50 protein-coding genes and 3 rRNA genes (1 of these 53 running past the window's edge) are annotated in these 57671 nt (G+C 67.2%); 12 read left to right on the forward strand and 41 right to left on the reverse strand.

Translation table 11 applies throughout. The annotated features are described in order from the left end of the window. Positions 1-38 precede the first annotated feature (38 nt). The 7 genes from rdgB to clpS all read right to left on the reverse strand — a co-directional run bounded on the left by rdgB (position 39) and on the right by clpS (position 5047). A complete protein-coding gene (rdgB, locus tag M3330_RS03610) occupies positions 39-650 on the reverse strand; it encodes an RdgB/HAM1 family non-canonical purine NTP pyrophosphatase (RefSeq protein WP_006554745.1) in 612 nt (203 codons plus the stop codon). Positions 651-657: 7 nt separating this feature from the next. Then, positions 658-1446, reverse strand: coding sequence for a ribonuclease PH (gene rph, locus M3330_RS03615; protein ID WP_006554744.1), 789 nt, complete (start codon positions 1444-1446; stop codon positions 658-660). Positions 1447-1480: 34 nt separating this feature from the next. Then, positions 1481-2242, reverse strand: coding sequence for a cyclic nucleotide-degrading phosphodiesterase (locus tag M3330_RS03620; protein ID WP_033096427.1), 762 nt, complete (start codon positions 2240-2242; stop codon positions 1481-1483). A gap of 143 nt (positions 2243-2385) precedes the next feature. Beyond that, entirely contained in the window at positions 2386-3012 is a 627-nt protein-coding gene (locus M3330_RS03625; protein WP_006554742.1) for a rhomboid family intramembrane serine protease, read from the reverse strand. Positions 3013-3038: 26 nt separating this feature from the next. Then, positions 3039-4133, reverse strand: coding sequence for a P1 family peptidase (locus tag M3330_RS03630; protein WP_255027027.1), 1095 nt, complete (start codon positions 4131-4133; stop codon positions 3039-3041). Continuing rightward, positions 4130-4708 (reverse strand): DUF2017 domain-containing protein, encoded by a 579-nt coding sequence (locus tag M3330_RS03635; RefSeq protein ID WP_019288984.1) that lies wholly within the window; start codon positions 4706-4708, stop codon positions 4130-4132. The genes M3330_RS03630 and M3330_RS03635 overlap by 4 nt, the downstream gene beginning before the upstream one ends. Before the next feature lie 24 nt (positions 4709-4732). After that, positions 4733-5047, reverse strand: a complete 315-nt coding sequence (clpS, locus tag M3330_RS03640; RefSeq protein WP_006554739.1) for an ATP-dependent Clp protease adapter ClpS — start codon at positions 5045-5047, stop codon at positions 4733-4735. Positions 5048-5158: 111 nt separating this feature from the next. On the opposite strand from clpS, the gene M3330_RS03645 reads away from it, so the two are divergent. Genes M3330_RS03645 through M3330_RS03655 form a run of 3 tightly spaced genes read left to right on the forward strand, consistent with a single transcriptional unit; the run spans position 5159 to position 9166 of the window. Further along, on the forward strand, positions 5159-6490 hold the full coding sequence (locus M3330_RS03645) for a nicotinate phosphoribosyltransferase (protein WP_255027029.1): 1332 nt from the start codon (positions 5159-5161) through the stop codon (positions 6488-6490). 5 nt (positions 6491-6495) lie between these two features. Further along, on the forward strand, positions 6496-7113 hold the full coding sequence (locus M3330_RS03650) for a nicotinamidase (RefSeq protein WP_033096423.1): 618 nt from the start codon (positions 6496-6498) through the stop codon (positions 7111-7113). A 25-nt stretch (positions 7114-7138) separates the two neighbouring features. Further along, positions 7139-9166 carry an ATP-dependent DNA helicase gene (locus M3330_RS03655; protein WP_024100508.1) on the forward strand — a complete coding sequence of 676 codons (2028 nt, stop codon included), beginning with the start codon at positions 7139-7141 and terminating at the stop codon, positions 9164-9166. Positions 9167-9188: 22 nt separating this feature from the next. On the opposite strand, the gene glgP is transcribed toward M3330_RS03655, so the two are convergent. Continuing rightward, positions 9189-11765: an alpha-glucan family phosphorylase gene (glgP, locus tag M3330_RS03660; RefSeq protein WP_024100507.1), complete on the reverse strand. Its 2577-nt coding sequence runs from the start codon at positions 11763-11765 to the stop codon at positions 9189-9191. A 486-nt stretch (positions 11766-12251) separates the two neighbouring features. Here glgP and M3330_RS03665 point away from each other — a divergent pair, with 486 nt between their 5' ends. The 3 genes from M3330_RS03665 to M3330_RS03675 are packed head-to-tail and all read left to right on the forward strand — an operon-like array spanning position 12252 to position 17954. Continuing rightward, entirely contained in the window at positions 12252-14270 is a 2019-nt protein-coding gene (locus M3330_RS03665; RefSeq protein WP_255027032.1) for a maltotransferase domain-containing protein, read from the forward strand. A 2-nt stretch (positions 14271-14272) separates the two neighbouring features. Further along, on the forward strand, positions 14273-16477 hold the full coding sequence (gene glgB / locus M3330_RS03670) for a 1,4-alpha-glucan branching protein GlgB (RefSeq protein WP_051121699.1): 2205 nt from the start codon (positions 14273-14275) through the stop codon (positions 16475-16477). A 28-nt stretch (positions 16478-16505) separates the two neighbouring features. After that, a complete protein-coding gene (locus tag M3330_RS03675) occupies positions 16506-17954 on the forward strand; it encodes a neutral zinc metallopeptidase (RefSeq protein WP_019288979.1) in 1449 nt (482 codons plus the stop codon). Positions 17955-18012: 58 nt separating this feature from the next. Here M3330_RS03675 and M3330_RS03680 read toward each other — a convergent pair whose 3' ends face one another. The 3 genes from M3330_RS03680 to M3330_RS03690 form a co-directional block, all read right to left on the reverse strand. Next, positions 18013-18903 carry a tetratricopeptide repeat protein gene (locus M3330_RS03680; RefSeq protein ID WP_019288978.1) on the reverse strand — a complete coding sequence of 297 codons (891 nt, stop codon included), beginning with the start codon at positions 18901-18903 and terminating at the stop codon, positions 18013-18015. A 115-nt stretch (positions 18904-19018) separates the two neighbouring features. After that, positions 19019-19378: a DUF3817 domain-containing protein gene (locus tag M3330_RS03685; RefSeq protein ID WP_006554730.1), complete on the reverse strand. Its 360-nt coding sequence runs from the start codon at positions 19376-19378 to the stop codon at positions 19019-19021. 105 nt (positions 19379-19483) lie between these two features. After that, on the reverse strand, positions 19484-20674 hold the full coding sequence (locus M3330_RS03690; protein ID WP_219130142.1) for an acetyl-CoA C-acetyltransferase: 1191 nt from the start codon (positions 20672-20674) through the stop codon (positions 19484-19486). Between the two features lie 104 nt (positions 20675-20778). Here M3330_RS03690 and mce point away from each other — a divergent pair, with 104 nt between their 5' ends. From mce to M3330_RS03705, 3 genes are all read left to right on the forward strand, one after another. Continuing rightward, positions 20779-21264 carry a methylmalonyl-CoA epimerase gene (mce, locus tag M3330_RS03695; RefSeq protein WP_255027034.1) on the forward strand — a complete coding sequence of 162 codons (486 nt, stop codon included), beginning with the start codon at positions 20779-20781 and terminating at the stop codon, positions 21262-21264. 83 nt (positions 21265-21347) lie between these two features. Further along, the gene (locus tag M3330_RS03700; protein WP_006554727.1) at positions 21348-22592 is read left to right on the forward strand and encodes a hypothetical protein; all 1245 of its coding nucleotides are present in this window, start codon (positions 21348-21350) and stop codon (positions 22590-22592) included. A 56-nt stretch (positions 22593-22648) separates the two neighbouring features. Further along, positions 22649-23704 carry a MerR family transcriptional regulator gene (locus tag M3330_RS03705; RefSeq protein ID WP_255027035.1) on the forward strand — a complete coding sequence of 352 codons (1056 nt, stop codon included), beginning with the start codon at positions 22649-22651 and terminating at the stop codon, positions 23702-23704. 645 nt (positions 23705-24349) lie between these two features. On the opposite strand, the gene M3330_RS03715 is transcribed toward M3330_RS03705, so the two are convergent. Together M3330_RS03715 and nucS are read right to left on the reverse strand one after the other, a co-directional pair. Beyond that, entirely contained in the window at positions 24350-24673 is a 324-nt protein-coding gene (locus M3330_RS03715; protein ID WP_255027036.1) for an ATP/GTP-binding protein, read from the reverse strand. Between the two features lie 2 nt (positions 24674-24675). Next, on the reverse strand, positions 24676-25350 hold the full coding sequence (nucS, locus tag M3330_RS03720) for an endonuclease NucS (RefSeq protein WP_006554723.1): 675 nt from the start codon (positions 25348-25350) through the stop codon (positions 24676-24678). Between the two features lie 42 nt (positions 25351-25392). Here nucS and M3330_RS03725 point away from each other — a divergent pair, with 42 nt between their 5' ends. After that, positions 25393-26940 carry an adenylate/guanylate cyclase domain-containing protein gene (locus M3330_RS03725; RefSeq protein WP_255027037.1) on the forward strand — a complete coding sequence of 516 codons (1548 nt, stop codon included), beginning with the start codon at positions 25393-25395 and terminating at the stop codon, positions 26938-26940. A 9-nt stretch (positions 26941-26949) separates the two neighbouring features. On the opposite strand, the gene ehuA is transcribed toward M3330_RS03725, so the two are convergent. The 8 genes from ehuA to murA form a co-directional block, all read right to left on the reverse strand. Next, positions 26950-27714 (reverse strand): ectoine/hydroxyectoine ABC transporter ATP-binding protein EhuA, encoded by a 765-nt coding sequence (ehuA, locus tag M3330_RS03730; RefSeq protein ID WP_198162578.1) that lies wholly within the window; start codon positions 27712-27714, stop codon positions 26950-26952. Positions 27715-27775: 61 nt separating this feature from the next. Further along, positions 27776-28420: an ectoine/hydroxyectoine ABC transporter permease subunit EhuD gene (ehuD, locus tag M3330_RS03735; protein WP_006554720.1), complete on the reverse strand. Its 645-nt coding sequence runs from the start codon at positions 28418-28420 to the stop codon at positions 27776-27778. After that, on the reverse strand, positions 28417-29151 hold the full coding sequence (ehuC, locus tag M3330_RS03740) for an ectoine/hydroxyectoine ABC transporter permease subunit EhuC (RefSeq protein WP_255027038.1): 735 nt from the start codon (positions 29149-29151) through the stop codon (positions 28417-28419). Before ehuC ends, ehuD begins: the two co-directional genes overlap by 4 nt. Positions 29152-29167: 16 nt before the next feature. Then, positions 29168-30061, reverse strand: a complete 894-nt coding sequence (gene ehuB / locus M3330_RS03745) for an ectoine/hydroxyectoine ABC transporter substrate-binding protein EhuB (protein WP_039586823.1) — start codon at positions 30059-30061, stop codon at positions 29168-29170. A 305-nt stretch (positions 30062-30366) separates the two neighbouring features. Then, a 5S ribosomal RNA gene (gene rrf, locus M3330_RS03750) occupies positions 30367-30483 on the reverse strand. Between the two features lie 109 nt (positions 30484-30592). Continuing rightward, a 23S ribosomal RNA gene (locus tag M3330_RS03755) occupies positions 30593-33727 on the reverse strand. 302 nt (positions 33728-34029) lie between these two features. Beyond that, positions 34030-35551, reverse strand: a 16S ribosomal RNA gene (locus tag M3330_RS03760). The 16S, 23S and 5S rRNA genes sit together here, the layout of an rRNA operon. A gap of 559 nt (positions 35552-36110) precedes the next feature. Further along, complete coding sequence (gene murA, locus M3330_RS03765) at positions 36111-37391, reverse strand: UDP-N-acetylglucosamine 1-carboxyvinyltransferase (RefSeq protein WP_019288974.1); 1281 nt, start codon at positions 37389-37391, stop codon at positions 36111-36113. A 58-nt stretch (positions 37392-37449) separates the two neighbouring features. Here murA and M3330_RS03770 point away from each other — a divergent pair, with 58 nt between their 5' ends. Continuing rightward, complete coding sequence (locus M3330_RS03770; protein WP_019288973.1) at positions 37450-38022, forward strand: cob(I)yrinic acid a,c-diamide adenosyltransferase; 573 nt, start codon at positions 37450-37452, stop codon at positions 38020-38022. A gap of 10 nt (positions 38023-38032) precedes the next feature. Here the strand turns inward: M3330_RS03770 and M3330_RS03775 are convergent, their stop codons facing one another. The 13 genes from M3330_RS03775 to prmC form a co-directional block, all read right to left on the reverse strand. Continuing rightward, positions 38033-38467: a DUF2550 domain-containing protein gene (locus M3330_RS03775; RefSeq protein ID WP_024103706.1), complete on the reverse strand. Its 435-nt coding sequence runs from the start codon at positions 38465-38467 to the stop codon at positions 38033-38035. Between the two features lie 39 nt (positions 38468-38506). Further along, positions 38507-38875 carry a F0F1 ATP synthase subunit epsilon gene (locus M3330_RS03780; RefSeq protein WP_006552597.1) on the reverse strand — a complete coding sequence of 123 codons (369 nt, stop codon included), beginning with the start codon at positions 38873-38875 and terminating at the stop codon, positions 38507-38509. A gap of 6 nt (positions 38876-38881) precedes the next feature. After that, positions 38882-40330: a F0F1 ATP synthase subunit beta gene (gene atpD, locus M3330_RS03785; RefSeq protein WP_016692470.1), complete on the reverse strand. Its 1449-nt coding sequence runs from the start codon at positions 40328-40330 to the stop codon at positions 38882-38884. A 6-nt stretch (positions 40331-40336) separates the two neighbouring features. After that, positions 40337-41320: a F0F1 ATP synthase subunit gamma gene (locus M3330_RS03790; protein ID WP_006552595.1), complete on the reverse strand. Its 984-nt coding sequence runs from the start codon at positions 41318-41320 to the stop codon at positions 40337-40339. 48 nt (positions 41321-41368) lie between these two features. Further along, a complete protein-coding gene (gene atpA, locus M3330_RS03795) occupies positions 41369-43012 on the reverse strand; it encodes a F0F1 ATP synthase subunit alpha (protein WP_006552594.1) in 1644 nt (547 codons plus the stop codon). A gap of 60 nt (positions 43013-43072) precedes the next feature. Beyond that, positions 43073-43888: a F0F1 ATP synthase subunit delta gene (locus M3330_RS03800; RefSeq protein WP_024103705.1), complete on the reverse strand. Its 816-nt coding sequence runs from the start codon at positions 43886-43888 to the stop codon at positions 43073-43075. A gap of 5 nt (positions 43889-43893) precedes the next feature. Next, a complete protein-coding gene (locus M3330_RS03805; RefSeq protein ID WP_006552592.1) occupies positions 43894-44457 on the reverse strand; it encodes a F0F1 ATP synthase subunit B in 564 nt (187 codons plus the stop codon). Positions 44458-44470: 13 nt separating this feature from the next. After that, on the reverse strand, positions 44471-44719 hold the full coding sequence (locus M3330_RS03810; protein ID WP_006552591.1) for an ATP synthase F0 subunit C: 249 nt from the start codon (positions 44717-44719) through the stop codon (positions 44471-44473). 90 nt (positions 44720-44809) lie between these two features. Continuing rightward, complete coding sequence (gene atpB / locus M3330_RS03815) at positions 44810-45508, reverse strand: F0F1 ATP synthase subunit A (protein ID WP_006552590.1); 699 nt, start codon at positions 45506-45508, stop codon at positions 44810-44812. A 409-nt stretch (positions 45509-45917) separates the two neighbouring features. After that, positions 45918-46397, reverse strand: a complete 480-nt coding sequence (locus M3330_RS03820) for a hypothetical protein (RefSeq protein WP_006552589.1) — start codon at positions 46395-46397, stop codon at positions 45918-45920. Positions 46398-46408: 11 nt separating this feature from the next. Beyond that, on the reverse strand, positions 46409-47614 hold the full coding sequence (locus M3330_RS03825) for an MraY family glycosyltransferase (protein ID WP_006552588.1): 1206 nt from the start codon (positions 47612-47614) through the stop codon (positions 46409-46411). A gap of 19 nt (positions 47615-47633) precedes the next feature. Beyond that, a complete protein-coding gene (locus tag M3330_RS03830; RefSeq protein ID WP_024103704.1) occupies positions 47634-48296 on the reverse strand; it encodes an L-threonylcarbamoyladenylate synthase in 663 nt (220 codons plus the stop codon). A 51-nt stretch (positions 48297-48347) separates the two neighbouring features. Continuing rightward, positions 48348-49271, reverse strand: coding sequence for a peptide chain release factor N(5)-glutamine methyltransferase (prmC, locus tag M3330_RS03835; protein ID WP_255027045.1), 924 nt, complete (start codon positions 49269-49271; stop codon positions 48348-48350). Between the two features lie 184 nt (positions 49272-49455). Here prmC and M3330_RS03840 point away from each other — a divergent pair, with 184 nt between their 5' ends. Next, on the forward strand, positions 49456-49929 hold the full coding sequence (locus M3330_RS03840) for a hypothetical protein (protein WP_064256595.1): 474 nt from the start codon (positions 49456-49458) through the stop codon (positions 49927-49929). A 27-nt stretch (positions 49930-49956) separates the two neighbouring features. Here M3330_RS03840 and prfA read toward each other — a convergent pair whose 3' ends face one another. The 7 genes from prfA to lysA form a co-directional block, all read right to left on the reverse strand. Further along, entirely contained in the window at positions 49957-51036 is a 1080-nt protein-coding gene (prfA, locus tag M3330_RS03845) for a peptide chain release factor 1 (protein ID WP_024103702.1), read from the reverse strand. Between the two features lie 87 nt (positions 51037-51123). Beyond that, positions 51124-51357, reverse strand: coding sequence for a 50S ribosomal protein L31 (rpmE, locus tag M3330_RS03850; protein ID WP_006552583.1), 234 nt, complete (start codon positions 51355-51357; stop codon positions 51124-51126). A gap of 122 nt (positions 51358-51479) precedes the next feature. After that, positions 51480-53477, reverse strand: coding sequence for a transcription termination factor Rho (gene rho / locus M3330_RS03855; RefSeq protein ID WP_255028820.1), 1998 nt, complete (start codon positions 53475-53477; stop codon positions 51480-51482). Positions 53478-53967: 490 nt separating this feature from the next. After that, positions 53968-54897 carry a homoserine kinase gene (thrB, locus tag M3330_RS03860; protein ID WP_033097981.1) on the reverse strand — a complete coding sequence of 310 codons (930 nt, stop codon included), beginning with the start codon at positions 54895-54897 and terminating at the stop codon, positions 53968-53970. Positions 54898-54934: 37 nt separating this feature from the next. Beyond that, positions 54935-56026: a threonine synthase gene (gene thrC, locus M3330_RS03865; protein WP_006552580.1), complete on the reverse strand. Its 1092-nt coding sequence runs from the start codon at positions 56024-56026 to the stop codon at positions 54935-54937. Continuing rightward, the gene (locus M3330_RS03870; RefSeq protein WP_006552579.1) at positions 56023-57309 is read right to left on the reverse strand and encodes a homoserine dehydrogenase; all 1287 of its coding nucleotides are present in this window, start codon (positions 57307-57309) and stop codon (positions 56023-56025) included. The genes thrC and M3330_RS03870 overlap by 4 nt, the downstream gene beginning before the upstream one ends. Before the next feature lie 38 nt (positions 57310-57347). After that, positions 57348-57671: the 3' end of a diaminopimelate decarboxylase gene (gene lysA, locus M3330_RS03875; RefSeq protein WP_024103697.1), read on the reverse strand. It continues 1098 nt past the right edge of the window; only the last 324 of its 1422 coding nucleotides appear in the window; its start codon lies off the right edge, out of view; the stop codon is at positions 57348-57350.

The following is a 57671-nucleotide window of genomic DNA, read 5'->3' on the forward strand; positions in this document are numbered from 1 at the left end:
AGGCCGGCGCGCGTTAGCGACTCGCGGCGAGCCGCGAATCAGGCGCTTGCGGCGAGCGCAGCGAGGGCGGGCACGAGCTGGGCGAGTGCCCGTCCTCGATGCGACTGTGCGTCCTTCTCCTCCGCGGACAGTTCCGCGGCGGTGCGTTCCTCGCCTTCGGGGCGGAAGACCGGGTCGTAGCCGAAACCGTTCTCGCCGCGCGGCTCGCGCACGATGCTGCCGCGCCATTCGCCGCGCACGACGGTCGTGACGAATCCGTCGTCCGACGGCACCACGAGCGCGCACGCCGACACGAAGGCCGCGCCGCGACGCTCGTCCGGCACATCCTGCATCTGGCCGAGCAGCAGTGCGGTGTTCGCCTCGTCGTCGCCGTGGCGTCCGCTCCAGCGCGCCGAGAGCACGCCGGGCATGCCGCGCAGGGCGTCGACCTCGAGACCGGAGTCGTCGGCGACGCAGGGCATCCCTGTGGCGGCTGCGCCGTCGCGGGCCTTGGCTCCGGCGTTCGCTTCGAAGGTCTCCCCCGTCTCGGGTGCCTCCGGGTAGGGCGGGACGGTGTCGAGACCTACGAGTTCGATGCCGTCGATCCCGGCGCGGTCGAGCACGCGCTGCAGTTCGCGCAGCTTCTTCGCGTTGCGACTTGCGACCAGCACCCGCACGTCAGACTCCGAACTTCTTCTTGACGACCTCCGCCTCGACCGGCTCGGGCAGGGTCCCCAGGTACGGCTCGGCGAGCACCTCGCGCTGGATCCGGCACAGTTCCTCGATGCCGGCGAGCGAGGAGTCGAGCATCGCGTCGAGCGTGGAACGCGGGAAGGTCGCGCCTTCGCCGGTGCCCTGGACCTCGACGAGGGTGCCTGTCTCGGTGGCGACGACGTTCATGTCGACCTCGGCGCGCACGTCCTCCTCGTAGGGCAGGTCGAGACGGACACGTCCGTCGACCACGCCGACGCTGACGGCGGCGATCTGGCACGAGATGGGCTGCGGGTCGGCGAGGCTGCCCGCGGCACGCAGGTAGGTCACCGCGTCGCACAGTGCGACATAGGCGCCGGTGATCGCCGCGGTGCGGGTGCCTCCGTCGGCCTGCAGCACGTCGCAGTCGATCGCGATGGTGTTCTCGCCAAGGGCGGCGAGGTCGATGCATGCGCGCAGCGACCGGCCGACCAGGCGGCTGATCTCCTGGGTGCGGCCGCCGAGCTTGCCCTTGACCGACTCGCGTCCGCTGCGAGTGTGGGTGGCGGCGGGAAGCATCGCGTACTCGGCGGTGAGCCAGCCGAGACCGGAGCCCCTACGCCACCGCGGCACGCCTTCCTCGACGCTGGCGGTGCACATCACGCGGGTCTGTCCGAATTCGACGAGCACGGAGCCCGCCGGGTGGTTGGTGAAACCCCGGGTGATGCGAATGCTCCGGAGTTCGTCGTCCGCTCTGCCGTCTTCTCGTGTCGTCACTCGTCCGAGCCTAGGCGATCCGGGGGCGGGCCTTTCAGATGCGGTACACGTCTCCGGCGGTGACCGCGTGGACCGGTCCGGAGTACTCGGCCTTGGCCTCGGCGATGACGTCCTCGCGGGAGGTCCACGGCGGGATGTGGGTCAGGAGGAGTTCGCCGACACCGGCGAGGGCCGCGACGCGACCGGCCTCGGCGCCCGAGAGGTGCACGCCCTCGGGGCGTTCCCCCGGCGCGTGGGTCCACGACGCCTCGGCGAGCAGCACGTGGGCGCCGCGGGCGAGTTCGACGACCGAATCGCACATGCCGGTGTCGCCTGTGTAGACGAGGGTGCGGCCGGAGTCGCTGGTGATGCGGAAGCCGTAGGCCTCCGGCGGGTGGTGGACGCGGCCGGGGCAGATGGTCAGGCTCCCGAACCGGATCTGCTCGCCGTCGCCGAGCATCCGGACGTCCAGGGTGTCGCTGACGTCGTCGACCTCGCCGGGGATCTCCGCGGACGCCACACCGATGCGGTGGGCGGTGCCGGCGGGACCGTAGGTGAGGACGCGGCCCTGCGGCGGGGACGGCGAGTAGCGGCGCCAGACCAGCAGACCGGGCAGGTCGAGGCAGTGATCGGCGTGCAGATGGGACAGGAGGATCGACACTTCGCCGGGGTCGGCGTGGCGCTGGAGCGCGCCGAGGACGCCGGGACCGAAGTCGATGACCAGGGGCGGGGTGTCCGGTGCCGTCAGCAGGTAGCCGGAGGCTGCGGAATCCGGCCCGGCCACACTGCCCGAGCACCCCAGAACGGTCATGCGCATATCAGCCATGCTGCCATGCCGAAGGTCCCTCGATGAAGCCAACGCGCGTATTGCGGCGCAGACTCACAGTGGCCGGGAAGGTGTGACGCGCGGATCGTTCGGCCACTTCGCGCGGCCGATCGGCGGGTTGTCGGCGCGGGTGGTCAGCGCGGCACGACCGAGGGGGTGGTGCGACGGGCGCGACGCGCGTCCGCGGACAGCGCCCACGCCGCGAGAACGCCGCCGACCGCACCGAAGAAGTGCCCCTCCCAGGAGATCCACGGTTCGCTCGGCAGCACCCCCCACAGCATGCCGCCGTAGAGGAACAGCACCACGACTCCCAGCAGGATCTGCCCGGCCTTGCGGGTGAACACTCCGCGCACGATCAAATAGGTGAGCCACCCGAAGATCAGGCTCGACGCTCCGATGTGGGTCTCGCCCGAGCCCGCGATCAGCCACGTCCCCACTCCTGCGACGACCCAGATGATCGCGGTCGCGGCCAGGCCGCGCCCGATGCCGGAGAGCAGCACCAGGAAGCCGAGGACGAGCGCGGGCACGGTGTTGGCGGTGAGGTGGGCCCAGTCGGCGTGCAGGATCGGCGCGAACAGCACGCCCCACAGCCCGTCGGCGGTGCGGGGTTCGACACCGGCCGCGTCGAGATCGGCGGGGAGCACCGCATCGACGGTCTCGATGCCGTAGAGCATCGCGACGAACCCGCCGATCCACAGTCCGGCACGTTGCCAGATCGGCCGGATGCGGGTGTCGGCGCCGGTGCCGCTGGGAATGGTCATGGCACCATTCTGCCGTCACGTACCGGTCAGTGGCCGAAGACCGAGGGCAGCACGTCGCGATAGGCGGGGATGTCGGCCACGGAGGTCGCGGACAGGATCGCGTCGACGATCGCGCGTTCGACCACCACCGCGGCGGCCTCGCACACCGCGGCGAGGATCGGCAGTTCGGCGGCGAAGGCCAGGATCGACGAGGCGTCGCCCAGTGCGTCGGAGACGTCGGCGGTGCCGGTCGAGAGGGCGAAGATCGTGTCGCCGTCGAGCGGTGAGTGCGCGGGACGGATCGCGCGGCCGAGACCGTCGTGCCCGGTGACCGCGACGCGACGGCACGCCGCCTTCGACAGCGGTGCGTCGGTGGCGACCACACCGATCGTGGTGTTCAGGACGGTGCCCTTGTCGCCGAGCGCGCGGGCCGCGGCCAGATCCACCGCGGAGGGCGACGACAGTCCGAGTTCTTCGGCTCGCGCGGCGTCGACGCCCCAGGGCAGTCCGGTCACGGGGTCGAACACCGAGCCGACGGGGTTGGCGACCATCAGTGCCGCCACGGTCACCCCGGTCGCGGGACCGTCCGTGATCCGCACGCTCGCCGAGCCGATGCCGCCCTTGAGCGCCCCGGCGCGGGCACCGGTGCCGGCGCCGACGCTGCCGCGCTCGAGGTGCGTGGAGCTGGCGGTGGCCGCGGCGGTGCATCCGGAATCGGCGGTCGGGCGCGCGGACCACTGACCCACCGGCAGGTCGAAGATGACGGCGCCGGGGACGATCGGGACGACCGCGCCGGGCGCACCCATCGGGATGCCCTTGCCGTTCTTCTCGAGATAGCGCATCACGCCGTCGGCGGCGGCCAGCCCGTATGCGCTGCCACCCGTGAGGAGGACCGCGTCGACACGCTGCACGGAATGACTCGGATCGAGCAGGTCGGTCTCCCGGGTGCCCGGTCCCCCGCCGCGCACGTCCACCGATGCGACGGCGGACGGGTCGGCGAGCACGACGGTGCATCCCGTGGCGGCGCCCGTACCGGGAATCTCGGGGGTGCCGACGGTGACCTCGGGATCGAGGCGCTGCCAGTGGCCGACACTCAGACCCGCCACGTCGAGCAGCGAATCGGTCGGCCCCGGCACGGTCACGGCTGAAGCGCCTGGACGAGGGAGTCCTGCATCCATGTCAGCCAGTGGTAGACGTCGAGATGCGGGGCACGCGGATCGTCGTCGTCGAGGACGTCGGGGGTGTCGGCGTCGATGCCGAGGGTGGTGCCGAGCGCGAGCCGCACGTCGTTGAGCCCGTACAGCCAGGCTTCGGCCTGTTCGGGATTGAGCACCACCTTGCCGCCGCCTTCGGGCACGGTGCGCAGGATGACCGCGCCGGCGGCGAGCTTCGCATCGATGATGCTCGGTTCGTGCAGGCTCCGCATCGCACCGTTGAGGTCGGCGGCGTCGTCGCCGACATCGGCGACGGCATCGGCGTCGGGGCGGTGGAAGTCGGGAAGGAGTCGTCGCAGCGCCGGGATCTCGGGCGGGGTGGCGTTACCGGTGCGCAGGCCGGTCAGCGCCGCGAGGTCGTCCTGCGGGGTCTGTCCGGCGCGTTCCTCGAGCATGCCCAGCACAGAGGACACGAGCGACCGCAGCACCGACGCTTCGTGGGCGTCCATCTCCGACCGGAGCTTGGGGCCGCTGAGCGAGTTCTTCCTGGTCCACTGCCGCACGTCGGTCGGGCCCTCCTGTGGGGATCATTCGTCGCGTTGCATCGTCGCCCACAGTCCGGCGGCGTGCAGACGCTGCACGTCGTGTTCCATCTTGTCACGCGAACCACTCGACACGACGGCCTTGCCCTCGTTGTGGACCTTGAGCATGAGCTCGGTGGCCTTGGCCTTGCTGTACCCGAACAGCTTCTGGAAGATGAACGTCACGTAGTGCATGAGGTTGACGGGGTCGTCCCAGACCACGGTCACCCATGGCCTGTCGACCGCTTCGATCTCCTCGACGATTTCGGCCTCGGCCGGAACGGCCTGTCCCGCCATGGCCGGAACGGCCTGGCCGGCCATGAATCGGACGTCGAGCGGAGTGGTCGTACTACACGGCGCCATGTTCCCAGGGTACGACTTTGGAGCACGGCGAAAAACCCGCCTCGGAGGCCGTGGCTCTACAGTGATCGGGTGCCCGAAGCCATTCACCGTGCCGGTCGTCCCGGCACCGCACTGTTCACGGACAAGTACGAGTTGACCATGCTCGAGGCTGCCCTGGCGGACGGCACGGGCGACCGCCCGTGCGTCTTCGAGGTCTTCGCCCGGCGTCTTCCCCCGGGCCGGCGGTACGGCGTCGTCGCAGGCACCGCGCGGTTGATCGAGGCACTCGGATCGTTCCGGTTCGACGAGGCCGAACTCGAACTCGCCGCCGGTTTTCTCGCTCCGCGCACCGTCGAGTGGCTGCGCGACTTCCGGTTCTCCGGCGACATCGACGGTTACCGCGAGGGCGACTTCTACTTCCCGGGTTCACCGATCCTGTCGGTGAGCGGCACCTTCGCCGAGTGTGTGCTACTCGAGACGCTGACGCTGTCGATCTTCAACCACGACAGTGCGATCGCCTCCGCGGCGGCGCGCATGGTGAGTGTGGCCGACGGCCGCGCGCTCATCGAGATGGGGTCGCGGCGTACCCACGAGGAAGCGGCGGTCGCCGCGGCGCGCGCGGCCTATCTCGCGGGCTTCGACTCGACGTCCAATCTGCAGGCCGCACAGCGGTACGGCATCCCCGCAGCGGGTACCGCCGCGCACGCGTTCACCCTGCTGCACACCACGACGGCTGGTCGCGACGAGGCGTCCGCCTTCCGCAGCCAGGTCGAGAGTCTCGGTGTGGGCACGACCCTGCTGGTGGACACCTACGACATCACCGAGGGCGTGAACACGGCGATCGCGGTGGCCGGCCCCGAACTCGGTGGCGTGCGGATCGATTCGGGCGATCTCGGTGTGCTCGCCCGCCAGGTGCGCGAACAACTCGACGGACTCGGCGCGACCCGCACGAAGATCGTGATGTCCGGTGATCTCGACGAATACGGGATCGCGGGTCTGCGCGCCGAACCGGTCGACGGCTACGGCGTCGGCACCTCGCTGGTGACCGGCTCGGGAGCTCCGACGGCGGGCATGGTCTTCAAGCTCGTGGAGGTCGACGGCCTCGCGGTCGAGAAGCGCAGTGCGTCGAAGGAGTCCCGAGGGGGCGCGAAGCGGGCCGTCCGGTACGCGCGGAGGACGGGCACGCTCGTCGAGGAGGTCGTGTACCCGGCCCGCGCCGAGCAGGTCCCGCCGGGTGAGGGTTCACAGGTCCACGAACTGATGATCCCGCTGGTCCGCGGCGGCGAGGCGGTCGGCGATCTGCCTACCCTGGAGGAGAGCCGTGAGTACCTCCGGCAGGGCATGGTGCGTCTGCCGTGGGAGGGCCTGACGCTCTCGGCCGGGGATCCCGCCCTCCCCACCCGCTTCGTCCGTGAGAGGTGAGTGCCATGCGCGCATTGCTGGTGGTCGACGTCCAGAACGACTTCTGCGAGGGCGGTTCGCTCGCCGTGGAGGGCGGCTCGCGGGTGGCGTCCGACATCACCCGGTTCCTGCAGGCGCACGGTGACGACTACGCGTACATCGCCGCAACCCGCGACCACCACGTCGATCCCGGAGACCATTTCTCTCCCGAACCCGATTTCGTCGACTCGTGGCCGCCGCACTGCCGGGCAGGGACGCCGGGCGCGGACTTCCACCCCGAACTGACTACGGACCGGTTCGAGGCCGTCTTCTCGAAGGGTGCCGACGACGCCGCCTATTCGGGCTTCGAAGGAATCGACGACGAGGGCACGACGTTGGCGTCGTGGTTGCGCGACCGCGGCGTGACGGACGTCGACATCGTCGGGATCGCCACCGACCACTGTGTGCGGGCCACCGCGCTCGACGCGATCGCGGAGGGTTTCGGCGCCCGGGTGCTGCTGCCGTACACCGCTGGGGTGTCGGAGACGACGATCCGCCCAGCCCTCGAGCGGATGCGCGAGGCCGGTGTCGAGCTGGTCACCGACCTTCCCTGCGTCACCGATATCACCGAAGTCACAGGTAGCTGGGCCGCAGACCGAAGGTGACGGTGGGGACCGATAGCCTGTGCCGGTGCCGGATCTCCCCGAAGTCCCAGAATTGCTGCGAACCGCGGTGCACGCGCTGGGCGGTAAGGAGCGGCGCAACCAGCTGACGATGGCCTCGGCCGTCGCGCACAGCATCGACACCGGCGAACACCTCGCCGTGCAGGCCGGCACGGGTACCGGCAAGTCGCTGGCCTATCTCGTGCCGAGCATCCGCTACGCGGTGAAGACGGGTCGCACCGTGGTGGTCTCCACCGCGACCATCGCGCTGCAGCGGCAGCTCGTCGAGCGCGACCTGCCGCGACTCGCCGACGCCCTCGCCGGTTCGCTCGGCCGTCGCCCGCGTTTCGCGATCCTCAAGGGTCGCGGAAACTACCTGTGTCTGAACAAGATCCATACCGGTCTCGCCGAGGAGACGCCCGACGCCGAACTGTTCGACGCGTTCGCCCTCTCGCGCATCGGCCGCGAAGTGCGGCGGGTGACGGAGTGGTCGTCCACCACCGAGACCGGCGACCGCGACGACCTGTCCCCCGGTGTCTCCGATCAGGCGTGGCGTCAGCTGTCCGTCACCGCCCGCGAGTGCCTCGGCAAGTCGCGGTGCCCGGTGGGAGAAGACTGCTTCGCCGAGATCGCGCGCGCCGAGGCCGCGCAGGTCGACGTGGTCGTCACCAACCACGCGCTGCTTGCGATCGATGCGATCACCGGCATCTCGATCCTGCCCGAGCACGATGTCGTGGTCGTCGACGAGGCCCATGAACTCGTCGATCGGATCACGAACGTCGCCACGGCCGAGTTGTCGCCGGGCACGGTGTCGGCGGCTGCGCGGCGCTGCGTCAAGCTCGTCGAGGACCAGGAGATCGACCGGCTCGACGGTGCCGCCGAGAACTGGGAGTCGTTCCTCGAAGAACTGCCGGCTGGGCGCTGGGACGAACTGCCCGAGGGCGCGGCGGCCGCGCTGGCCTCGATCCGCGATGCCGCCTGGGCCGTACACACGGCGATCGGACCGGCCAAGCCCGGCACCGATCCCGAGGTCGCCGCGGCCCGCAGTCAGGCGCTCGCGGAGATCGACGAGGTGCACGACTGCGCGGTCCGGGTGCTGACGACCTTCGAGCAGCGAGACCCTTCGCAGCGACCCGACGTCGTGTGGCTTGCCGCCGACGAGTTCCGCGGCAACGTGCGCCGCACCGTGCGGGTCGCGCCGCTGTCGGTCGGTGGGTTGTTGCGCAGCCGGTTGTTCGGTGAGTCCACCGTCGTCCTCACGTCCGCGACCCTCACGGTCGGCGGGTCGTTCGACGGCCTCGCGGTCAACTGGGGTCTGCCGCCGCAGTCGCCGGCCCGCAGCGACACCACCTCCGCGTCGGGTGCCGAACCTCCTTCCGACAAGGGCGATCTCGCGTGGAATGGGATCGACGTGGGGTCGCCCTTCGATCACGCGAAGGCGGGCATCCTCTACATCGCCAAGCATTTGACGCCACCCGGCCGCGACGGTCTGCCGCCCTCGCATCTCGACGAGATCGCCGAACTGGTCACCGCCGCCGAGGGGCGCACGCTCGGGTTGTTCTCCTCGATGCGCGCCGCGAAGGCCGCCACCGAGGCGCTGCGCGAGCGTCTCGACACGCCGATCCTGTGCCAGGGCGACGACGCGACCGGCGCGCTGGTCGAGAAGTTCGCAGCCGACGACGCGACGAGCCTGTTCGGCACCCTGTCGCTGTGGCAGGGCGTCGACGTTCCGGGCCCGTCGCTGTCGCTGGTGATCATCGACCGGATTCCGTTCCCCCGCCCCGACGATCCGCTGCTGGTCGCCCGGCAGCGCGCCGTGGAGGCTCGCGGCGGCAACGGGTTCATGGCGGTCGCCGCCAATCACGCCGCTCTGCTGTTGGCGCAGGGTGTCGGGCGACTGTTGCGCAGCACCGACGACCGGGGCGTGGTGGCGGTGCTCGACTCGCGCCTGGCGACCGCACGGTACGGCGGTTATCTGCGTGCGTCGCTGCCGCCGTTCTGGGAGACGGCCGATCCGGCGGTGGTCCGCCGGGCACTCACGCGTTTGCGCGGCTGAGCACCCGGCGGGTCGTGATCTCCTACGGGAGCGCGACCATGCCGAGTTCGGCGGGTGAGGCGAGCAGCCCGTGCCTGGGCAGCACCCGCACCGTGTAGCCGACGGCGCCGGCGAGCGGCAGCGGCACGGTCGCGGTGAACTCCTCTCCCAGCGGGTCGGTACCGATGTGCTGCATCGGCACGGTGACGGGGTCGCCGATCGTGTCGTCGGAGCCCACGCGCCCGACCACGGCCTGCACCTCGACATCTTCCGGGGTCAGGTCGCCGAGTTGGACGTGCGCGGTCAGCCCCAGCGGCAGACCGATCTGCGGCACGTCCGGAATCGGCGTCGAATCGACCTGCGCGACACGCACTCCCGGCCACGCCGCCTCGATGCGGTGCCGGTAGTCGGCCAGCGCCCGCGCACCCGCGTAGTCGTCGGCGGTCACCTTCGAGGCTGCCGCGGCCGCGGGGATGTAGTAGTCGACGGCGTAATCGCGCACCATGCGCGAGGCGAGCACCTTCGGGCCGAGATCCTCGAGCGTGTGGCGCACCATCTCGATCCAGCGGGCCGGCACACCGTCGGAGTCGCGGTCGTAGAAGCGCGGCAGCACCGAGCGTTCGAGCAACTCGTACAGCGCGGCGGCCTCGAGATCGTCGCGGCGGGTGTCGTCGACCCCGTCGGCGGTGGGGATGGCCCAGCCGTTCTCGCCGTCGAACATCTCGTCCCACCATCCGTCGCGGATGGACAGGTTGAGACCGCCGTTGAGAGCCGACTTCATGCCCGACGTACCGCACGCCTCGAGCGGGCGCAGCGGGTTGTTCAGCCACACATCGCAACCCCAGTACAGATAGCGGGCCATCGACATGTCGTAGTTGGGCAGGAAGACGATTCGGTGCCGCACGTCGTACTCGTCGGCGAACCGCACGACCTGCTGGATGAGCGCCTTGCCGGCGTCGTCGGCGGGGTGGCTCTTGCCGGCGACGACGAGCTGCACGGGCCGTTCGTCGTCGAGCAGCAGGGCGCGCAGCCGTTCGGGGTCGCGCAGCATCAGGGTGAGGCGCTTGTAGGTGGGCACGCGCCGCGCGAACCCGACGGTGAGGACGTTCGGATCGAAGACCGACTCGATCCAGCCCAGTTCGGCCTCGGTGGCGCCGCGTTCGAGCCACGACTCGCGCAGCCGGCGACGCACCTCGGCGACGAGCTGGGCGCGCAGCGCGTTCCGGGTGGACCACAGTTCCTTGCGGTCGATGGTCTGGAGCAGTTCCCAGCCGCGGGCCTCCTCGACGCGGTCGGGTCCGGCGAGGCGGTTGGCGAGCGCGATCCATTCGCGCGCGGCCCAGGTGGGGGCGTGCACACCGTTGGTGACCGAGCCGATGGGCACTTCGGCGGCGTCGAATCCGGGCCATAGTCCTTCGAACATGCCGCGGCTGACCTCGCCGTGCAGCTTCGACACACCGTTGCAGCGCTGGCCGAGGCGCAGACCAAGATGTGCCATGTTGAACACGTTCGGGTTGCTCTCGCGTCCGAGCGCGAGGATGCGGTCGACGGTGAGGCCGGGCAACAGTGCCGACTCGTTCTCGCCGTTGGTGCCCGAGAAGTAGTGGCGCACGAGATCGATCGGGAAGCGGTCGATACCCGCGGGCACGGGGGTGTGGGTGGTGAAGACCGTGCCGGCCCGCACGGCGGCGAGCGCTTCGTCGAAGTCGAGTCCGGCGCCGGTGACGAGTTCGCGGATGCGTTCGGCGCCGAGGAAGCCCGCGTGTCCCTCGTTCATGTGGAAGACATCGGGGTCGGGCAGGCCGTGGATGCGCGTGTAGGCGCGCACCGCGCGGACACCGCCGACGCCGGCGAGGATCTCCTGCTTGATGCGGTGGTCCTGGTCGCCGCCGTAGAGGCGGTCGGTGACCCCGCACAGCTCCTCGTCGTTGGACGGGATGTCGGAGTCGAGCAGCAGCAGCGGGACGCGCCCGACCTGGGCGATCCAGATTCGCGCGTCGAGTGTGCGCCCGCCAGGCACGGCGACCTGCACGAGCGCGGCGGTGCCGTCGGCCTCGGTGAGCAGTCGCAGCGGCAGGCCCTGCGGGTCGTAGGAGGGGTAGTGCTCCATCTGCCATCCGTCGGCGCTGAGCGACTGCCGGAAGTAGCCGGACCGGTAGAGCAGGCCGACGCCGATGAGCGGCAGGCCGAGATCGGAGGCGGCCTTGAGGTGGTCGCCGGCAAGGATTCCGAGGCCGCCGGAGTAGTTCGGCAGCACCTCGGTGACACCGAACTCCATGGAGAAGTAGGCGATGCCGGCGGGCAGTGTCGTGCCGCGCTCCTGCTGTTCCTGGAACCAGCGGGGGCGGGTGAGGTAGTGCTCGAGGTCGGCGGCAGCGGCGTCGAGCCGGGCGAGGAAGTCGCCGTCCTCGGCGAGCGCATCGAGTCGGGCCGGCGGCACCTCGCCGAGCAGTCGGACAGGGTCATTGCTGCACCGGCGCCACAGGTCCGGGTCGACCGATTCGAACAGGTCCTGGGTCTGCGGGTGCCACGACCATCTGAGGTTGGCCGTCAGGGCTCCCAGCGCAGCCAGCCGCTCGGGAAGATGGGCTCGTACGGTGAACCGGCGCAGTGCTTTCACGGGGTGCACACTACCGACCGACCGAGCTTCGTGACGGCCGGGCGGCGGATCTCATGTGCCCGGATCCATGCCGGTCGCGGACAGGATCGCCCGGCACCCGGAGAGGGCCACACCGCGGGGCCTTCTCTCCTGCGGCCGACCTCCCGTCGACCGGTGGACTCAGAGTCCGCCGAGGAGCAGGTGCAGCAGGTCTCCGACGACTCCGATCAGCCCGGCAACCAGACCCATGTGTTCTTCCCTTCGTCGTGCCTCCGAGGAGGCTGTTGTCCTCTTGCAGAACAAACAGTAGGGAGCGGGGTGTTGCCGTCCGGTCAATTGAAGTGAACGGTGAGTTACAGATAATTTCGCCGCTGCAGAGGGGATCCTTCGCGGGTCCCGCCGCATGCACAGCCGCGCGGCGCGACCTCCATTACGGTGGTTCGAGACACGGTCGTTGCCCCCATCGGCCCTGCTCGTCCACCCGGACCCGCACGGAACGGAGCTAGCGTGACAGGTCGGCTCGCCATCGACGACGTACAACCCTCCATCGACGGAGGGCGTTATCCGACGAAGGCGGTCGTCGGGGAGGTGGTGCCGGTCTCCGCCGTGGTGTGGCGCGAGGGCCACGACGCGATCGCCGCGACACTCGCCGTTCGAGGACCGGCCGACGATCCCGAATCCGCCGGCAGGCTGGTGCGGATCCCGATGGTTCCGGGCACCGAACCCGACACCTTCCACGCCACCTTCTCCCCCACGAGCGTCGGTGCGTGGACCTACCGGGTCGAGGCGTGGAGCGACCCGGTGGCGACCTGGCGGCACGCGGTCACCGCGAAGACCGACGCCGGGCAGGACGCCGACGAACTCGCGAACGACCTCGAGGTCGGCGCACGGATCTTCGAGAAGGCCGCGAAAGGCGCACCGCGCGGCAACCGTCCCGCTCTCCTCGCGGTCGCTGCGTCCCTGCGCTCCGACCGTCCGCTGGCCGAGCGCATCGCCCCGGCCTTCGCCCCCGACGTCACCGAGATCCTCCGCGCCCATCCGCTTCGCGAGCTGATCACGCGTGGAAAGGCGTTCACGGCGTTCGCCGATCGTCGCCGCGCGCTGTTCGGCTCCTGGTACGAGTTCTTTCCCCGGTCCACCGGAGGCTGGTACGAGGACGGAACCCCGCGGCACGGCACCTTCGCCACGGCCGCCGCAGATCTGCCGCGCATCGCGGCGATGGGCTTCGACGTCGTCTACCTCCCCCCGATCCATCCGATCGGCAAGGTCAACCGCAAGGGACCGAACAACACCCTCGTCGCCGGCCCGGACGACGTCGGGTCGCCCTGGGCGATCGGTTCCGACGAGGGCGGCCACGACGCCATCCACCCCGAACTCGGCACCGAGCAGGACTTCCGCGATTTCGTCGCCCGCGCGAAGGAACTCGAGCTCGAGGTCGCCCTCGATCTCGCCCTGCAGTGCGCCCCCGACCACCCGTGGGCGCGTGAGCATCCGGAATGGTTCACCGTGCTGCCCGACGGCACGATCGCGTATGCGGAGAACCCGCCCAAGAAGTACCAGGACATCTATCCGATCAACTTCGACGACGACCCCGAGGGCATCTACGCCGAGGTCCTGCGCGTGGTCCGGCACTGGATCCGGTTGGGCGTCGACATCTTCCGCGTCGACAATCCGCACACCAAGCCCCCGAACTTCTGGGAGCAGCTCATCGCCGAGATCAAGCGCACCGATCCCGACGTGCTGTTCCTGTCGGAGGCGTTCACCCGGCCCGCCCGCATGTATGGGCTCGCGCGACGCGGATTCACGCAATCCTACACGTATTTCACGTGGCGGGTCGCGAAATGGGAGCTCACCGAGTTCGGTACCGAGATCGCCGCGAAGGCCGACGAGGCCAGGCCGAACCTGTTCGTCAACACCCCCGACATCCTGCACGAGACCCTGCAGCACGGCGGACCGGGCATGTTCGCGCTGCGCGCGGCGCTCGCCGCCACCCTGGCTCCCTCGTGGGGCGTGTACTCGGGGTACGAACTGTTCGAGCACCTCGCGGTGCGGCCGGGCAGCGAGGAGTACCTCGACTCGGAGAAGTACCAGTTGCGGCCGCGCCGATACGACGAGGCACGCCGGCGCGGCGAGTCGCTCGAACCGTGGCTGACCACCCTCAACCGCATCCGGCGCGCGCATCCGGCGTTGCAGCAACTGCGCAACATCGCCTTCCACCACGTCGACAACGACGCGCTCATCGCCTACTCGAAGTTCGATCCGTCCACCGGGGACTGCGTCCTCACGGTGATCAACCTCAACCCCTATGGGGCCGAACAGGGCACGGTCTGGCTCGACATGCCGGCGATCGGGCACGACTGGCACGACCACTTCCCTGTTTACGACGAGGTGAGTGGGGAACAGTACTCGTGGGGACAGGCCAACTACGTGCGCCTCGAGCCGTGGCGGGCGGTGGCGCACATCCTGGTCCTGCCCCCGATCGGCATCCCCACCCGCACAACGCTCGCCTACAGGAGGCAGTCGTGACCGTGCCGCCCCAGACGCCGGGCGCCGATGTTCCGCGCCGGCGCCACAGCCCGCGACCGGAGGACCTCGACCTGCTCGCCGCCGGTGAGCACCACGATCCGCACGCGGTGCTCGGGGCTCATTCGCATCCGGAGGGGACGGTCATCCGGGCACTGCGCCCCGGGGCCGAGAAGGTCGCCGCCCGGATCGGTGGTCGCGACCATCCGCTCGAACCCGTGGGCGAGGACGTCTTCAGCGCCCTGATCCCGGTCTTCGATCTCGCCGACTACCGGCTCGTGGTGACCTACCCGTTCGATCACGTCGAGGTCGTCGCGGACGGTTACCGTTTCATGCCGACGCTGGGCGAGCTCGATCGTCACCTGCTGAGCGAGGGCCGGCACGAACGGCTGTGGGAGGTGCTCGGCGCCCATCCGCGGACCTATGAGACCCCGGACGGCCCGGTGACGGGCACGTCCTTCGCCGTGTGGGCACCGGGCGCACGCGGGGTCACCGTCGTCGGCGACTTCGACGGCTGGGGTGGACGCACCGCCCCGATGCGGGTGCTCGGCTCGAGCGGTGTCTGGGAGGTCTTCGTTCCCGGTGTCGAACCGGGCGCGCTGTACAAGTACCGGGTGCACGGCCGCGACGGATCCGTCCGCGACAAGGCCGACCCGATGGCGTTCGCCACCGAGGTGCCCCCCGCGACCGCGTCGAGGGTCACGGAGAGTCGCTACACCTGGAACGACGACGACTGGGTCGCGACCCGCGAGAAAGCGCAGCCCTGGCAGGAACCGATGGCGGTCTACGAGGTGCACCTCGGTTCGTGGCGCCCGGGCCTGAACTACGTCGAACTCGCCGATCAGCTCGCCGAGTACATCCTCGAGACCGGTTTCACGCACGTCGAGCTGCTGCCGGTCGCCGAGCATCCCTTCGGCGGGTCGTGGGGTTACCAGGTCACCTCCTACTACGCTCCCACCTCCCGGTTCGGCACTCCCGACGAGTTCCGCGCGTTCGTCGACCGTCTCCACGCCGCCGGGATCGGCGTGATCATGGACTGGGTGCCCGCCCACTTCCCGAAGGACGAGTGGGCGCTCGCGCGCTTCGACGGCAGCCCCCAGTACGAACATCCCGATCCGCGCCGCGGCGAACAGCTGGACTGGGGCACCTACGTCTTCGACTACGGCCGGCCCGAGGTGCGGAACTTCCTCGTTGCCAACGCCCTGTACTGGATCGAGGAGTTCCACATCGACGGTCTGCGCGTCGACGCCGTGGCCTCGATGTTGTACCTCGACTACTCGCGCCCCGAGGGCGGCTGGACGCCGAATATCTACGGCGGGCGCGAGAACCTCGAGGCCGTTGAGTTCCTGCAGGAACTCAACGCCACCGTCCACAAGCACTATCCGGGGATCGTGACGGTCGCGGAGGAGTCGACCTCCTGGCCGGGCGTGACCCGCTCGACGAACGTCGGTGGGCTCGGCTTCAGCATGAAGTGGAACATGGGCTGGATGCACGACACCCTCGGCTATCTCGGCCGCGATCCCGTGCACCGCACCTACCACCACCACGAGATCACGTTCTCGCTCGTGTACGCGTGGAGCGAGAACTTCGTACTCCCCATCAGCCACGACGAGGTCGTCCACGGCAAGGGCACGCTGTGGACGCGACTGCCGGGCGACGACGCCACGCGTGCAGCCGGCCTGCGGTCGATGCTCGCCTACATGTGGGCGCATCCCGGCAAGCAGTTGCTGTTCATGGGCCAGGAGTTCGGGCAGGTCGCCGAGTGGTCCGAGGAACGCGGCCTCGACTGGTGGCAGCTCGACGAACCGCTCCACGCCGGTATCCACCGCCTGGTGTGCGATCTCAACGGCATCTACCGCTCGCACCCGGCGCTCTACACGCTCGACACCACGCCCGGCGGATACTCGTGGATCGACGCCAACGATGCGCACAACAACGTCCTGTCGTTCCTGCGCTACGGCAGCGACGGCTCGGTGGTCGCGTGCCTGCACAACTTTTCGGGCACGACCTACGGCGACTATCGTGTCGGATTGCCCGAACCGGGCACGTGGGAGGAAGTGCTCAACACGGACGCGACCGCCTACCAGGGCAACGGAGCGGGCAACTTCGGGGCCGTGGAGGCCGACGAACATTCGTGGCACGGGCGTCCCGCCTCGGCTCGGGTGACCTTGCCTGCGCACGGTGCCATCTGGTTGTCGTTGCGGAGGTGACGCTGCCCGACGACAGGAGCACAACGACATGCGACGGACGCATCGGTTCGCGCGACTGGTGGTGCCCGCACTGACCGTCGTCCTGCTGGCGGGTTGCGCCCAGCGGATCGAAGGAACGGCGGTGTCGATCTACGACAACCCCTTCACCGTGGCGGGGCTGCCCGTCACCTCCGGGGCGTCGGGTCCGCGCAGCGGGGTGCCCGATGCGGACATCGAGATCGAGAACACCGACGGCGGTCCCGTCGACGTCCTGGCCGGCAACGCGATCGCCGACATCGAGGAGTACTGGCGTCAGGAGTTCGCGTCGGTCGCCCGGGGCACCTTCCGCCCGGTCGAGACGATCGTGTCGTGGGATCCGTCCGAGCGACGGGGCCCGCGTTTCTGCGGCAAACCCACCTACGACTTCATCAACGCGGCCTACTGCAGCGGTGGTGACGAGATCGGATGGGACCGCACCTACCTGATGCCGCAGCTCATCGACAGCTTCGGACCGATGGCCGCGGTGACGGTCCTCGCTCATGAATACGGGCACGCCGTCCAGCACACGGCGGGGCTGGTCGCCGAGGACGACCCCGGCATCGTGTTCGAGCAGCAGGCCGACTGTTTCGCCGGTGCGTTCATGCGGCACGTCGCGGAGGGCCGGTCGACGCACTTCCAGCTCGACACCTCCGACGGGCTGAACAACGTGCTCGCGTCGATGGTGCTCTTCCGCGACGCCGATCCGAACGACCCCGACTCGATCCACGGCTCGGCCTTCGAACGCGTGACGGCCGTGCAGATCGGATTCACCGACGGGGCCGGCTCATGTGCACGCATCGACGCCGCCGAGATCGAGTCGCGCCGCGCCGACCTGCCGCAGTACTACAACTCCGCAGACGACGGCGAACTGCCGGTCACCGACGAGTCGGTCGAGGCGATCTTCGAGTCGTTCCACCAGGTCTTCGACCTGGACGCCCTGCCGCAACTCGATCTGTCGGGCGCCGACCTCGGGTGCTCGGACGCCCGGGCCACCTCACCGGTGTCGTACTGCCCCGCGACGAACACCGTGGGCGTCGACATGGAGGCACTGAGCGAGCGCGGTACGGCCGCCCCGCCGGGAAGCGGCTTCGATCCCGGTGTCCGCGGCGACTACAACGCCTACGTGCTCGTCGCCTCCCGCTACGCTCTCGCGGTGCAGAAGGAGGCCGGCCAGTCGCTCACCGAGCCGCGCACGGCGCTGCGGGCGGCGTGCCTGTCGGGGGTCATCAGTGCCGCGCTGAGCCCGGACAGCACCCTCGCCTCGAACGTCGACCCGAGCCAGGTGCTGGTGTGGCTGTCCCCCGGCGACCTCGACGAGGCGGTCTCGGGCCTGCTCACCGACGGTCTGGCCGCGAGCGACGTCAACGGCAACACGGTGCCGAGCGGGTTCGCGCGGGTGGATGCCTTCCGCACCGGCGTCCTCGGCGGCGAGGCGGGCTGCACCGGCCGTTACCGCTGAGACGACACCGGCCGCCCACCACGAGTGGTGAGCGGCGGGTCCGGCGGATGCGTAGGGATCAGTAGAGGGCCATCGCGAGCTTGCGGCGCGACGACACCACGACCGGATCCGCGGCATCGAACAGTTCGAACAGTTCGAGGAGCCGGGTGCGTGCCGCGGTGCGTTCGTCCCCGGCGCTGCGACGCACGAACTCGATGAGACGACCGAAGGCCGCCTCCGGCTGCTGCGCGAACAGTTCGGCGTCGGCCGCGGTGAACTGGGCTTCGAGGTCGTTCGGAGCGGCATCGGCGCGCTCGATCGCATCCTCGGGAATCTTGCTCGCGCGGGCCAGGAAACGCACCTGGCGCAGCGCGGCCTGCGCCTCGGTGTTGTTCGGCTCGGAGTTCAGGACGAGCTGGTAGGCCGCCTCGGCGCCCTCGAAGTCGCCGTTCTCGAGTGCCTGCTCGGCAGCCTCGAAACGCGGGTCGGCGGGCTGTTCCTCCGGCTCGGCGCCGGGCGGGCCCGACAGCTTGCCTGCGACGGCGTTCCGGATGGCGTCGAGCCACTGACGCAGCGCGGGCTCGGGCTGCACGCCCTGGAAGTCGGCGAGCGGCTGGCCGGCCGCGATCGCGACGACCGTGGGCACCGACTGGACGCCGAAGGCCTGGGCGATCCGCGGGTTCGCGTCGACGTCGACCTTCGCAAGGACCCACGCACCGTTTGCCTCGTTCGCGAGCTTCTCGAGAACGGGTGAGAGCTGCTTGCACGGTTCGCACCAGGTCGCCCACAGGTCGACGATCACGGGCACCTGCATCGACCGCTGCAGCACCTCGGTCTCGAACGTCGCTTCGGTGACGTCCACGATCGGGGCGATGGCACCGGGTGCGGCGCCGTCGCCACCGGACGGAGGCGGAGGCGGCGGCGCGGAGGCCCTCTCCTTGAGCGGTGAGAGATCCACCGCGCCGGACATCGCCGCGGCGACGGCGGCAGAACGTGCTGGACGGGAACCGGGTCGAGTCACGTCCACCATTTTGTCACGAGTGGTCCGAATCGTGCTGCGCGGACCGGGGGACGTCGCCGTGAGGTCAGACGGTCGCGGTGGCGTCCTCGCGGGTGGCGGGAGCGGACAGCTCTCCGAGGCGACCGGTGCGCACGGCCCAGCGCTCGAAGACGATCGTGCCGAACGGGGGCACGCTCGAGACGAGGGCGAGGAAGGTCGTCTTGAGATCCCACTTCAGCGACCACGCCGTGAGGAGCGCGATGAGCACGAACGGGATGAAGCCGGCCACGCCGTGCACCATGCCCGGGATCGCGATGGCCTCTTCGTAGCCGAGCACCCACTTGAAGAACATGGCGATCAGGAGGGCGAGCCAGGTCACCGCTTCCCAGATCGCGATCAGCCGGAATCGTTTCGCGGGCGTGGACACGTCGAGGATGTTGGTCATGCGGCCATTGTGCCGAAAGGCCTACGACAAGCCGTAGTTCAGTGAGAGACATCACGGCCCCGGCATGCTTGCGCCGGGGCCGTGATCATGCTCTCGGGAAGAGGGTCAGTTCTTGGGCACCCGCACGATGAGCGCGTCGCCCTGGCCGCCACCACCGCACAGGGCGGCAGCGCCGACGCCACCGCCGCGGCGCTTCAGCTCGAGCGCCAGGTGCAGCACGATGCGCGCACCCGACATGCCGAGCGGGTGGCCGAGCGCGATCGCACCGCCGTTGACGTTCACCTTCGCCGGATCGATGCCCAGCTCACGGGCCGAGACGATGCCGACGGCGGCGAACGCCTCGTTGATCTCGACGAGGTCGAGGTCCTTCGGGTCGACGCCCTCGCGCTCGCAGGCCTTGGCGATCGCCCGGGCCGGCTGCGACTGCAGGGTCGAGTCCGGTCCGGCGACGACGCCGTGACGGCCGATCTCGGCGATCCAGCTCAGCCCGAGCTCGGTGGCCTTGGCCTTGCTCATCACGACGACCGCGGCGGCACCGTCGGAGATCTGCGAGGCCGACCCGGCGGTGACGGTGCCGTCCTTCGAGAAGGCCGGACGCAGCGAGCCGAGCGACTCGGTGGTGGTCTCCGGGCGGATGCCCTCGTCGGCGGCGAAGACGATCGGGTCGCCCTTGCGCTGCTTGATCGACACCGGCACGACCTCGTCCTCGAACAGGCCGTCCTTCCAGGCACGGGCAGCGTTCTGGTGCGAGGCGGCGGCGAAGGCGTCCTGCTCCTCGCGGGAGACGAAGCGGTCGCCGGAGTTGGCCGACTCGGTGAGGTTGCCCATCGCCTGGTCGGTGAAGATGTCGTGCAGGCCGTCGTAGGCCATGTGGTCGCGCAGGGTCACGTCGCCGTACTTGAAGCCGGCGCGGGACTTCTCGAGCATGTGCGGGGCCTGGCTCATCGACTCCTGGCCGCCGGCGACGACGACGTCGAACTCGCCCGCGCGGATCAGCTGGTCGGCCATCGCGATCGCGTTGATGCCCGACAGACACACCTTGTTGATGGTCAGCGCCGGGACGTCCATCGGGATGCCGGCGGCGACGGCCGCCTGACGGGCCGGGATCTGGCCGGCGCCGGCGGTGAGCACCTGGCCCATGATGACGTATTCGACCTGCTCAGGAGCCACACCGGCGCGCTCGAGCGCACCGGAGATCGCCACGCCACCGAGATCCGATCCGGAGAAATCCTTGAGCGAGCCCTGAAGACGCCCCATGGGCGTACGGGCTCCGGCGACGATGACAGAACTGCTCACGGGACATTCCTCCGAAAGATCGGCATGTGATCGGAAAACTCCACTCGGATATTCACCTGAATCCCGATAGGAGTGCACTCAACGGTACCGCTACCGTCTAGAGCATGACCGAGACCTCTCCCACATCCGCTCCGGCGGCGTCCGTTCTCGCTTCCGGACTCGTCACCGCCATCGATCACGTCGGCATCGCAGTGCCCGACCTCGATGCCGCTCTCACCTGGTACGCCGAGAACCTCGGTCTCGTGTCCACCCACGAGGAAGTCAACGAGGAGCAGGGCGTGCGCGAGGCGATGCTGGCCGTTCCGGGGACCTTCGAAGGGTCCACCATGATCCAGCTGCTCGCCCCGCTGAACGAGGAATCCACGATCGCGAAGTTCATCGACCGCAATGGCCCGGGTCTGCAGCAGCTTGCCTACCGCGTCTCCGACATCGATGCCGTCTCCACTGCGCTTCGTGAGCGCGGCGTCCGCTTGCTGTACGACGCACCCCGTCGCGGCACCGCCGATTCGCGCATCAACTTTTTGCATCCGAAGGACGCGGGCGGCGTCCTCGTCGAGCTCGTCGAGCCGGCTGCACATCCCGCTCACTGACGGCCGTTCCGGTGCGCTCCCGAAGACGGATGGGGCGGGAGCGCATCCGGGTCGTACCCGCAGGGACCGGGTAGATTGTCTCCATGGTCTTCGATCGTGATCGCGCACCCAGCCACCTGCCGTTCTCCATCGTGCGGAAGGGATTCGACCGCGACGAGGTGACCAACTACTTCGCCCGGTTCGAGGCCGAGCTGCGCGTGACTGCCACCGACCGCGACGCCGCCGCCGCGCAGGCCCGCGATCTGGCCCGTCAGCTCGAGAACGCCCGCAACGAGATCGACGAACTCCGCAAGGACGTCGACCGTCTGTCGGTGCCGCCCACCACCGCCGAGGGCATGAGCGACCGCATCTCCCGGATGCTGCGTCTCGCCTCCGACGAGGCCTCCGAGCTGCGGGCCCGCGCCGAGGCCGACGCCGCCGAGATGATCTCGCTGGCGGAGCAGGAGGGCATCCGCCTCCGGGGAGACTACGAGAAGAAGCTCGCCGAACTCGAGGACACCCGCGTCGCCTTCGCGGCCGAGCACGAGCGGACGATGACTGCGGCCCGCGCCGAGGCCGAGCGGATCGTGGCTGCTGCCCGCGCCGAGGCCGAGCGACTCGACGCCGAGGCCGAGGCCAAGCGCGAGCAGGTGCAGCAGGACTTCGAGATCACGATGTCCGAGCGTCGCACGAAGCTGCTCGGAGCCCTCGACGAACTCGAACGGACGAGTAAGGCCGAAGCCGAGCGCCGCATCGAGGAAGCCACGCAGGAAGCCGAACGACGGCTCGCCCGCGCCACCGAACAGTCCGAGCGGAAGGTTGCCAACGCGCGCGACCTCACCGAGGAGCTCCGCGTGCTGCGCGGACGCATCCTCGGCCAGCTCGACGCCGTTCGCGAGCAGCTCGACGACGTCCCCACGCTGCTCGCGGGCATCAACCGCGAGGGCGAACTGCTCGACCGGGAGATCTCCCTCGACGAGCCCCGCACGACCGTCCTCGGTACGGCGCGCGACAACAAGCAGGGGGGCGACAAGCAGAGTTCGGACGACGAGAGTCCGAAGGAGCCGGCATCCCCCGAGGCCGACGCGAAGGCGGACAAGACCGCGCCGCTGCCGCAGACCGACAAGACCACGCCCATGCCGCAGGCCGACCGGACGGTGCGGATCCCGAAGAGCGATGCCCCCGGCTCGGCCTCCGACCCGAACTCGGCCGCGCAGCCGAACAGCGGCGCACAGGGATCCCAGTCCACTCCACGCACGCCGAACGCCTCGGCACCGCATCGCTCCCCCTCGGTCGGTTCCGGTGCGCAGGGTCGCTCTCCCGCCGTGGCCAGCAAGGTCCGCAACTGACGGTCGCCGGCCGTCGGGCTTGACCTTCGAGTCGGTCGAAGCTCCATGATGGGCCGGTGACCGACCCGGAGATGATGTCGATCGGCGTGTTCGCCGAACTCGTCGGACTGACCGCGAGCGCATTGCGGTTCTACGACGACGCCGGCCTGCTGCGTCCCGAGCAGGTCGATCCGTCGACGGGATACCGGTTCTACAGCCGCTCCCAGGTCCCGCGTGCGTGCCGGCTGCGGCAGTTACGGGAGATCGGGATGCCGCTGCCCGCCATCGGTGAGTTCTTCGCCGCCGACACGGACGAGGCCGCGCGACTGCTCGACGACCACGTCACCGGGATGACCACGGAGGCCGAGCGGCTCCGACGGGCCGCCGAGACCCTCGCGGCGTCCCTGCGTGCCGAATCGCGCCGCGTGATCTGCACGGTGCGGGGACCCGTCCTTGCCGGCGCCGTCGATCAGGTCTCCGCCTCCACCGGTCACGACCCCGACATCCCGGTACTGAACGGCGTGCACATGGAAACCGGATCCGGCTGCGTGAGGCTGACCGCCACAGACCGGTACCGGCTCGCCACCCGGACGCTCGCGCCCACCGATCCGACCTGCCCGTCCTGGGCCGGCACCCTCGCCGGCGACGACCTGCGGGTCGCGACGTCCCGGCTCCGACGCAGTCCGTCGGTGACCGTGGAAGCGGAAGAGCGGGCGGTCACCTTCCGTACCTCCGGCGACGACGCACTCCACTGCCGTCTGCTTCCCGAGCCGTACCCCGACCACCGACTCCTGCTGGACTCGCTCCCCGCGGCGACACAGCGGGTCACCCTCGGCAAACGCCGGGTGGTGACGGTGCTCGAACAGCGAGCACCGGAGACGGTCGGCCTACGAACCTCCCCCGACCGGCCCGTCCTGGTATTCCCCGACGGGGACGAGATACCGCTCGACGGCACGGCCACCGGACCGGAGCTGACGATCTGGTTCGACCTGGTCACCGTGTATCCCGCGTGGAGTCACGCGCTGGGCGACGACCTGATGCTCGACATTCGCGGCCCCGAGCTGCCGGTCACCGTCCGGTCGGCCGACGAGGGGGATCTCACCACACTCGTCATGCCGCGCAGCGCGCCCTGAAGCACTCCCCTCGAACAGTGCCCACATCAACAGTGCCCCCATCAACAGTGCCCTCCGGATCCGCCCAAGACCTCGACAGGAGCCCCGCCATGTCCACATCCGCCTCGACACCCGATCCCACGATGGACGCGATCAGCGCAGCAGTGCTTCGCGGTCGCGACGGGCACACCGGGTCGGCCCGACGCGACCTGCTGTCCCTCTGGGAGCGAATCGGTTCGGGGGGCGACGCATTCCACCGCTGCACGCTCGCGCACTACCTCGCCGACCTGTACGACGATCCCGCCGAGTCCCTGGTCTGGGATGTCCGCGCCCTCGACGCTGCCGATGCCCTCTCCGACGAGCGCGCCCGGGAACACCACGAATCTCTCCGCGTCGCGGGCTTCTATCCGAGCCTGCACCTGAACCTGGCCGACGACTTCCGTCGTCTCGGGTCGTTCCGGGCAGCCACGGAACACCTCGACCGCGCGCAGGACCACCTGTCCGCACTCCCCGACGATCCCTACCGCGACATCATCCGCACGGCCGTCCACGAGGTGCGTCGGGCGATCGCCGACCGCGACACCGCACCGCACCGCGAGCGTCCGCGCCGGGCACCGTCCGCTAACGGGTGCCCTCGGACCGGCGTGCAGCGACCGGTGAGGGTGGCTAGGACCAGCGTCGCGTGGGCCGGCGGGTCCCGCGTCCTGCCCAGCATCCGCTGTGCCAGTGCCGCCGGTCCTCCGCACCGCCGAGCGCATCGGTCGGCCACGCGACGACATGGGGTGTTCCCGGCGCGATCTCGTGATCGCATCCCGGACACCGGTACGGCTTGGTGGCACGCGAACCCGGCACGGTGCGCACGGTGAAACGCTCACCTCCGGCCCCTGCGGGACCGTTCTCGGTGCGCACCGTCGCCCCGAAGTAGGTCGGGGATTCGTCGGTCGCCCCACCGCGCTTGCGGCCGGTGCGGGATCTGTTGCGGCGCGGCACGATCAGAACAATCTGAACTCGGTGCTCTCGGTACCCCGCAGCGCCTCGTAGTCGAGCACGAGGCAGCGGATGCCGCGGTCCGTGGCCAGCGTCCGCGCCTGCGGCTTGATCTGCTGGGCCGCGAACACGCCACTGACGGGTGCGAGCAGCGGGTCCCGGTTGAGCAGTTCGAGATACCGGGTGAGCTGCTCCACGCCGTCGATCTCGCCGCGGCGCTTCACCTCCACGGCGACGGTCGCTCCGTCGGCATCACGGCACAACAGGTCCACAGGGCCGATCGCCGTGGGGTATTCGCGCCGGATCAGGGTGAAGCCCGTCCCGAGGGTCTCGACGTGCTCGGCGAGAAGTTCCTGCAGGTGCGCCTCGACACCGTCTTTGATCAGACCGGGGTCGACACCGAGCTCGTGGCTCGAATCGTGGTCGATCTCTTCGAGAGTGATGCGCAGCTGCTCGCCCGCCTTGTTGGTGACGACCCACAGGGCCTCGGCGTCCTCGACGGACTCCTCTTCGAGCCAGCAGGGCGGGCTCATCCAGTTCAGAGGCTTGTAGGCACGGTCGTCGGCGTGGACACTCACCGAACCGTCGGATTTGACGAGGAGGAGACGTCGGGCCGTCGGCAGATGAGCCGTCAGGCGTCCGATGTAGTCCACACGGCAACGGGCAATCACAAGACGCACACAGCCACCCTAGAGGATCGACTCGACTAGTCTCGAACGACCATGCCCGCACGCAGTCACCGCACGGCCCCGCTCGGATCGGCCATCCTGGGAGAGCCTGCCGAACCGATCCGACGGCAACGCATCAGGATCCAGACCCTGTTGACGTTCTCCCTGATCGGTACGCATCTCGTCGGTGCCCTGATCGTGGCCGCTCTCATCAACGTCGTGATCCCGGGCCCGTCCGTACTGACCGCCGACTTCCTCGTCATCACCGCGATCCTCGCTCCTGTCTACGTGGTCTCGGCCGTCGTGGTCGGATCGGTGCTCGGTACCCGGGCGACCCTCCGCAGGCTGCGGTGGGCGCTGGAGAACCGGCCGCCCACCCCGCAGGAACAGCGGATCGCGTTGCGGATGCCCTGGCGTACCACCCTCCAGCAGGGAGCACTGTGGTTCATCGGGTTGATCCTGTTCACCGTCGGGTTCGGGGTCATCGACCCGCAGACGATCCCGAAGGTCGCGCTGACCATCACCCTGGCCGGTGTCACGGTGTGCGGATTCGCGTACATGTTCACCGATTTCGCGCTGCGCCCCATCGCGGCGCGCGCGCTCGAGGTCGGGACGCCTCGTCGCCCGCGCCTGGCCGGCACCACCGGACGCGTGATGCTCGCGTGGGCCCTGGGCAGCGCGGTGCCCGTTGTCGGTCTGCTGTTCATCGCGGTGTTCAGCTTCATCCGTCCCGTCACATCGACGCGCCTGGCGATCACGATCCTCGCCATCGGCGGACTCGGTCTGCTCACCGGCTCGCTGCTGATGTTCCTCACGATCCGGTCGACGATCGCGCCGATCGAATCGGTGCGCGCCGGGATGCAGCGCATCGCGTCGGGCGATTTCGATACCGCGGTCGTCGTCTACGACGGAACCGAATTGGGGCAGCTGCAGACGGGGTTCAACCGGATGGCCGAAGGCCTGCGCGAACGCGAGAAACTGCGCGACGTGTTCGGCCGCCATGTCGGACGGGAGGTCGCGGCTGCGGCGCTGGCCAATCCCGGTGTCCTCGGCGGTGAGGAGCGGGATGTCGCGGTGTTGTTCGTCGACATCGTCGGGTCCACCGCGTTGGCCGCAAGTCGCCCACCGACAGAGGTGGTAGCGCTGCTCAACCGCTTCTTCGCGGTCGTCGTCGAAGAGGTGCACGCGGCCGAAGGATTCGTCAACAAGTTCGAGGGCGACGCCGCGCTCGCGATCTTCGGGGCGCCGGTCGCCCTCGACAACGCCGCCGGTTCCGCGCTCGGCGCCGCGAGGAGGATGGCGCGACGCCTCGCCGAGGAAGTCCCGGAGTGTCGCGCGGGTATCGGGGTTACGGCAGGTCGTGCGGTCGCCGGGAACATCGGCGCGCAGGAACGCTTCGAGTACACCGTGATCGGCGATCCGGTCAACGAAGCAGCGAGGCTGTCGGATCTCGCGAAGACCGTTCCGGGTTACGTCGCGGCGTCGGCCCGCACCGTGCAGCTCGCCCCCGAGGACGAACGCGCACGGTGGGAACTGGGTGAGGAGATCACCCTGCGCGGTCGTTCCGAGCCGACGCGCCTGGCGATTCCGCGCGCGGACTGACGGCAGGCCTCACTCTCCCGCCAGCACCGCGTCGAGGAACTTGCGGGTGCGTTCCTCCCGGGGGCTGGTGAAGATGCGCTCGGGCGGCCCCTCCTCCACGATGCGACCCCGATCGAACATCAGCACTCGATCGGAGACGTCGCGGGCGAAGTGCATCTCGTGCGTCACGATCAGCATCGTGATGTCGGTCGTCTCGGCGATCGTCCGCAGCACGTCCAGCACATCGGCGACGAGTTCGGGGTCGAGGGCCGAGGTCACCTCGTCGAGCAGCAGGATCTCCGGATCCATCGCGAGGGCACGGGCGATCGCGACCCGCTGCTGCTGACCACCCGACAGTTGCGTGGGGTGGGCGGTCTCCTTGTCGGACAGACCGACCATCGCGAGCAGCTCCCGCGCACGGTCGCGTGCCTCGGCCTTACTGCGACCGAGGACGTGGACCGGAGCCTCGGTGAGGTTCTCCATCACGTTCATGTTGGGGAAGAGGTTGAACTGCTGGAAGACCATGCCGATGCTGCGGCGCATCGTCCTCAGGTAGCGCTCGGAGGCCGGGACGAGACGCGTCCCCTTGCGTTCGTGGCTGAGTGGTTCGCCCTTGACCCACACCACACCGTCGTCGATCTTCTCGAGGGTCATGAGCAGGCGCAGAATGGTCGTCTTGCCCGAACCGCTCGGACCGATCAACGTGACCCGTTCCCCCTGGGCGACGGTGAAGTCCAAGTGGTCGAGTACTACGTGGTCGCCGAATCTCTTGACCACGGAGTCGAAACGGATCATGGATCCATCGGAGCTGGCGGCGGGAAGCGAGTCGCCGTCGGCACCGGCTTCCTTGTGCATCTCAATAGGCAAGGCGACGCTCCAATCGGCGGACGAGCAACGACGTCGGGTAGCTGGCGATGAGGAAGATCAGGCCGGCCAGCGTGAGCGGCTCGAGGTACTGAAAGTTGCGCGCACCGAACTGCTGGGCTGCGGTCACCATCTCCACGACGGAGATCGTGAACAGGAACGGGGTGTCCTTGAACAGCGACACCGCGTAGTTGCCCAGCGCGGGCACGACACGGCGCACGGCCTGCGGCAGGATCACCGCACGCCACGTACGCATCGGCGACAACGACAGGGCGCGGCACGCCTCCCATTGTCCCTTCGGCACGGCGTCGATGCCCGCCCGGTACACCTCGGCCATGTAGGTCGAGTAGTGGATCCCCAGTACCGCGATGCCGATCTGCAGCGCACTGAACTGCGGGAGCAGGTAGTACACGAACAGGAGCTGCACCACGAGTGGTGTGAGCCGGATGAACTGGACGACGGCGGACAGCGCCGTCGCGAGCACCTTCGGCAACGAGCGGCGGGCGACGGCCACGACCAGCCCCAGCACCGCGGCGACCACGAATCCGAGGACCGTGGCCAGCAGGGTGATCCGGAATCCTTCGAGCAGTACCGGAAGCGCGTCGGCCGCGCGTTGCCAACTCCAGTCGACGGTCATGAGCGTGCCCCCACCGGCTGATCGAAGACCGGGGCGAGCCCGAAGATCTCACGGAGCGTCGGACCGGTCCCGAGTCGGCTCTTCGCACGCACCTCGAGCGCATTCATCAGCAGCGTCAGCAGATAGCCGAGCACGAAGTACAGCACCAACCCCACACCGAACGCGAAGATGGTGTCGCCACTGCCTCTACGGAGCTGCTCGATCTGGAACGTGAGATCCTGCAGGAGGATGTAACTCGCCAGTGCTGTTCCCTTGAGCAGCTGGATGAGCAGATTGGTCAACGGCGGGATCATCTCGGCCCAGGCCTGCGGGAAGACCACCCGTCGCATGCGTTGCCAGTAGCCGAAATTCAGCGCTGTCGCCGCCTCGATTTGCGGCTTCGGCACCGAGGCGATCGCACCGCGCACCACCTCCGCTCCGTAGGCGCCGTAGTTGAGCGACAGGGCGAGGATCCCGCACACGATCGATTCGAGCCGGAACCCGAACAACGGAAGGACATAGAAGAACCAGAACAGCTGGACGAGAAGCGAAGTGCCGCGGAAGAACTCGATGAACACCCGCGCACTGCCGCGCAGGGCGAGGTTCTTCGCGCCTGCCGCCAGTCCGAGGGCCACGGCGAGCAGGAACGCGAAGACCGCACTCCCCACGGTCAGTTCGACGGTGACGAGCAGACCGTCGAACAGTTGCGGGAAGGAGTTCCACAGCAGTTCGATCTTGGAACCGAAATCCATTACGACGCAGCCGAGATCAGGAAACGCCCTCGCAGAGCATCTCGGTCGTCAGCCCCGGATCGGGCATCTCCGCCTCCGTGAACCCGAACTCGCCGACGATCGACAGGTACTTCTGCGGGTCGGACGTGATCTTCGCGAGTTCCTCGTTGTAGGCGTCGCGCAGTTCGGTGTCCTCCTTGCGGAAGACCGTTCCGCCGGCGCCCACCTGAGGCACCCCGTCGATCTCCGCGACGAACGACTCGGTGACGTCGACGGGTGCACCCTCGTTGTTCTGCTTCATCCAGTTCAGGGAGATACCCGTCAGCGCGAAGACGTCGGCGCGTCCGTTGACGACGGCATCCATCCCGTCCTGGGGAGACGCCACCTGCATCGCGTCGATGCCGAGCGCAGAGGCGTAGTCGGCTTCGATCGCGCCGGTCATGACCGCCATCCGGACGCCGCTCTCGGCGATCGACTGCATGTCGGCGAGCTGTTCCGGATTGCCCTGCGGGACCATGAGCGCAGTGGTGTAGTTGAACTCCGGCTCGCTGAACAGTGCCTGTTCGCAACGCTGCGGCAGGATCGACATGCCGGCACTGACGACATCGAACCGTCCGGCCTGCAGGCCGGGAATGAGCGCACCGAAGTCGGTGGCCACACCTTCGACGTTGTCGATGCCGAGGTTCTTGAAGATCTCGCGGTGCAGAGCGACGGTGGCGCCGGTGAGTTCGCCGTCCTGCATGAAGCTGTAGGGCGCCTCGCCGGCGAAACCGACGGTGACGGTGCCTTCCTGCTGGAGTCGTTCGAGGGTCGAACCCTCGCTGTCGGTGTCGACGCTCGTACATCCTGTGACGGCCGCGCCGATGAGTCCCAGTCCCGCGATCACCGCCGTGAACTTGCCGGCGGTACCCGTAGTCGATCGATTCGTCATCGTCTCGCCCCTCCTCGTCGTCGACGAGAACGCCCCCGACAGGCGCTCACACGCCGAACCCACACGAACCGTGCGATCGTGCATGAGCGGACGTTACCGGCATAAGTAGGCATAGCCTGGAACAGAGCGTGTTTGTTACGAGGTCGTGATCCGCTGGGCGCCGGCGATCGGAGCGGGCGTACCGTACCCGAAAAGCGTTCGGAGCGTAAGGACTTTCCCGTGAGGTGGGATCCCCCGACAGGTCCGGGGAGAACCCGGAGAACACGAAAGGGGACCCACAGTGTGGGTCCCCTTTCGGAACGGGTGTTCGGCGGTGTCCTACTCTCCCACACCCTGTCGAGTGCAGTACCATCGGCGCAGACAGGCTTAGCTTCCGGGTTCGGAATGGGACCGGGCGTTTCCCTGTCGCTATGACCGCCGTAACTCTATGAAACAATAGTCCACGCAGATTCCTCGAATCACCTGCTGCTGCAGGATTTTCGGATCTGTGTGTGTTGTTTCAGATACCGCACAGTGGACGCGTAACATCTTCGTGGTAAGTCCTCGGCCTATTAGTACCGGTCACCTCCACCCATTGCTGGGCTTCCAGTTCCGGCCTATCAACCCGGTGGTCTGCCGGGGGCCTTACCCCCTCGAGGGGGTGAGAAACCTCATCTTGGAACAGGCTTCCCGCTTAGATGCTTTCAGCGGTTATCCCTTCCGAACGTAGCCAACCAGCCATGCCCCTGGCGGGACAACTGGCACACCAGAGGTTCGTCCGTCCCGGTCCTCTCGTACTAGGGACAGCCTTCCTCAAGTTTCTAACGCGCGCGGCGGATAGAGACCGAACTGTCTCACGACGTTCTAAACCCAGCTCGCGTGCCGCTTTAATGGGCGAACAGCCCAACCCTTGGGACCTACTCCAGCCCCAGGATGCGACGAGCCGACATCGAGGTGCCAAACCATCCCGTCGATATGGACTCTTGGGGAAGATCAGCCTGTTATCCCCGGGGTACCTTTTATCCGTTGAGCGACACCGCTTCCACATGCCGGTGCCGGATCACTAGTCCCGACTTTCGTCCCTGCTCGACCTGTCAGTCTCACAGTCAAGCTCCCTTGTGCACTTGCACTCGACACCTGATTGCCAACCAGGCTGAGGGAACCTTTGGGCGCCTCCGTTACATTTTGGGAGGCAACCGCCCCAGTTAAACTACCCACCAGGCACTGTCCCTGAACCAGATCATGGTCCGAGGTTAGAGGTCCAATACGATCAGAGTGGTATTTCAACAACGACTCCACCCATACTGGCGTATGAGCTTCACAGTCTCCCACCTATCCTACACAAACCGAACCGAACACCAATACCAAGCTATAGTGAAGGTCCCGGGGTCTTTTCGTCCTGCCGCGCGTAACGAGCATCTTTACTCGTAATGCAATTTCGCCGAGTCTGTGGTCGAGACAGCAGAGAAGTCGTTACGCCATTCGTGCAGGTCGGAACTTACCCGACAAGGAATTTCGCTACCTTAGGATGGTTATAGTTACCACCGCCGTTTACTGGGGCTTAAATTCTCAGCTTCGCGGATTGCTCCGCTAACCGGTCCTCTTAACCTTCCAGCACCGGGCAGGCGTCAGTCCGTATACATCGTCTTACGACTTCGCACGGACCTGTGTTTTTAGTAAACAGTCGCTTCTCTCTGGTCTCTGCGACCACCCCCAGCTCGGACCGCAAGGGCCGTCACCGAGCGTGGTCCCCCTTCTCCCGAAGTTACGGGGGCATTTTGCCGAGTTCCTTAACCACAGTTCTCTCGATCGCCTCGGTATTCTCTACCTGACCACCTGTGTCGGTTTGGGGTACGGGCCGTGTACCAACTCACTAGAGGCTTTTCTCGGCAGCATAGGATCACTGAATTCCCCTCAACGGGTACGCATCACCTCTCAGGCTGCATGAACGGCGGATTTGCCTACCATTCGCCCTACCGGCTTACACCAGGTACTCCATCACCTGGCCCAGCTACCTTCCTGCGTCACCCCATCGCTTGACTACTACAATCAGGGTCCCGTGCAGCCATCCCCACAGTTCCCGAAGGAACAGCGGAAACTTTTGGACGGTTAGCACAACTGATTCGCCATTGGGCGCGGATACACGGGTACGGGAATATCAACCCGTTGTCCATCGACTACGCCTGTCGGCCTCGCCTTAGGTCCCGACTCACCCTGGGCGGATTAACCTGGCCCAGGAACCCTTGGTCATCCGGCGGACGAGTTTCTCACTCGTCTTTCGCTACTCATGCCTGCATTCTCACTCGCGCAGCCTCCACACCTGGATCACTCCGGCGCTTCCACGGCTGCACGACGCTCCCCTACCCACCCACACCACTGCACACGTTCCCGCAGGAACGAATGGGTGTTGTGTGAGTGCCGCGGCTTCGGCGGTGTACTTGAGCCCCGCTACATTGTCGGCGCAGAACCACTTGACCAGTGAGCTATTACGCACTCTTTCAAGGGTGGCTGCTTCTAAGCCAACCTCCTGGTTGTCTCAGCGATCCCACATCCTTTTCCACTTAGTACACGCTTAGGGGCCTTAGCCGGCGATCTGGGCTGTTTCCCTCTCGACTACGAAGCTTATCCCCCGCAGTCTCACTGCCGCGCTCTCACTCACCGGCATTCGGAGTTTGGCTGATTTCGGTAAGCTTGTGGGCCCCCTAGACCATCCAGTAGCTCTACCTCCGGTGAGAAACACGCGACGCTGCACCTAAATGCATTTCGGGGAGAACCAGCTATCACGGAGTTTGATTGGCCTTTCACCCCTACCCACAACTCATCCCCTCAGTTTTCAACCTAAGTGGGTTCGGGCCTCCACGACGTCTTACCATCGCTTCACCCTGGCCATGGGTAGATCACTCCGCTTCGGGTCTAGAACATGCCACTACATACGCCCTATTCGGACTCGCTTTCGCTACGACTACCCCACACGGGTTAACCTCGCGACATGCCACTAACTCGCAGGCTCATTCTTCAAAAGGCACGCCATCACCCACCACGAACTGAATCGTGCATCGGCTCTGACGGATTGTAAGCGCACGGTTTCAGGTACTATTTCACTCCCCTCCCGGGGTACTTTTCACCTTTCCCTCACGGTACTAGTCCGCTATCGGTCACCAGGGAGTATTCAGGCTTATCGGGTGGTCCCGACAGATTCACACCGGATTTCACGGGCCCGGTGCTACTCGGGTACTTCTCACGAGAGCCGGCAAGTTTTCGTCTACGGGATTCTCACCCTCTACGACAGGCCGTTCCAGACCACTTCGACTAACCAACCGGTTTCTTACTCTCGCCCGTCATGACAGTGACGGGAAGAAAAGCCCCACAACCCCGAATACACAACCCCTGCCAGGTATCACATGTACTCGGTTTAGCCTCATCCGCTTTCGCTCGCCACTACTCACGGAATCACATGTTGTTTTCTCTTCCTGTGGGTACTGAGATGTTTCACTTCCCCACGTTCCCTCCACACACCCTATATATTCAGATGCGGGTAACACGACATCACTCGTGCTGGGTTTCCCCATTCGGAAATCCTCGGATCACAGCTCGGTTGACAGCTCCCCGAGGCATATCGCAGCCTCCCACGTCCTTCATCGGCTCCTGGTGCCAAGGCATCCACCGTACGCTCATAAACACTTACAACAAAGATGCTCGCGTCCACTGTGCAGTTCTCAAACAACACACAACACCGAATACTCACCCCACCGAAGTGGACTTTTCTTCGACATCGTCGCTGATCAAACACATTGCGTGTTCTCTCAGGACCCAACAGTGCACCGATATAACTTTCTTCCTGCCGGCACTCGGGCCCGCAGTAGTGAAGAAAATGCTTGTCAGCGTTCCACCCATGAGCACCACCGGATTACCTGTGAATCCGTAATGGCTCTGCCTGCATGCGTTTACCGTCCCCGACTACTCGGGGTGCATGAGGAGTTGCTCCTTAGAAAGGAGGTGATCCAGCCGCACCTTCCGGTACGGCTACCTTGTTACGACTTCGTCCCAATCGCCGATCCCACCTTCGACGGCTCCCCCCCACAAGGGGTTAGGCCACCGGCTTCGGGTGTTACCGACTTTCATGACGTGACGGGCGGTGTGTACAAGGCCCGGGAACGTATTCACCGCAGCGTTGCTGATCTGCGATTACTAGCGACTCCGACTTCACGGGGTCGAGTTGCAGACCCCGATCCGAACTGAGACCGGCTTTAAGGGATTCGCTCCACCTCACGGTATCGCAGCCCTCTGTACCGACCATTGTAGCATGTGTGAAGCCCTGGACATAAGGGGCATGATGACTTGACGTCGTCCCCACCTTCCTCCGAGTTGACCCCGGCAGTCTCCTGCGAGTCCCCACCATCACGTGCTGGCAACACAGGACAAGGGTTGCGCTCGTTGCGGGACTTAACCCAACATCTCACGACACGAGCTGACGACAGCCATGCACCACCTGTCTACCGGCCACAAGGGAAACCACATCTCTGCAGTCGTCCGGTACATGTCAAACCCAGGTAAGGTTCTTCGCGTTGCATCGAATTAATCCACATGCTCCGCCGCTTGTGCGGGCCCCCGTCAATTCCTTTGAGTTTTAGCCTTGCGGCCGTACTCCCCAGGCGGGGCGCTTAATGCGTTGGCTACGGCACGGATCCCGTGGAAGGAAACCCACACCTAGCGCCCACCGTTTACGGCGTGGACTACCAGGGTATCTAATCCTGTTCGCTACCCACGCTTTCGCTCCTCAGCGTCAGTTACTGCCCAGAGACCCGCCTTCGCCACCGGTGTTCCTCCTGATATCTGCGCATTTCACCGCTACACCAGGAATTCCAGTCTCCCCTGCAGTACTCGAGTCTGCCCGTATCGCCTGCAAGCCCGCAGTTGAGCTGCGGGATTTCACAGACGACGCGACAAACCGCCTACGAGCTCTTTACGCCCAGTAATTCCGGACAACGCTCGCACCCTACGTATTACCGCGGCTGCTGGCACGTAGTTGGCCGGTGCTTCTTCTCCCACTACCGTCACTTGCGCTTCGTCATGGGTGAAAGAGGTTTACAACCCGAAGGCCGTCATCCCTCACGCGGCGTCGCTGCATCAGGCTTGCGCCCATTGTGCAATATTCCCCACTGCTGCCTCCCGTAGGAGTCTGGGCCGTGTCTCAGTCCCAGTGTGGCCGGTCGCCCTCTCAGGCCGGCTACCCGTCGTCGCCTTGGTAGGCCATTACCCCACCAACAAGCTGATAGGCCGCGGGCTCATCCTGCACCGAAAAACTTTCCACCCCTCGCCATGCAGCAAGAGGTCATATCCGGTATTAGACCCAGTTTCCCAGGCTTATCCCAGAGTGCAGGGCAGATCACCCACGTGTTACTCACCCGTTCGCCACTAATCCACCCAGCAAGCTGGGCTTCATCGTTCGACTTGCATGTGTTAAGCACGCCGCCAGCGTTCGTCCTGAGCCAGGATCAAACTCTCCGTTGAAGACTCACAATCACCCCGAAGGGGCAATCAGTCAAAGACAAAAGAGTCAAATCACTAGCATAAAAACTCAAACTAGCTCAAACACTGATCATCCCAGACGGAAGAATGAGACGATCAGCAAATACCCACCCCATCGAAAATGATGGAGCGGAGTACCAAAAATATTTGGCACTGACATTCATCGGCACACTGTTGAGTTCTCAAAGAACACGCACACACCATGGATCCCGAACCTTCCGGTTCGTTCACTCCGGGGTGACTGTTCATCAGGAGGTCTCTTCGACCTCCGGGGCCACCGACCTTACCAGAAGAATCGGGGGCTCGTAACCAAGTTCAGGCGCCTTCGTCCAACCTCGTTGTCCCGTTCCTCTCGGCCCGGGTCGGTGTCCGTGTCGCTCTGACCTGGAATAAGTTACGCGAGGATCAACTGCCTGCCAAATCGCCTGGTCAGAGGGGGTAAGCCTCAAGGAAAGCCCAGGTCGATGTCCGTGAAAGGCGCCGACCGCACCGAAATCGCTTCCGGTGACGCCGGACACAGGCCACGATCAAGGGTTTCTCCCTAGTGCGACAGGAGCCGGCCTTCTTCGACACCCACCCGCTCGATGGTTCCGCCGAGCTCCTGGAGGATCTCGACGAACCGCGGATAACCACGATCGATGTGGTAGACGTCGTGCACTTCCGTGACCCCGTCCGCACACAGGCCGGCGAGCACCAGACCTGCGCCCGCACGAATGTCCGATGCCCACACGGGAGCACTCGACAACTGCTCCACTCCCCGCACGACCGCGTGGTGGCCGTCGGTGCGGGCGTCCGCTCCGAGACGCACCATCTCCTCGACGAACCGGAACCGTGCTTCGAAGACGTTCTCGGTGATCATCGACGTCCCGTCGGCGATGGCCGCGAGACCGATGGCCATGGGCTGCAGGTCGGTGGGGAATCCCGGATACGGCAGCGTCGCGAAGTTGACGGCACGGGGCCGCTCCTTCTGCACGACGTGGAATCCGTCTGCCAACGGCATGACTTCGGCGCCGGCACTGCGCAACTTGTCCAGCACCAACGCGAGATGCTTCGGATTGACGCCACGGACGGCGATATCGCCCCGCGTCATCACAGCTGCGATCCCCCACGTCGCCGCAACGATCCGGTCGCCGATGCACCGGTGCTCGGTGGGACGGAGGGACGAGACTCCCGAGACCCGCAGCGTCGTACTGCCCGCACCGGTGATCCGTGCCCCCATGCGGACGAGCATGTTGCACAGGTCGACGATCTCGGGTTCGCGGGCCGCGTTGTCGATGGTCGTGTCCCCCTTGGCGAGGACCGCGGCCATGAGGATGTTCTCTGTCGCTCCCACCGAAGGGAACGCCAGACGGATGGTGGCACCGTGCAGATCGTCCGCTTCCGCGACGACGCATCCGTGCTCGATCGACGAATGGGCGCCGAGCAGTCGCAGACCCGCCTGGTGCATGTCGAGCGGACGGGAGCCGATGGCGTCGCCGCCGGGCAGCGCCACGATCGCCTTGCGGCAGCGTGCAACCAGCGGGCCGAGTACGCAGACCGACGCCCGGAACTGCCGCACTGCCGCGAAGTCGGCGCGGTACTCGGGTTCGGCAGGCGTCGTGATGCGTACGGCGTCGCCTTCGAGTTCGACCTCGCAGCCGAGTCCACGCAGGACGTCGGCCATCAGGGGCACGTCGAGGATGTCGGGGCAGTTGGTGATCGTGGTGGTGCCCTCGGCGAGCAGCGCCGCAGCCATCAACTTGAGGACGCTGTTCTTGGCACCCCCGACGACGACGTCGCCGGAAAGGCGGTTCCCACCTGTGACAAGAAAGCGTTCACTCACAACGACACAGCGTAACGGGCGTGTCCGCGGGAAGAGCAGAGCCGGTACCGTGACGCGCATGGCAGTCCACCTGACACGGATCTATACGCGCACCGGAGACGACGGAACAACGGGGCTCAGCGACTTCTCGCGCGTCTCGAAGAACGATCCTCGTCTGGTCGCCTACGCCGATTGCGACGAGACCAACGCGGCGATCGGTGTGGCCCTCGCACTGGGAGCGCTCCCGGAACGGCTCGTCCCGGTACTCCGACAGATTCAGAACGATCTCTTCGATGCCGGCGCGGATCTGTCGACGCCCGTGGTCGAGAACCCGAAGTACCCGCCGCTGCGGATCACCCAGCAGTACATCGACCGGCTCGAGGGCTGGTGCGACGAATTCAACGAGGAGCTGGAACCGCTCAACTCGTTCATTCTTCCCGGCGGCACGCCGGGGGCGGCTCTGTTGCACACCGCCAGGACGGTGGCACGACGTGCGGAACGGTCGGCGTGGGCGGCGGTGGACGCGGCTCCGGACGACACGAACGTCCTGCCCGCGAAGTACCTGAACCGGCTCTCGGATCTGCTGTTCATCCTGGGCCGGATCGCGAACCCGGACGGCGACGTGCTGTGGAAGCCGGGAGCGGGCGCGTGAGGAAGTCCCTCTAGAGGGGGCGGCGGCGCTGCGACCGGCCGTCGGGCCTGGATTCGACCCAGGACATGAAGGCCATCAAAGCGCCGCTGTCGAGCGCGATCTCGTACGAGTCGTCGCGGTCGATCACATCGAGGATCACGATGTCCTCGGTCATGATGTCGAATTCACTGCCTTCCGGCTTCCGTCGCGAACGCACATCGATGCCCTGACGGGTCAGTCGTACGTCGGGTCCGGGCCGAAGGCTCGAAAGCTTGTAGAACGCGAGTGTCTCGTCGCCGTACCGAACGATTCCGTGCCTCCAGCCGGAACCCTCGTTCTGAGGCATCACTCGCAGAATGGCGGCGGTACCCCCGCCGCGCAGGGCAAAGAGGCGGTACAACAAAGCCGCGACGGAGACCGCGAGCAGCACCACAAGGATACTGAGAATCAGAAATCCAGGTGACACTGCTCGTCGGCTCCGTCGCGGCTTCTCGTTGTTCGACGATCAGGCTCGTTCGACAGCCCGCAGGCGGCCGCGGGCCGCTGCGATCTCCGACTCGTCACGATCTGCATCGTTCAGAGTCGACTTGGCTGCCTCGACGTCGATGTCCTCCACGCGGTCGGCGGCTTCGGCGAGCACCGTCACCGTCGTCGCGGTCACCGAGAGGAATCCGCCATGGACGGCCATGACGATCCGCTCACCGTCCGCGGTCCTGACGGACACGACGCCACCCTCGACGAGCTGGCCGAGCACGGGCTCGTGACCGGGCATGATGCCGATCTCGCCCTCGGTGGTCTGGGCGGTGACGAGAGTCGCCGATCCGGACCACACACGCTCCTCGACGGCAACGATGTCCACGCTCATCTCAGCCACGGTGGCCTACTTTCCGGCGATCTTCTTGGCTGCAGCCTCGACGTCGTCGAGTCCACCGCAGCTGTTGAACGCCTGCTCGGGCAGGTGGTCGAACTCGCCCTTGCACACGCGGTCGAAGGCCTCGATGGTGTCGGCGAGCGGCACGACCGAACCCGGCTGACCCGTGAACTTCTCGGCGACGATGAAGTTCTGGCCGAGGAACTTCTGGAGACGACGGGCACGGGCGACCGTGACCTTGTCTTCTTCGGAGAGCTCGTCCATACCGAGGATGGCGATGATGTCCTGCAGTTCCTTGTACTTCTGCAGGATGCGCTTGACCTCGTTGGCCACCCGGAAGTGGTCGGCACCGACGATGCCCGGCTCGAGGATTCGCGAGGTCGACGTCAGCGGGTCCACAGCGGGGTAGATACCCATCTGCGAGATCGGACGCGAGAGCTCGGTGGTCGCATCGAGGTGAGCGAACGTCGTGGCCGGCGCGGGGTCGGTGTAGTCGTCGGCGGGCACGTAGATCGCCTGCAGCGAGGTGATCGAGCGGCCACGCGTCGAGGTGATGCGCTCCTGGAGCTCACCCATCTCGTCCGCGAGCGTGGGCTGGTAACCCACGGCCGACGGCATACGGCCGAGGAGGGTCGAAACCTCCGAGCCGGCCTGCGTGAAGCGGAAGATGTTGTCGATGAACAGGAGCACGTCCTGTCCCTGGACGTCGCGGAAGTACTCCGCCATCGTCAGGGCCGACAGGGCGACGCGCATACGCGTGCCCGGCGGCTCGTCCATCTGGCCGAAGACGAGGGCGGTGTCCTGGAGGACGCCCATCTCTTCCATCTCGAGGTGGAGGTCGGTGCCCTCACGGGTGCGCTCACCGACGCCGGCGAACACCGACGTACCGGAGAACTCACGCGCGATACGGGTGATCATCTCCTGGATCAGAACGGTCTTGCCGACACCGGCACCACCGAACAGACCGATCTTGCCGCCCTTCACGTACGGGGTCAGCAGGTCGATGACCTTGATGCCGGTCTCGAGGATCTCGGTCTTGCCCTCGAGTTGGTCGAAGGCCGGGGGCTTGCGGTGGATGCCCCACTGCTCGCCGTCGCGTCCGGTGCCCGGCGCGTCGAGGCAGTCGCCCAGCGCGTTGAACACGTGGCCCTTGACGACGTCGCCGACGGGAACCGAGATCGGCTTGCCGGTGTCGCTGACGGGGGCGCCACGCACCAGGCCGTCGGTGGGCTGCATCGAGATCGTGCGGACCAGGTTGTCACCCAGGTGCTGCGCGACTTCGAGGGTCAGGGTCTTCGCCACGGACGGCAGAGTGACCTCTGCGTGCAGGGCGTTGAACAGCTCGGGCACGGCGCCACGCGGGAATTCCACGTCGACGACGGCGCCGATGACGCGGACGACGCGCCCGGCAAGGGCCGACGCCGCACCGGCGTTGTTGTCGGTTACTGCTGCGGTCATTGTGGTTCAGTCACTTCCTGCACTCGAGGCGAGCGCACCGGCACCGCCGACGATCTCGCTGATTTCCTGGGTGATCTGGGCCTGCCGGGCCTGGTTCGCCTGACGGCTGAGGGTGTTCACCAATTCCGTGGCATTGTCCGTCGCGGCCTTCATGGCGGTACGACGGGCTGCCGACTCGGAGGCCGCCGCGTCCAGCAGCGACGCGTAGATGCGCGTGCTGATGTACTTCGGCAGGAGAGCCTCAAGCAGAACTCCGGCCTCCGGCTCGAAGTTGTACACGGCCTGCGGTCCCTCGTTGTCCGTGGCGCGGCGTCCGTCGGTGAGCATGTCCTCGCCGAGGTCGATCTCGTCCTCGGTGATGCTCACTTCGAGCGGAGCCATTCTGCGAACCTGGGGGGTCTGGGTCAGCATCGACACGAAGCGGGTGTAGACGATGTGCAGTTCGTCGACGCCCTCGATGGTGCCCTCGCCGTTCGGTGCGGGCACCTCGGTGCCCGAACCCGCCATGAACAGCTCGACCAGGTGACGGCTCGCCTTCGCGGCGTCCGTGTAACGGGGGTCCTGCGAGAAGCCCGTCCAGGCAGCGGCCACTTCACGCTCACGGAACGTGTAGTAGCCGAGGCCCTTACCGCCCATCACGTACAGCACAGGCTCCTTGCCCTCGCTGAGGAGCAGCTGACGCAGCTCCTCGGCTTCCTTGAGGACGTTGGAGTTGTAACCGCCGGCCATACCGCGGTCGCTGGTCACGACCAGCACTGCGGCACGCTTGGGGTTCTCGCGCTCGTTGAGCAGGGGGTGATCCAACGAGGCCGACGCACTCGCCAGCTCGGAGAGCACCTTGGTGATCTCCTCGGCGTACGGCTTGGACGCTGCCACTCGGGCCTGGGCCTTCGTGATACGCGACGTCGCGATCAGTTCCTGCGCCTTGGTGATCTTCTTGGTCGAGTTGACCGACTTGATCCGCGAGCGCAGTTCGCGCAAGTTCGCCATTCGTCGATCACACTCCCTTCACTGGACGCTGGGTCATGGACTCCCCGCTCACTTGCGAACGGTGGTGCGCTTGACGGAGACCTGCTCCTGCTGGATCTCGTCGGCACCGAGGGCCTCGGCCTCTGCCTCGTTCACGACACGGCTGCCGTCGGAGGCGATGAAGCCCTCCTTGAACTTGGCGGTCGCGGCGCGGAGGGCCTCGATCGACTCGTCGGACAGGGCCTTGCCACCGGCGATCTGCTCGTAGACGCCTGCGGCGTTGCGGTGCAGATCCTCGAGGAGCTCGGTCTCGAAGCGACGCACGTCCTCGACCGGAACCGAGTCGAAGACACCTTCGCCGGCGAGGTAGATCGACACGATCTGGTCCTCGACTGCGATGGGCGCGTACTGGTCCTGCTTGAGGAGCTCGACGAGACGCTGACCGCGCTCGAGCTGAGCCTTCGACGCGGCGTCGAGGTCGGAGGCGAAGGCGGCGAAGCCTTCGAGCTCACGGAACTGCGCGAGCTCGAGACGCAGCGAACCGGAGACCTTCTTCATGCCCTTGGTCTGGGCGGCGCCACCGACTCGGGAAACCGAGATACCGACGTTGATGGCGGGGCGGACACCCTTGTTGAACAGGTCGGACTCGAGGAAGACCTGGCCGTCGGTGATGGAGATGACGTTGGTCGGGATGTAGGCCGACACGTCGTTCGCCTTGGTCTCGATGATCGGCAGGGCCGTCAGCGAGCCGCCACCGAGCTCGTCGGAGAGCTTGGCGGAGCGCTCCAGCAGACGCGAGTGCAGGTAGAAGACGTCGCCGGGGTATGCCTCGCGGCCCGGCGGACGACGCAGCAGCAGCGAGATGGCGCGGTAGGCCTCGGCCTGCTTGGTCAGGTCGTCGAACACGATGAGGACGTGCTTGCCCTGGTACATCCAGTGCTGGCCGAGGGCCGAACCGGTGTAGGGGGCGAGCCACTTGAAGCCGGCGGAGTCGGAGGCCGGAGCCGCGACGATGGTGGTGTACTCCATCGCGCCGTTCTCCTCGAGTGCCTGCTTGACACCCGCGATGGTCGAGCCCTTCTGGCCGATCGCGACGTAGATGCAGCGGACCTGCTGTTTCGGGTCGCCGGTCTCCCAGTTCGCCTTCTGATTCAGGATCGCGTCGATGCAGACGGCGGTCTTGCCCGTCTTGCGGTCGCCGATCACGAGCTGACGCTGGCCACGGCCGATCGGGGTCATCGCGTCGATGGCCTTGATGCCGGTCTGCAGCGGCTCCTCGACCGGCTGGCGCTCCAGCACGGTCGCGGCCTGCAGCTCGAGGGCGCGGGTCTCATCGGCTTCGATGTCGCCGAGGCCGTCGATCGGCTGACCGAGCGGGTTCACGACGCGACCGAGGAAGTTGTCGCTCACCGGCACCGACAGAACGTCGCCGGTCCGCTTGACTTCCTGGCCTTCCTCGATGGTCTGGAAGTCGCCCAGGATAACGGCACCGATCTCGGTGGCCTCGAGGTTGAGGGCCACGCCGAGGACGCCACCGGGGAACTCCAGCAGCTCGTTGGCCATCGCCGACGGCAGACCGCTGATGTGCGCGATGCCGTCACTGGTGTCGACGACCACGCCGACCTCCTCGCGGGAGGCCTCCGGGGAGTAGCTCGCGGTGTAATTGTCAATCGCGCTACGGATCTCGTCGGAGGAGATCGTCAGCTCCGCCATGTTCTTCCTGCTCTCGGTATCTGGTCTTCGAAAAGATCTATGTGTGTGTTCGGTAGTGGACTACGTGAGGCTCTTGCGCACTGCAGCGAGTCGACCCGCGGCACTACCGTCGATGACCTCGTCGCCCACCCGGACGACCAATCCACTGAGAAGCTCGGGATCGACCTCGACGTGAACCGTCACAGGCTTCCCGTAGATGCGGGTCAGGGTCGCGGTGAGCCGCTCCTCCTGCTTCGCATCGAGCGGTGCCGCGCTGCGGACGTGCGCGACGGCACGGTCCCGCTGGGCCGCGGCGAGCGCCGACAACTCGTCGAACGTCTCGGCCGGCGACTTGCTCAGCCGACCGACCGCGTGGACCGCCAGCGCCTCGGTGACTGCGGTGACCTTGCCGTACAGCAGGCGCGTCAGCAGATCACGCTTGGCCGAAGCCGGGGTGCTGCGATCCGAGAGCGTCTGCTCGAGCTCCGGGTCGCCTGCCACGATGCGACCGAGGCGGAACAGTTCGTCCTCGACGGTGTCGAGCTGGTCCTGGTCCGCTGCGGCCTTCAGCAGTGCCTCACGGCCGAGCTGGACGAGCGAGTCGGTCAGGTCGGACTGTGCCGACCAGTCCTGCCCCGCTGCGGCCTTGACGGTCGCGAGGGTCTGGGCCGAAACCTTGCCGCCGAAGACCTGCTCGGCCAGCCGCTCGCGAACGGCAGCCGGGGCCGAGGCGTCGGCCAGCGCGGTCCGGAGGGCGCGCTGGCTGTCGAGCGCCTCGACCACCGAGAAGAGTTCGGAACCGGCCTGAGCCGCAGCGGCAGTCGCGGCACCCGAGCCCAGGGCGGACTGCAACGCGGAACGCGTATGAGCGAGTGCCTCACGGCTTGCTGCGTACATGGTGCTCACTTTCCGGATGCAGAGTCAGCGCTGAGGGAGTCGAGTTCGTCGAGGAACCGATCGATCGAGCCGGCACGCTTCACGTCGTCCGCGAGCGCTTCGCCGAGGATCTTCTCGGCGAGATCCACGGAGCTGCGTCCGAGATCGCTACGCAGCTCGGCCACGATCTGCTGGCGCTGGGCCTGCAGCTGGTTGTGACCGGCGGCGACGATACGGTCGCTCTCCTCTTGGGCCTGCGCCTTCATGTCGGCGATGATCTGCTGGCCCTGTGCACGGGCCTCTTCACGGATCTGCGCCGCCTCGGTGCGAGCCTCGGCGAGCTGGCTACGGTACTGCTCGAGCGCGGCCGCAGCCTCCGCCTGAGCTTCCTCTGCCTTCTTGATGCCGCCTTCGATCAGCTCCGAACGCTCGTCGAGCACCTTCTGGAACATCGGAAGCACGAACTTCCAGAAGACGAATCCGACGAGGATCAGGGCGACCAGCGACCAGACGATGTCGTATGTCGCGGGGAGAAGGGGATTGGGAGTCTCCCCTTCCTCTGCCGCGAGGATCAGGATGCTGTCAGCCATTGTGATCGTCGGATCAGAAGATGAAGCCGGCGACGATGCCGATCAGCGCGAGGGCCTCGGTGAAGGCGATACCGAGGAACATCGTGGTGCGCAGCTGGCCGGCCATCTCGGGCTGACGAGCCATGCCCTCGATCGCCTTGCCGACGACGATGCCGATGCCGATGCCGGGGCCGATGGCGGCGAGGCCGTAGCCGATGGCGCCTGCACCCGAGATCGTGGTCTCCTGGGCGAGGACGTCTGCTGCCTGAAGCGCAACGCTCATTGGTGTTCCATTCCCTTTCTTGTGGCTCGGCCCCGGGAGTCGGCAACCGAGTCAGTCTTTGTGTAGATGTGGGTCGTGCCGTTCGTCGAGCTAGTGCTCTTCGGCGTGCAGGGCCAGGTCGATGTACACCGCGGTGAGCAGCGCGAAGATGTAGGCCTGCAGGACGATCACCAGGAGCTCGAAGAAGGTGAACGCGATTCCGCCGATGAGAGAACCGATGCCGAACACCTTCATGAAGCCGTCGGAATCGAAGAAGAAGAACTGCGTGGCACTGAAGAACAGCACGAGCATGATGTGACCGGCCAGCATGTTGGCCATGAGACGAATGGTCAGCGTGAACGGCCGCAGAATGAACGTCGAGACGAACTCGATCGGGATCACCAGCACGTGGAGAGCGGGCGGCAGGTTCGGGATGACGATGCTGCTCTTGACGTAGCGGAAGAATCCGTACTTCTTGATGCCCACATAGTTGAAGACGATGTAGGCGAGTGCCGCGAGCACGATCGGCATACCGATTCGTGCGTTGGACGAGATGTTGAGGAACGGGATGACCGATGTCAGGTTCAGACCGACCACCAGGAAGAAGATGGTGACGATCACCGGGAGGAACCGGCGTCCCTGTTCCTTACCGAGGATGTCCTCGGCGATGTGGATCCGGACGAAGTCGAGCATGATCTCGGCGACGTTCTGCACGCCCCGCGGCACGATCTTCGGACTCCGCAACGCGAAGAAGAAGAACAGCGCGACGATCAGGGCGACGGCGACGCGGATGAGCATCAACCGGTCCATCTCGAAGGGGGTTCCTTCGAACAGGACTGCCGGTGGGAAAAAATCAGCTAGTGACGGCGCGTGGAATTCTCCGGCTGCCAAGGTGGTGACGCTCAGCGCTCTCTCCCGTAGTCGGCCGCAGGCATGCCGTCTGCGGTTCGATCGGACATTGACGATCCAGAAGTCGACCAGGTCGGCTCGCGTATTCGCCAGTGGTCCGAACCGCGTGAACGGTCCCGCTTCCTGCCGGTGTCGGCGACTCTCGTCGACTCGGCGGCCATTTGAACACGACCGCCTACGAAGTCACAACTGCGCACCCTCTTCGAACCCGATGCGGGCAGCGTCACTCTCGTAGAACTCACCCTACCAACTGCTCTACGACAGTGCGTAGGTGGGTTCCTACGTGGGGGGTTATGGACAAGCGGTGCTACTACCGATCGTCGTTGTCGGATCCGGACGACGCCTGGGGATCGACGTACAGGGCACGTTGCGAGAGCACCCCGTAGGTCTCGGCTCCCAGAACGATGACCAGGGCGAACACGATGGTGAGGACGAGCGCGTTGCGGTTGTAGAAGTCGAGCGAGTCGAGCGAGCCCATCACGACGATGGCGAGGATCAGCTTCAGCAGCCAGGTGCCGAGAAGTACGGCTCCGGCGGTCATCGCCGGCATCTTCGACGTCAGGAGAACGCCGAGTGCGGTGAAGAGGATGAACCCTCCGCCGACGGCCGCTCCGATGAGTGCACCCCACAGACCGGGCATCCCGGCGACGAGCACCGAGATCACCGACGCCACGACGGCGAGCGCGAGAAGACCGAGGGCGCCGTACCGCACGGCCGCGCGCATCGGCGCGATCGGGTCGGGCAGCGAGGGCAGGCCGTGGTCGGGTTCGGGATGATCCGGGTTCGTCACGATATCCGAGCCTAACCGACCTCTCGGGAGTGCTCCGGCGGCGTCTCCCCCGACTCGTCGTGCCGCCGCAGCGACGGCACAGCGGTCACGACGAGGGCGAACACGAGACCGCCCGCGAGGATCAACACCACCGCCCGCCGGTCGAGCAGCGAGGAACCGACAGCCCCGAAGGCCAGGATTCCGACCCACAGGTAGAGCAGCAGCACCACGCGACGGTGCGAGTGCCCGATCTGCAGCAGGCGGTGGTGGAGGTGCATCTTGTCGGGGCTGAAGGGGCTGACGCCGGCCCGGGTGCGCCGCACGATCGCGAGGAGCAGGTCGAGGATCGGGATGAACATCACGGCACCGACCAGGATCAGCGGCGAGAGCAGACCGAGCAGGTCGCGCGAACCGTAGGCGCTGAGCGGGATGAGGCCCGAGGCGCTTGTGGAGATTGCGGCGAGCATGAGACCGATGAGCATGGACCCGGAGTCGCCCATGAAGATCTTGGCGGGCTGGAAGTTGTGCGGCAGGAAGCCGAGGCAGGCGCCGGCGAGGGCCGCGGCCATGAGGGCCGGCGGGTAGGCGGAGACGTCGCCGCCCTGATCGAGCAGCAGACCCACGGAGAACGCGCAGATCGCGAGTGCGGCGATGAGACCCAGTCCGGCCGCGAGTCCGTCGAGCCCGTCGACGAAGTTCATCGCGTTGATCGTCACCGCGGCGACGGCGACGGTGATGAGACCGCCCTGGAGCTGGTCGAGTACGAGTGTCGAGGCACTGAACGGGTCGTAGATGACGATCCAGCTCACGCCCATGATCACGAGCACGCCGGCCGCGGTGACCTGGCCGACGAACTTGGTGAGCGCGTCGAGTCCCCACCGGTCGTCGACGATGCCGACGACGACGATGATCGAGGCCGCAGCGAGCGCCGCCCCCATATCCGGGGTGAATTCGAAACCCCTTGTCAGAGCAGGTAATTGCTGAGCGAAGACGATTCCCGCGACGAGGCCGATGTACATGCCGACCCCACCCATCCGCGGGGTCGGGGTCACGTGCACGTCGCGGTCGCGGGGAACGGCGACCGCTCCGAACTTCAGCGCGAGGATCCGCACCACACCGGTCGCGAGGAAGGTCACCACCGCGGCGGTGAGCAGGACGAGGAGAAGCTCCCGGATGGGAACGCCGGCGCCGCGCCCGGCCTGGGCGAGCAGTACGGCGGTGGTGTCGGCTGCAGTCACGTGCTCCGTTCCTCCGCCGCTACTCCCCGCCGGACCGAAGGCGCTCGGGATCGTCACCGAGCACCTCCGCGAGTGCTTCGGCCGTCACCGCACCCTCGCGCAGGATGCGCGGGCGGTCGCCCGTGAGGTCGACGATCGTCGATGCGACCCCGTGCTCTGCCGGGCCACCGTCGAGATAGACACTCGCCGATGCTCCGAGTTGCTCGCGCGCCTCGGTGACGTTCGTGGCGGGGGGCCGACCGGAGACGTTGGCGCTGGAGACCGCGAGCGGACCGACCTCGCGCAGCAGTTCCAGGATGACGGGGTGCAGCGGCATGCGGAGCATGACGGTGCCGCGGGTGTCGCCGAGATCCCAGGCCAGGGACGGTGCCTGGTGCACCACGAGGCTGAGTCCGCCCGGCCAGAACGCGCGAATCAACTCCCGCGCCTCGGGACGCACCGAGGCGACGAGACCGTCGATGGTCGTCCAGGAGCCGACGAGGACCGGCACCGGCATGTCGCGGCCGCGCCCCTTCGCGCGCAGGAGCGCCGTTACGGCGTCGGAGTCGAAGGCGTCGGCAGCGATGCCGTACACCGTGTCGGTGGGTACGACGACGAGTCGTCCGGCCTTGAGTGCGCCGCGCGCCGCGTTGAGTCCGGCGGCGCGCGAAGCTTCGTTGTTGCAGTCGTACACGGTGCTCACGCGCTCATCCTTCCACTTCGGCCGCAATCGGCACCGGACGGGTCCTGCCCGTCAGCCGTCCGCCGCAGACCGTACCGACTTCATGCGGTCGGCCTCCACCGCCGTAGGAACGCGGTGCGCGGTCACGAAGCGGGCCTTCCCGGCGAGGTCGGGGTGCCGCACGACGTCGCCGAACACCCGACGCTGCTCGAACAGTTCGGCGACCAGCAGGCTGTGCGTGTCGTCGTGCTCGACCGCTGCCGCTCCCCCGATCCGCAGCCACCGCGCAATGTTGGAAACCACGGGCCGGATGACGGACAGTCCGTCCGCTCCCCCGAAGAGCGCCGAGTGCGGATCGTGTTCGACCACCTCGGGTTCGAGGTCGGCTCCTTCCGGGATGTAGGGCGGGTTGGCGACCACCAGGTCGACACTGCCTTCGAGGTTGGTGAGCAGCATGCGGTCGGTGACATCGCCCTGGTACAGCCGGATCGGGGTGTCCCCTTCCTCCGCGCGGGTCTCGGCGTTCCGACGCGCCCAGGCGAGGGCCTTCGCTTCGAGTTCGACGGCGTGGACCTCGGCGTCGGGACGCGCATGCGCGATCGCCAGCGCCAGCGCGCCGGATCCGGTGCACAGGTCGAGGACGACCGGGTTGCGGCTGCCGTGGCGTTCGAGGAAGGCCAGCGCCCACCCGAGCAGCAGTTCCGTCTCGGGTCGCGGGACGAACACCCCCGGCCCCACTGCCAGGTCGATCTCCCCCATCGGCGAGGTGCCGGTGATGTACTGCAGAGGAATCCGCTTCGCCCGTTGTTCGACCATCGAGCGGTAGGCGTCGATGGTCGTCGCCTCGACGAGCGGGACCAGACCGAGTCGCCCGCGCTCGATGCCGAGCAGGTGCGCTGCGAGAAGTTCGGCGTCGACCCGGGGACTCGGGACTCCGGCTTCCTCGAGGACCGATGCCGCTTCGATGATGGCCAGGCGCAGAGGTTGACGGCTCACGCCTTACAGCGTGCCACGACCTCGTACCTGCACTACGCCGAGGTAGCCCTCGCATTGCACGCAGAACACCCGGACCGGACATCGAGGGTGTTTCCGACAACGTGATTGACGGCACGGCGGGATGGGCACCCGAACGAGGACCGATACCTTCCGGTCGGTTTCATCGACAGAAAGGGATTGCTCCATGAAGACGCGGACTGTGCGTGGAATCACCGTCCTTGCCGCTGCGGGTGCGACCGCCTTCGCGGCCCCTGCTCTCGCGAGTGCCGAGCCCATCGACTTCCAGCCGATCCCCATCGGATGCCCGGCGGGTATCGGCGTGGTCGACACGGAGACCGCTCTCGCCGAGGAGGACGCGGAGCCCGGCCAGATCGAGTACGAGATCGAGCAGGAGGGCAGCGGAGGAGGCCAGATCAGCTGGGTGAACCTGAGGACGCTCCAGCTGGGCGGTGGTGTCCTTCCGGACGCAATCGACGAGGAGGAACCTGCCGTCGCTCTCCAGACCGGTGACGGACTCGTCGTCAGCGCAGTCTGGGGCGCCCATCAGAACGCCGGCGGCGAGGGCTGCTTCCTGCTGCCGGGCGTCGATCTCACGAACGTTCCACCGGCGGCGGTAGAGGACGGCGAGGCCGGTCAGGGCGCCGACACTCCTGCCTGATCCCCTGGCGACGAGCCCGGTTCGCGGTCACTCCGCCGCGAGCCGGGCCTCTCTGTCTGCGGCGCCCAGGGCGTCGAGCAGTGCGTCGAGTTCGCCGTCGAGCACCGCGTCGAGGTTGTGGGACTTGAAGCCGATGCGGTGATCGGTGATCCGGTTCTCCGGGAAGTTGTAGGTGCGGATGCGCTCCGACCGGTCGACGGTCCGGACCTGGCTGGCGCGACCCGCTGACGCCTCGGCCTCGGCAGCTTCTTCGGCCGCTGCCTGCAGGCGCGCCGCGAGGACCTGCATCGCGCGGGCCTTGTTCTGCAGCTGCGAGCGTTCGTTCTGGCAGGTCACCACGATGCCGGTGGGAAGGTGCGTGATGCGCACGGCAGAGTCGGTGGTGTTGACACCCTGACCACCCTTGCCGGACGACCGGTAGACGTCGATGCGCAGGTCGCTCTCGTCGATCTGCACCTGCTCGACCTCGTCGGGCTCGGGGTAGACGAAGACGCCGGCCGCGGAGGTGTGCACGCGTCCCTGCGACTCGGTGACGGGCACACGCTGGACGCGGTGCACGCCACCCTCGAACTTCAGGCGGGACCACACGCCGTCGCGCACATCGGTCCGCGACTTGATCGACAGCGTGACGTCCTTGTAGCCGCCGAGATCGGAGTAGGTGGCACCGAGGACCTCGACGCGCCAACCGGCACGTTCGGCGTAGCGCGTGTACATCCGGGTGAGATCGCCGGCGAACAGGGCGGATTCCTCGCCGCCCTCACCGGACTTGACCTCGAGGACCACGTCGTCGCTGTCGTGCGGGTCGCGCGGGGCGAGCAGGTCGGTGAGCGAGCGGTCGAGCTCGGCGACCTGCGCCTCGAGGTCGTCGACCTCGGATGCGAAAGTCGCGTCGTCGGCGGCGAGTTCGCGCGCCGCCTCGAGGTCCTCGCGGGCCTGCTTCAGAGCGTTGTAGGTCGACATCACGGGGGCGAGTTCGGCGAACCGCTTGCCCACCCGACGCGCTGCCGCAGGATCGTCGTGCAGCGACGGGTCGGACAGCTGCTGCTCCAGACCCGCGTATTCGGCCAGGATGTCGTCGATGGCCGACGGCTTGGTCTGCCCCGCCATGAGTGTGCTCCGCTCTGATTTCGGTCTTGCAATGAAAAAGCCGACGCCCGGCCTGCACGAGGGCAGTACCGGGCGTCGGCGTGACAGCTAGCTGTCGGAAGCGGCCTTCTTCGGCGCACGCTTGCCGTAGCGAGCCTCGAAACGCGCGACGCGTCCACCGGTATCGAGGATCTTCTGCTTGCCGGTGTAGAACGGGTGGCAGTTGGAGCAGACTTCGACGTTGATACGTCCCGACTCCTTGGTGCTGCGCGTCTCGAACGTGTTACCGCAACCGCAGACGACGGTCGTCGTCACGTAGTTGGGGTGGATTCCTGCCTTCATGGTGTCCCTTTCATGGCCGCCGGGTCGCCTTCGCGGGTCGAAGACGTGAACCGGAGCCGGACTGAGCCTGCCGATTATGCCAAACGTAGGGCCCCGGGAGGAAATTCCCCGGGGCGCCGACGTCAGTCGTCGAGTGCCCCCGGTGCGGTCTTCGCCACATTCATGAGGAACTCGATGTTCGTCTTGGACTTCTTGAGCCGGTCGATGAGCAGATCGATCGCCTGGTGCGAATCGAGGCCCGAAAGCACGCGGCGGAGCTTGTGCACCACGGCGAACTCGTCGGGGCTCATGAGCAGCTCGTCCTTGCGGGTACCGGACGGGTTGACGTCGACCGCCGGGAACACGCGCCGCTCGGCGATCTTCCGGTCGAGCTTGAGCTCGGCGTTACCCGTGCCTTTGAACTCCTCGAAGATCACTGTGTCGCCGGTGGAACCGGTCTCGACCATCGCGGTGGCGATGATCGTGAGCGATCCGCCGTTCTCGATGTTGCGGGCGGCACCGAGGAAACGCTTCGGCGGGTACAGCGCGGTCGAGTCGACACCACCGGAGAGGATGCGTCCGGATGCCGGCGACGAGTTGTTGTACGCGCGGCCGAGACGGGTGATGGAGTCGAGGAGCACCACGACGTCCTGGCCCATCTCCACGAGACGCTTCGCACGCTCGATGGCGAGCTCGGCGACCGAGGTGTGATCCGACGGCGGCCGGTCGAAGGTCGAGGCGATGACCTCACCCTTCACCGAACGCTGCATGTCGGTGACCTCTTCGGGACGCTCGTCGACGAGCACGACCATCAGGTAGCACTCGGGGTTGTTGACGGCGATCGCGTTCGCGATGTCCTGGAGGACGGTGGTCTTACCGGCCTTCGGCGGCGACACGATGAGTGCACGTTGACCCTTACCGATCGGCATGACCAGGTCGATCACGCGCGTGGTGAGGATGTTCGGCTGGGTCTCGAGGCGCAGTCGCTGGTTGGGGTACAGCGGCGTGAGCTTGTTGAACTCGGGGCGGCGCTTGGCCGAGTCGACCTCGCGCCCGTTGACGGTGTCGAGACGAACCAGCGGGTTGAACTTCTGACGCTGGTTGCCTTGCTCGCCCTCACGTGGGACCCGCACGGCGCCGGTGATGGCGTCGCCGCGGCGCAGGCCGTTCTTGCGCACCATGTTCATCGACACGTACACGTCGTTCGGGCCGGCGAGGTAGCCGGAGGTGCGGACGAACGCGTAGTTGTCGAGGACGTCGAGGATGCCGGCGACCGGCTGCAGGACGTCGTCCTCGCGGATCTCGGGCTCGCGCGAGTCCGAACCGCTCTCGCCGCGGTCGCGTCCACGACGACGCTCACGGAAGCGACGACCCCGGCGACCGCGGCCACCTTCCTCGTCGTCTCCCCCACGGTTGTCCTGGCCCTGGCGCGGACCCTGGTTACCGCCGTCGCGATCGCCGGCGTCCTGGTTGCGGTCGCCCTGGTTGCGGTCACCCTGGTTACGGTCGCCCTGGTTACGGTCGCGGCGCGAGGAGCCGTCGCCGGAGTTACGGTCCTGGCCACGCTCGCGGTGCGAGTCGCGATCCTGGCGACCGTCCTCGGACGCGTCGGCACCCTCGGTCTGCTGGTTCTGGTCGGCGTTGTCGCCACCGCGGCGTCCGCGACGGCCACGGCCGCGGCGGTTACCGTCGGATTCGTTGTCGCCACTGGGGGTCTGGCCGCCCTGCAGCTTCTCCTGCGAGCCTTCTTCACCGTGCTTCACGTCGGCCTTCTGCTCGGCCTGTTCGGCGTCGGCCTTCTGCTCGGCCGGTGCGGCGTCGGCCTTCTGCTCGGGCGCGGCGGTCTCGTCGGTGGCGGCACGGCCACGGCGACCGCGGGTGCCACGCGAGGGTGCTCCCTCGGGCTTGTCGGCCGTCTCGGTCTTCGCTGCCGCGTCGGTCTTCGCTGCCGCGTCGGTCTTCGCTGCCGCGTCGGTCTTCTCGGGGGCAGCGGTCTTCTCGGCTGCAGGCTGCTCGGCAGGTGCGGCGGCGCCGCCTCCCTGCTTCTCCTTGATCGCAGCGATGAGATCACCCTTGCGCATCCCGGAGGTGCCCTTGATTCCGAGCTCGGCGGCAAGAGTCCGCAACTCGGCAAGCACCATGCCCGAAAGGCCTGCTCCGCGGCGACCGCGCGTGGTCGTCCGGCTACCGGCCTCGGGAATGTCGAGAGCAGGTGTAGTGATCAGGTCCGTATCTGTCACGGAGATCCTTCCTTCCCTCGCTCGCTCATGCGCAGCAGAGGGTTCGTCCCGCAGATCAGTTCGTCCACTGAGCTGGGATTTGCCGTACGAGTTCAGGGAAAACGAACGGTCGGCACGTCCGCCACCACACCGAAATCCGGTAGGTGCGGTCTGTCCCCCTCCCGGATCCGGGAGCAGGTGAGGATCGATCCAGGCTCGACGCCCCGATGGAGCTGGAGTGATTACCCTGGAGAATCCGGCGACTGATACGCACGACGTGCGGACACCCCACAGAATAGCGACGATCTGTACGTAGAGCAAGAATCGCCGTGCCGGATGGGACGTGTGTGTTGCACCACCCGTCGACCTCCATCCGGCACCATCCGTCGGTCCCCCAGCACTGCGCGTCTACTCAGTCGACCTGGACGCCCTCGGCGATTTCGAGTTCGAGCACCGTCAGTTCGTCGGCCTCGGCGGCGGCCCGCAGTTCGTCGGGCAGCGCGGAGGTCGTGAGCGCGAGCACGGTCGGCCCGGCACCCGAGACGACGGCGGGGATGCCCGCCTCGCGCAGTGCGGCCACCCATTTGGTGGTGAGCGGGAGTGCGGGTGCCCGCTGAGCCTGGTGGAGCAGATCCTGCGTTGCCGGCATCAGCAGCTCGGGCCGCTCGGTGAGCGCGACGACCGCGAGAGCCGCTCGGCTGACGTTGAACGCCGCGTCCCGATGTGGGACGAGTTCGGGCAGCAGGCCCCGGGTGTGGGCCGTCGACGAACGGACCGACGGGACGAAGGCGTACGCCTTGATGTCCGGGTGCACACGCAGGCTCACCGCGCGGTAGGTCCGCTGTTCGGAGTCGACTTCGACCTCGGTCCACGACACCACTGCCCCACCGAGGACGCTCGCGGAGGCGTTATCGGGATGGCCCTCGAACTCGGAGGCGAGCTGCACGAGCTGCTCGTCGTCGAGGACGCGCTCGGGAGCGATCTTGCGGACGAGCCCGTTGGCCGCTGCCAGCCCTCCCACCGCCGCCGAGGCGGAGGATCCCAGGCCACGCGAGTGCGGGATGACGTTGTGGCACACGACGTCCAGTCCGTCCGCCCACACACCGGCGGCCTCGAGTCCCCGCTCGACGGCACGGACCACGAGATGGGAGGGTCCCCACGGAACCTCCTGGGCGCCTTCCCCCTCCACCTTCACGTCGAGCCCGGAAGCCGTTGTCGTGACGGTGATCTCGTCGTACAGACCGAGGGCGAGACCCAGGCAGTCGAAGCCGGGACCGAGATTCGCGCTCGAGGCGGGAACCCGTGCCGTCACCGAAAGCCCCACGGGCAACGTCTGCGTCATGTCCTGATTCCCAACGGAGGAAGGCGTGGCGGTCAACTCAGGCCAATTCGAGCGCGGAGGCGACCGCGACCGGGTCGACCGGGATGGGCTCGACCACGGGCACGTCGCGCAGGGCCGTATCGGGGTCCTTGAGACCGTTGCCGGTCACGGTGCACACGACCTTCAGGCCGCGCTCGAGCCAGCCTTCCTTGCTCGCGGCGAGCAGACCTGCGATGGAGGCGGCCGAGGCCGGCTCGACGAAGATCGACTCGGACTTCGCGAGCAGCCGGTACGCCTCGAGGATCTCCTCGTCGGTCGCCGCACGGAATGCGCCGTTCGACTCCTCCTTGGCGGCGACCGCGCCGTTCCACGATGCGGGAGCGCCGATGCGGATGGCGGTCGCGATGGTCTCGGGATCCTTCACCGGATGGCCGAGGACGAGCGGCGCGGCACCAGCGGCCTGGACGCCGAGCATGCGCGGGCGGCGCGTGCTGAGGCCGTCGGCGGCGTACTCGCTGTAGCCCTTCCAGTAGGCGGTGATGTTGCCGGCATTGCCGACGGGCAGCACATGCACGTCGGGGGCGTCGCCGAGCGCGTCGACGATCTCGAAGGCGGCAGTCTTCTGGCCCTCGATACGCACCGGGTTCACGGAGTTGACCAGACCGATGGTGGAGAACTCCGCGGTGGTCTTGCGTGCCAGTTCCAGACAGTCGTCGAAGTTACCCTCGACCTGCACGATCTTCGCGCCGTGCATGACGGCCTGGGCGAGCTTGCCCATCGCGATCTTGCCCTGCGGGACGAGAACCGCGCAGCCGATGCCGGCGCGCGCGGCGTAGGCGGCGGCCGAGGCCGAGGTGTTGCCGGTGGACGCGCACAGCACCGCCTGCTTGCCGGTCGCGAGGGCCTCGGTGACCGCCATGGTCATACCGCGGTCCTTGAACGAGCCGGTGGGGTTGAGACCCTCGACCTTGACATGCACCTCGCAGCCGGTGATCTCCGACAGGCGCGGAGCCGGGAGCAGCGGCGTGCCACCCTCGCGCAGCGTGACCGTCTTCCAGTCGTCACCGATCGGCAGGCGCGAACGGTACGCCTCGATCAGGCCCGGCCACGGCGTGTGTACGGGGGTGGTGTTCTTCTCGGCCGCGCTCATTCGGCGGATCCCTCCAGTCTCAGGACGCTGGTCACAGCGATCACGGATTCGAGTTTGTCGAGCGCTGCGACGGTATCCGCCAGCGCACGGTCGGTGGCTTGATGGGTGAGTACCACCAGACGGGCAGCGTCGCCCGCGCCTTCCTGGCGGACCGCTGCGATGCTCACGCCCCGCGTGGCGAACTCGGCGGCGACCGCGGAGAGCACGCCGGCCCGGTCGGCGACCTTCAGATTGACGTAGTAGCGGGTGAGGATGTCACTCATGGGCGCGATTTCCAGCTGCGCGTACTTCGATTCACGCGGACCACGACCGCCCTGCACCCGATTGCGGGCGGCCATCACGAGGTCGCCCATCACGGCGGAGGCGGTGGGGGCGCCACCGGCACCCTGGCCGTAGAACATGAGCCGACCCGAGGACTCCGCTTCGACGACGACGGCGTTGAACGCGCCGTTGACCGAGGCCAGCGGGTGCTCGCGGGGCACGAGGGCCGGGTAGACCCGGGCGGACACGCGGTCCTTGCCGTCGACGGACGGGACGCGCTCGCACAGCGCGAGCAGCTTGATCGTGCAGTTGAGCGCGCGCGCCGAGGTGAGGTCGGCGGCGGTGATCGAGGAGATGCCCTCGCGGTAGACGTCGGCGGCCGTCACGCGGGTGTGGAAGGCGATCGACGCGAGGATCGCCGCCTTCGAGGCGGCGTCGAAGCCTTCGACGTCGGCGGTGGGATCGGCCTCGGCGTATCCGAGGCGGCCCGCCTCGGCGAGCGTCTCGCCGTAGTCTGCGCCCGTCTCGTCCATGGCCGAGAGGATGTAGTTCGTGGTGCCGTTGACGATGCCGACGACCCGGTTGACCTTGTCGCCCGCGAGCGACTGGGTAAGCGGGCGGATCACCGGGATCGCGCCGGCCACGGACGCCTCGAAGTACAGGTCGACGTTGCGGGCCTCGGCCACCTCGGCCAGTTCGCCGGTGTAGGCGGCGAGCAGTGCCTTGTTGGCGGTGACGACGGACTTGCCGGCGTCGAGCGCCGTGCGCACGAGCTTGCGGGGCAGTTCGATGCCACCGATGAGCTCGACGACGATGTCGACGTCGTCGCGGCGGATCAGCGCCTCGGCGTTCGTCGTGACCAGTTCCGCGGGAAGACCCCGGTCGCGGGCGGCGTCGCGCACGGCGACGCCCCTCAGCTCGAGGGGGGCACCGATGCGCGCCTCGAGATCCGCGGCGTCCTCGCGGATGATCCGCGCGACCTCGGCACCGACGGTGCCATGTCCGAGAACCGCCACACCCACCGGACGCCGGCCCGAAGCATCGGTCGCCGTTACACTGGTCACTCCGAAACCTCCAAGTTGAGCAGATCTTCGAGGGTCTCGCGGCGCAGCAGAACGCGCGAGACGCCGTCCTTGACCGCCACGACGGCGGGGCGAGGAAGCAGGTTGTACCTGCTCGACATCGAGTAGCAGTATGCACCCGTCGCCGCGACCGCCAGTAAATCACCGGCTGCGACGTCTGCGGGCATCCAAGCGTCGCGGATGACGATGTCGCCGCTCTCGCAGTGCTTGCCGACGACGCGCGAGACCACCGGCTCGGCGTCGCTCACGCGGGAGACGAGGCGCGACTCGTACTCCGCCTGGTACAGCGATGTGCGGATGTT

Origin of the sequence: Rhodococcus sp. GA1 (assembly GCF_024321955.1) — a bacterium.
In the GTDB taxonomy this organism is placed as follows: domain Bacteria; phylum Actinomycetota; class Actinomycetes; order Mycobacteriales; family Mycobacteriaceae; genus Rhodococcus; species Rhodococcus pyridinivorans.

Excerpts from the sequence above, each read along its gene's own strand:
- M3330_RS03805 (WP_006552592.1), bottom strand. The coding sequence starts at position 44,457 with ATGGCTGACAGCATCCTGATCCTCGCGGCAGAGGAAGGGGAGACTCCC.
- M3330_RS03675 (WP_019288979.1), top strand. The coding sequence starts at position 16,506 with ATGCGACGGACGCATCGGTTCGCGCGACTGGTGGTGCCCGCACTGACC.
- atpA (WP_006552594.1), bottom strand. The coding sequence starts at position 43,012 with ATGGCGGAGCTGACGATCTCCTCCGACGAGATCCGTAGCGCGATTGAC.
- thrB (WP_033097981.1), bottom strand. The coding sequence starts at position 54,897 with ATGACGCAGACGTTGCCCGTGGGGCTTTCGGTGACGGCACGGGTTCCC.
- M3330_RS03685 (WP_006554730.1), bottom strand. The coding sequence starts at position 19,378 with ATGACCAACATCCTCGACGTGTCCACGCCCGCGAAACGATTCCGGCTG.
- rho (WP_255028820.1), bottom strand. The coding sequence starts at position 53,477 with ATGGTGCTTGCCGAGTTGCGGACTCTTGCCGCCGAGCTCGGAATCAAG.
- M3330_RS03810 (WP_006552591.1), bottom strand. The coding sequence starts at position 44,719 with ATGAGCGTTGCGCTTCAGGCAGCAGACGTCCTCGCCCAGGAGACCACG.
- prfA (WP_024103702.1), bottom strand. The coding sequence starts at position 51,036 with ATGGCGGGGCAGACCAAGCCGTCGGCCATCGACGACATCCTGGCCGAA.
- M3330_RS03625 (WP_006554742.1), bottom strand. The coding sequence starts at position 3,012 with ATGACCATTCCCAGCGGCACCGGCGCCGACACCCGCATCCGGCCGATC.
- atpD (WP_016692470.1), bottom strand. The coding sequence starts at position 40,330 with ATGACCGCAGCAGTAACCGACAACAACGCCGGTGCGGCGTCGGCCCTT.
- M3330_RS03725 (WP_255027037.1), top strand. The coding sequence starts at position 25,393 with ATGCCCGCACGCAGTCACCGCACGGCCCCGCTCGGATCGGCCATCCTG.
- clpS (WP_006554739.1), bottom strand. The coding sequence starts at position 5,047 with ATGGCCGGCCAGGCCGTTCCGGCCATGGCGGGACAGGCCGTTCCGGCC.
- thrC (WP_006552580.1), bottom strand. The coding sequence starts at position 56,026 with ATGAGCGCGGCCGAGAAGAACACCACCCCCGTACACACGCCGTGGCCG.
- M3330_RS03680 (WP_019288978.1), bottom strand. The coding sequence starts at position 18,903 with ATGTCCGGCGCGGTGGATCTCTCACCGCTCAAGGAGAGGGCCTCCGCG.
- M3330_RS03770 (WP_019288973.1), top strand. The coding sequence starts at position 37,450 with ATGGCAGTCCACCTGACACGGATCTATACGCGCACCGGAGACGACGGA.
- M3330_RS03620 (WP_033096427.1), bottom strand. The coding sequence starts at position 2,242 with ATGCGCATGACCGTTCTGGGGTGCTCGGGCAGTGTGGCCGGGCCGGAT.
- M3330_RS03650 (WP_033096423.1), top strand. The coding sequence starts at position 6,496 with ATGCGCGCATTGCTGGTGGTCGACGTCCAGAACGACTTCTGCGAGGGC.
- M3330_RS03700 (WP_006554727.1), top strand. The coding sequence starts at position 21,348 with ATGGTCTTCGATCGTGATCGCGCACCCAGCCACCTGCCGTTCTCCATC.
- M3330_RS03840 (WP_064256595.1), top strand. The coding sequence starts at position 49,456 with ATGAAGACGCGGACTGTGCGTGGAATCACCGTCCTTGCCGCTGCGGGT.
- M3330_RS03790 (WP_006552595.1), bottom strand. The coding sequence starts at position 41,320 with ATGGCGAACTTGCGCGAACTGCGCTCGCGGATCAAGTCGGTCAACTCG.
- atpB (WP_006552590.1), bottom strand. The coding sequence starts at position 45,508 with ATGGACCGGTTGATGCTCATCCGCGTCGCCGTCGCCCTGATCGTCGCG.
- mce (WP_255027034.1), top strand. The coding sequence starts at position 20,779 with ATGACCGAGACCTCTCCCACATCCGCTCCGGCGGCGTCCGTTCTCGCT.
- ehuD (WP_006554720.1), bottom strand. The coding sequence starts at position 28,420 with ATGACCGTCGACTGGAGTTGGCAACGCGCGGCCGACGCGCTTCCGGTA.
- M3330_RS03800 (WP_024103705.1), bottom strand. The coding sequence starts at position 43,888 with ATGTACGCAGCAAGCCGTGAGGCACTCGCTCATACGCGTTCCGCGTTG.
- rpmE (WP_006552583.1), bottom strand. The coding sequence starts at position 51,357 with ATGAAGGCAGGAATCCACCCCAACTACGTGACGACGACCGTCGTCTGC.
- ehuA (WP_198162578.1), bottom strand. The coding sequence starts at position 27,714 with ATGATCCGTTTCGACTCCGTGGTCAAGAGATTCGGCGACCACGTAGTA.
- ehuB (WP_039586823.1), bottom strand. The coding sequence starts at position 30,061 with ATGACGAATCGATCGACTACGGGTACCGCCGGCAAGTTCACGGCGGTG.
- ehuC (WP_255027038.1), bottom strand. The coding sequence starts at position 29,151 with ATGGATTTCGGTTCCAAGATCGAACTGCTGTGGAACTCCTTCCCGCAA.